We start from the raw sequence: 55,814 nt of genomic DNA, 5'->3' as shown, positions 1-55,814 counted from the left end.
CACAACCTTGGCCTCCAGTTCCATGTAGCGGCGCACATTGGCCTCGGTCGGCCGCATGATCGCAATGTTGCGGTAGGACTCGACAGCCTTTTGCAGTCGCTCGAATTCGACCAACTCTGGCGCTCTGGCCGGGCGGGTTGATGGTGTCGGGGCCGCTGGTGACGTGGGCGGTGGCAGGGCGGGAGTCTTGGGTTGAGCCTCAGGTGTGTCGCGTACCTCGGGTTCGGGGTCTTCGTAGAAGTGCCATCCTCGCCATGCATCTGACCAGTAAGGCGCGGCAATGGGCTCGTCCAGCTTGGACGAGGCTTGCGCTTGTGCCTCGGGCGCTGCGTTGAGGCAAGCGAAGGCGAGGAGGGCTATGCTGGCAAGGAGTCTGAAAAGACCTGAGCGAGACGCCCATGACGGGCGAGATGGGCGAGGCATGTCAATCTCCTCATTGCAGCGACTTGGGCGGCAAGCCATCGAGGCAGTAGTTGATCCCGAACTCGATGGATTGTTTGCGAGGGGCCTGGGCACCAGGCAACCAGACACCGTCTTGCCAGAAGGTCACCTTCAGGCGGCTGCAACCAGGCTGGCGGTAGCGCTTGTCGGTGGTGACGTCGATGGAGATGGGGGTGTTGGCCTTGAAGCGCTGGCTGATGGCGTCGGCAGATTCGCCTGTCAGCGTGCCGTGCGCCTGTCCGTCTGGCGCTTGCAGTGCCATCACCATCAGCACCCTGGCGTCCTTGACAGGCATGCGACCGACGAACGGATCGGGCGATCGCTCAGGCGTTTGCGTTTGTGTTTGTGCTTGGCAAGTCAATGCAAATGCCATCGCCATCGCCGTGATGGCATTGAACTTGATCGGTGTCCTGAGATGCTGTGTCATTGGCAACGCCCCTGTCCGTAGTAACAGTTGGGCACCTTGGCGCTGTTGCCGCTTTGGATGGCACCCAGGTTCGGGATGTTGGGCACGATGGAGGCGTAGAACTCGGTGAGGTCCATCGCTGCGAAGTCCAGGCTTTGCAGCTGAGGGATGGTGAAGCCCGAGCAGTCCGGGTTCTGGCCGCTGCCCCAGCCCTTGCCAATCTGCATGCGCCCCTGCTCATTGACTATCCGGGCGAGTTTGCTGTTGAAGCAGCATTTGCCTGTGGTGTGCTCCAGGCACGACACGCAGGCACCAAGAACGCGAAGACACGATGAGCACCATGACCCCGTGGCGTGGCACAGCCCCGCGCCTTCTCTCATGGCCAGCTTGCCCTCTTCTTCATTGCAGGACATCATCGACATGACGATGTAGATCAACACAGCGATGGCCAGCGACCAGGGGTCGAACGCGACCACCATGCTGTCGCCTGCATAGAGCACCGACGATCCGGCGGGCAGAGCGGTGCCGTTGACGGCCACGGTGACGCCGTAACTGGTGAAGGAGCCGCTGAAGCCGCCGCTGGTGAGCAGTGCGGACATGCCCTGGTAGATGAACTCCCGGTTCTCGGAGTTCATCAGCACGTCGTAGACCAGGCGTGAGCCCACACCGAAGGTGCTCTGGTTGCTCATCCCAGCGCCAGCGCTGTCCGAGTCGCAACAATCTTTGAACAGCCGGTCTCGGCAGTGGTTGCCTTCGCCCTTGAAAACCTGCATCAGCTTGGTGTCCAGGTACACACCGGCTTCTCGGGCGGCTTCCAGCATCGACATGGAGCGGGCAAAGTCCGCGTCGTTCGTGTAGCTCGTGTTGAAGCAACTGTCACCCAGACAAAAGACATTGGATGGGCAGTTGGTTGCTGTCGTGATCGTTTGGGCGCTGGCCGGGCAGGTGTAGCTGTCCTGGTAGACCTCGCACATGCCTGTGGCAGCGTTGGTTTGCTTGCATGTGCTGCTTCCCAGCGTGCAGCCTTGGCTCAGCAAGGGGGCGCATTCGTCTGTGGGGGCACCGGATGTGCAAGACAGGGTGCGCTCGTAGGACCAACAAGCGCGGGTGACGACTCGGCCATCGATCACCTTGGTGGCGGGGCCATCCACGCACCTGTCGGCTGTGGTGACGGTGCAGCGTCCGCCTGCTTCGAGTGGGGCGCTCTTGTCATCCCAGACATCGGTTTCGATGTGGTTCATGGTGGGCTGCTGGAAAGACAAGGGGATGCTCCAGCCAGAAGCGCCGACCAGGCTGGCCGCGCCCGCATCCTGAGCGCAGCGGGTCTCTGTGCGGCTGACCACGATAGAGGGGCCGCTGTCACAGCCCATGCGGGGGCGGGGCATGGTGAGCGTGAAGCAGCGATCAGCCGGCCCCGAAGATTGAACGCGGCTGGACCAGTAGGCCTGCAACTGGTCGCCGCGCACGGTGCCGGTCGGGCAGGCATAGACCGGCGTGCCGAACTGGAAGTTGTAGTTGCACTGGCCAGATGAACAGCCGGATCCAGGCATCATGACCACCTTGAAGGGGCGCCAGCAATGGCCACCCCAGTGTGGTGAGAGGTCGGTGACGAACGCGGGTTGCGTAGCTGGCGTGCTGGGCAGTTCGAGGTTTTGCCACCCGATGCAGGCGCCGTTGCCACCTGCCGCATAGAAGCGAAATTGTTGCAACTGGTCGGTGCGGATGCGGCACTGGGCCTCGGCCACCATGTAGTCGGCACCGTTGCGATTGGCTTGACCATGCGCAAACCAGTCGCCAGCTGTGCAACTGGGGACGAGTTCGACTTGCACCGTCAGATCCCGCCGGGTGGCGTAGTTGCCCACACCGTTGTAGCGTTGGCACTGTTTGGTGACCGCGCCTGCTGGTGTGGTGACGTCGGCGGTGGCGCAGCCGCTGTAGTAGGAGGAGAGGCTGCCAAGGGCGAGAGACGGGTTTGCGGCGATGTCCCGCGCGCCCATGACTGCGGGGTCGTAGGGCGAAATGGCAGGGCGTGGCGTGTTGGCCGAGTTGAGCGCGCCGCGTTGGGCCTGGCACACCGGGTCATCGGGCGTGCTGGTGCAGGCAGTGAGGCGCGCGTTGGCCGGGCCTGACAAGCTAGGTTGGCCGTAGTAGGCCGCCTCAGCGGGCGTGCGGGTGTATCCCGGCACATTGGCCGTTGCATTGGGGGTGCTGACCGTGCCCCGAATCACCGGGTTGGCCGCTTGACCGGCGGCGGTGCCTTCTTCGTGTGGCCCAGCCAGTGCCATCGTCTGCGCCGTGACGAAGCACCAGAGGGTGAAGCAGGTGACGAGTCGGCGCAGCATGACGATCCCTAACCCTTTAGCCGTTGGATGAAGGCGCCGACATCCTTGCTGAAGCGGGGTGTGCGGTGCTGAATGTGGCCCAAGGCGTAGTCCAGGCTCACGTCTCCGGCCAGGCGGACATAGTCATTGGGCGGCGCACAACTGCCTCGACCACCATCACCACAGGGCGTGCCGTCAGCGCCCTCACGCACCAGCACAAAACTGGGTACCTGTGTGATGGCGTAGCGCTCGAAAGCTTGCGGGTCGATCTGGAAGGCCACCGACTGACCTGCCAACAATGCCTGTGTTCGCGCAACGGTGTCGCGCAGGGAGCCATTTAGCAGGCCTCTGATCAGCAGGGATGCCTTGGCACGTGCCGCTTGGCTGACCAGTCTCTTGAGCGTGGCCTCGGGCATCGACAGGCTGATGAACACCATCAGGATCGGGCCACCACTCATGTCCTTGCCCACCCCGGTGCCGGGGGGCTGGGCGGTTTTCATCTGCAGGGCGTAGGCTTTGGACAGCGCTTCGAGGTCCACAGGCGCTTTGACTTGAGGCTTCGGTAGCGCGTCAATTCGAGGTCCCGCTGTGTTGGGCACACGTTCCAAGTCAGCGGCGCTGGGCACGCCGTGCGCTTTCTGCGCGCGCTCGATGTCCTGCTCCGTGATGGTGGGTTGCGCGCGCCTGGCCCGAGCCATGTCTGCTTCGGTGATGACCGGCGTGGTCTGGGCCTGCGCGTGCAGCGCAAGCAGCATGGACAGGCCAAGACCGAAGCCCCAGCGTGAAGGTTGATGGAAGTCAGAAGCCGACACAGCAGTTCCTTTTGCGAAACAACATGAAGGCGAAGTCTTCGCCGCGCACCGGGTATTCCTTGCCGGCCCCCCAGATCACGGTGCTGCGCCCGAAAGGCTGGCAGCACCTGCCGCCGTCCTTTTCGGCGTTGGGGATGGGGTAGGTGAGTTGTGTCTTGTAGGCCGTCTTGTCCATGACGGGCTCGAAGTAGGGGCCACACAGGCCGGGCGTGCCATGCCATCCCCAGGCGATCAACTCGCGGTGCATCTTGGCGGTCAGGCGCTGGGCCAGCAGAACGGCTGTGCGAACACCGCCCAAGTGGTAGGGCACCTGGCCGTCCAGCGGGTAAATGCCGCCCTGGCATCCTGCGCACCAGAACAATTCCTTGATGCCAAAGCCCAGTGAGGCGGCCACGCAATCGGCGGCGCACGCGGCGATCGCGATGGGGTTGGCGAACAACACCGCGTCGGGGTTGAGGATCAGGGTCAACTCGTCGTCGTTCCACAGCGGATCGACCTCGGTGAGATAGGCCAGATCGAAGCTGCCCTTTTCCAGGCAGGGAAAGTCGGTCACCACTTCCAGCCAGTACAGCATCGGGTTCACATAGAAATGGGCCTGGTAGAAGCTGCCGCCATCGCCGTCGCCTTCAGCGTGGGTGAAGCGTGCGGCTTCCGGGGCGGGTAGGCCCGGGTTCAGATCGATGCCGCCCAGTGAGGTCAGGCAAAACGGCTTGCGGACCACCTCGACATGGCGAGCCGGTTCCCAAAAGCCGATCGACAAACCGATGACCGGGTTCACGCCGCAACTGCACACAGGGCTGCCCGGGTTGGCAATGTCTTCCTGGCCGCCGAAGTTGGCAATGGGGATGCTGCCCAGGCTGATGGGCAGGATGCAACTCCAGCAGATGTCGGTGACGGGGTTGGGGAACTTGCCAGTGCAGGTGGCGATGCCCGCCGCGTGGCTGTGCTGGCTGATCAAGGCAAACAGCCCGATCAGGAGGATCGCCGCGATGTGATCCCACGACTGACGCAATCTGGCGTTTGGCGTGGTCCGGGTCATGGCGTCACCTCCAGCTCGTCCACGCGCAGTCGCTTGCCTTCCTGCGAGACCAGGGCGGGCACCTGTGCGATGCCCAGGCGCCGGGTCAGCACGCCTTGCTGGTCGTAGTAAACCGGCGTGCGCCAGGCTTTCATCAGGTCCAGGTAGGAGCCAGCTGTCAGGATCGCCTTGACCTGGCCCCGGTAGCGCTGGATCAACTCCCGAGCGCGGCTCACCTGCCGTGCATCACGGGCATCGAAGAACAGCAGGTGTCTGGAAAGGGACACCACGTCCAGCGGGTTGTGGCGCGAGCCAGCAGCAAACATCAGGTGCCCCTGGGGATCCAGGATGTTGCGATCCAGCGTGAAGCTAGGGTCGAAGTAGAAGGTGCGCGGCTGTTGCGTGGTGCGCAAACCGGCCACGGGCTGTGGCTGGCGCACGGCCTGAATGCCTCGTTCACGGGCTTGTGCCTGTAGGCGATCCAATTCACCGCTGGCTTGCTTGTCTCGCAGGCGTTGCGCAATGAACTCCAGCAGGTTGGCTTCGCTGATCGGGTAGGTCGGACCGATGCTGCCCAGGTCCACGCCCCAAGCGCATGAGCCCACACCTGCGCATGCCATGCTCACCAGGCAGGCCATTGCCGTCAGTTGTGGGCTCCGGAGTTTCATGGCTGACCCTGACCGTCGCAACGGATGCGTTGAGTGAGTTGGCTCAGCAGGGCTTCTCGCTGCGCCAACTGGCTGGGGTGGCTGGCGCTGACCATGCCCATGAGGACTGGGTCACCGCTGCCCTGGGCAATGGCCTTGCGCAACGCCAACGCGGTGAGGGGCCGCCCGCAGCGTTGCGCGAACGCGCGCAAGTAGGCTTGAGCGCCGTCGCGCGCGGCAGGCGAGATTTGCGCCAGCAGTGCCAGGTAGTCCTCCAGAGGCACGTCGTCTGGCGTGGACGCAGGCGTGCTGGAGCTTTGAGTGGCTGGACTGCTGTGGGCGAGACTTTCGGCCAGTTGCTGGGGCGACCTCTTGGTCGCGGTCTGGGCCTGAACGTGGGCTGCAGATGCCAAACCAGCGATCCAGATGCACAGGATCAAGCGAGGCGCCGAGTGGCGCACGTCATTGCGGCCGTTGCAGTGTCGCTGGCGTTGGCTTGGACGGGCTTGCATGTCATGTTCCTCAGAACAGGGGCCGCACGAGCCCGATGACCTGCTCGGCGCGAACCAGACCGCTGCTGCGGTAGCGCGAATCAAAGCTGTCGGGGCTGCTGCCCTGGACGTAGTAGCTGCCCGGTGGGATCACCGTGGGCTGAATGGGATCAAGCGCACGGTGGTCAAAGGTCTGAGACTTGGCATGCCCCACCGCCTCGCCGTTGATCAACACCCTGCGGTCTTGGACAGTGACGGTGTCACCAGGCAGGCCCCTGACCATCTTGAAAAAGGGCTGGCCGCGTAGCCCCGGGTAGAGCTGCTGAGCATCGCCAGCGAAGGCGAACAGGATGTAGTCACCACGGTGCAAGGTGGGCGGCGCAGACTGTGTCCAGGTCACCCGATAGGCCACACGGTAAGGTAGGCTGGGCGTCCAGTTGAAGACAATGGGCAGGCGCGGGGTGGGATCCAGGAACAGCCGGACATAGGCCAGCGCCCAGATGGCGAACACGGGGAGGTAGAGGTACCAGCGGCGACGCATGTGGGCCAGTTGCTCGGAACAGGATTGCCGGGCTTGGCGATAGCGGCGCACAGGCCAGGGCAAGGGCGGCGGGATGCGGACGATCTGCAAGGTCATGGCATCCCCACTTTCTGGCGCAACTGGGCCGTCAGATCCACGGTATGGGGTGTCGGCCCCGCGACAGCGCCTTTGAGCACCACCAGGCATGCGCAGTCGCGGGGCAATTCCTCCAGCGCAATGGGCAGGCGTTGGGCGAACGTGCGTGCCATCAGCATGGCTTTTTGCCGATCGTCTTCCGAGCCCGCCTTGGTGAGCAGTTGTGTGAACGCGGCTTCCTTTTGCCGGTACACCTCGGCCACATCGACCATGCCGATGCGCAGCGCTGGGCGGACCACCGTGCGGTCATAGAGCAGCAAGGCGGCAGCGACCACGATCAGGGTGAGCAGCAGTTGCACCAGGGCAGGGATGAAATCAGGGGCTTTCATACGGTGTGCCCCCGGCGCCGCAGCAGTTCGGTGATGGCGGCATCGATGCTCAGGCCTTGCGCACGCAGCTCGTCGATGGGCGCGTTGTCCTCCAGCTTGTTGGAAAACAGCAGGTGTGTGGCTGGATCCAGGATGTTGCGTGCCACGCCTTCGCCCACCGGGGAGGAGATGTACAGCTCGGAGTACACGCCCGCCTCGGTCCTCAGTGAGTTCAACAAGCGCTTCTTGGGCTCATCCATGGTCAGGCGGCCCTTGCGGTCCAGCATCTCGATGGATTCGGGCTTCTGGCGCAACAGAAACACCCAGTCCGAGCAGTTGAACGCGGCTTCCATCTGGGCCGAGCCATAGAAGTCGTCAGCGCTCTGAGTTGCCGTGCCCAAGGCCCCGCCGTATTTGCGGGCCCGGCGGGCCGCTTCTTCGATCACAGCGGCCTTGACGGGGTCATCGGCCCCGATGTCGCCCAGTTGCTGCTTGAGCTCATCAATGAACAGCACCTTGCGCCGGTTGCGGCTGAGGTACATCTCGCCAGTGATCTGGTGCAGCAGCAGGATGTTGACGACGGCGTGCAGGTCGGGGCGGCGCTTGAGTTCCTCGTTTTCGATGACGATGAAGTCGTTGCTGAAATCGACGTTGCTGGGACCCTCGAAGAAGCGCTCGTACTGGCCGCCTCGGGTGTAGGGGTTGAGCATCACGGCCAGGTCCTTGATGCGCTGGTCGTTGACCAGGCCCAGGGCTTCGATGTTGCCGGTCTTGAATGCCTCGCGCAGCGCCGTGATGGTCAGGTCGTTGCCGTGCTCGGCGAACAGCTTGAGCACCATGGCCGAGATGGCCTTGTACTGCACCTCTTCCAGCGTGTGCTGCATGGAGCACATCTTGGAGATGGCCGGCACCAGCATGTCGATGTCCTCGTGGATGTCAACGATGTTGGTGAAGGGGTTCAGGCAGATGTCCACATCGGGACGGAACTCGATGTAGGTGCCCTTGGCCTTGCGGCACAGTTTCTCGAAGGAGCGGCCCAGGTCCAGCATCCAGACCTTGGCGTCGATGGCCCGGTAGGACCAGGCCATCTCGTTCATCAGCACCGACTTACCCGAACCCGGCGCGCCGATGATGGCGAAGTTGTAGTTGCCCAGGTCGTTGTCGAAGATGTCCAGGGTCATCAACTGCCCACGGCGCCCGCCGAACACCAGGGCGGGTGTGCGTGTGCCGCGCCACTCCGCAATCAACGGGGCGAGGTGGATGGCGTTGGCCATGGTCTTGCGCGACACGCGACGCATCTTGGCCAGGTCGCCATGGAAGCGCGGCGTGAGGGTCATGGGCAGGCTGGCCAGCAGCGCCTGGCGGTGCATGTACACATCAGCATTGAGCTGAAAGCCCCGGCCACGCCAGATGGCGTTGGCCGCTTCGTGGGCCGCCACCGCCTTGCGCGGTGGCGAGAAGATGGCCAACTGGTGGTACAGGCTGACCAGGCTGCCACCGGTGTCGATGGCCTGGGCTGCGGCGGTCCAGTCCTGCAGCTTCTTGCCCACGTCCGGCATCACGTCGGCCATCTTGCTTTTGGCGTTCTGCGTGGCGCGCACATGGTTGGCGGTGACCGTGGCCTTGGTGGCATTAGGGTCGAGCACATGCACGCCCATGGTCAGCAAGAAGGGCGCGCTGTACTGCAGAGCGGGCTGCATCAGGTCGCCGATCAGCGAGCCCATCTGCCAAAGGGCGAAGCGCTCCGGGAAGGACTTGATGGAGTAAAAGCGCGCCTCCAGTTCGTCCGATCCGGTCTCCTTCCACAGGCGCAGGCCGCTGGGGGTGGGATCCTGGATGGTGTCGAAGTCGATGATCTGGTCGCGCAATTCGCGTCCGTCGTCATAGTGCAGGTCAGGAGCGTCGGTCTGCGAGATGCGGTCAGGGTTGGTGAACAGCGCGCACCAGTTGATCAGGTCAGCGGCATCGCAGACGCGGTTGGGCAGGGAGGCCGAACGCAGCGTGGAGGCCATGGACTCGCGCTGGGCCATCACCTCTTCGCGCCTGGTCATGTCCTGAGCGTCACCGGGCAGGGTGACGCTGAGCATCAGGCGGAAGTCCCGGATCGTGTAGTGAAAGCCAGAGGTCAGCGAGGATTGCGCGCCGCGCAGCAGGTGGCCTACGCGTTGGCGGGCCAGGGTGTGGAAGAGGTTGTCGTTGCGGGCAGGTCGCCCCCAATGCTTGGCCTTATCAGCCTGGTCCTCGTCTTCGACTCGCAAGTTGGCATAGCGGCGCAACTGACCGCGCACGTGAGGTGAGGCGAACAGGTGGAACTGGATGCCCGCGCCCGTCGGGCAGTTTGCGTACAGCGAGATCAGCACCTCGGCCATGCGTTCATCTGCGCCCGACTGCGGCATGACCTCCAGCATGAAGCCCAGGCAATCGCGATTGACGAAGATTTTTTCGTCTGCGAGGTAGGCGGAGTAGGGTAGCCACGCGGCGAATTGCTCTGCCGGTGTGTCAGGCGGCGCGCCCAGGCCCATGGCCTCGAACAGGCCTGGGCGGGCGGGCCTGCGCACGGTACGGGCCGCGTCCATGGAGACGCTGGCTGCTGTCGTGACTGTTGAGGTGTCTGTGACTGAGGAGGTAGGCATGGCGCAACCTTTGAGGGCAGTTCAGTTGCTGGGGTCAGGGCTGTCGGTGGGCGGCAGCAGGGGCCCTGTGTCTGGGTTGTCCGGGGTGTACGGCGACTGGCGCTGCTGGCCAGCGGGCCGCCCGGGCGAGGTGCTCTGTTCTGGCGTGGCGGGTTTGACGGGGGCACCCATCGGAGGTCGTATGGGCGCATAGGCGTCTCGGATTTGGCGCTGTGCGTGGTCGATCAGCCACTGACCCGCATCGATCTGGACATAGACATAGCCCTGGTCGTAGAGGTCGCGGTCGGCGTCTTCCCAGGGCTTGAACCACAGCCTCAGGATCCGGGCCGATGAGCGCAGGGGCAGCGCCAGGCTGGGGGACTGCGCCACGGGCGGGACAGTGGCTTGGGCGGACGCCCGCGCTGGTGCAAGGCGAGGCTGTGGCGACCCGGGTGCGGGATTGGTACCTGGCTCGCCATTGGATTTGGCGGCCATGCGGCGCTTGGCCACCTGGGCGGGCAGGTTGTCCTGAACGGCGTTGGCATAGGTGCCCGACACCGAGGTGCAAGTCACCCCGTCCGGGGCTTTGCACGCGTAATCGGAGCTGCCGCCCAGGCCAGAGAGGTTCATGCAGCCCGACAAGCTCAGCAGCAAGCAAGCCAGAAGCCAGATCAGGCGCACGAGGTGGGCGCGGGTGGCGAGGTGACCGTGGGCGTTCATGGCTGAACCTCCGAGGTGGCCGGTTTCAGGCGAGCCTGGATCACCTGGTGATCGACGTAGCCTTCGGTGCGGCTGCCATCTGCCCAGATCAGGGTGGGCGTGGCTTGAACACCAATGCGCTGCGCCAAAGCCAGGTTGCGGGCCATGGGGTGATCGCATCGCCCTGGGGCATTGATCGCGGTGGCATCGCCCTGCACCATGTAGCGCTGCCAGGCTTGAGCCCGGTCCGGGGCGCACCAGAGTGCGATGGGCTTTACCTCACCCTGAAAGGGCAGCATGAAGGTGTAGACCGTGACGTTGTCGATCCGGGCCAACTCCGGCTCCAGTTGCTTGCAGTAGCCGCAGCCCGGGTCGCTGAAAACGGCGATCTGCCGCTGGCCGTTGCCCCGCACGGTCTTGATGGCGTCTGCCAGTGGCAGTTGGTCAAAGGCAATCGGTGCGGACGTCGGTGCTGACGTTGTTGCGGTAGGTGCAGCGGGAGCCATTGCGCTCTGCTTGGCCGCCAGGGCCATTCGTGGCCCGGTGATGTCGGTCATGGTCTGTGTGTCAAAGACATGGCCGAACACGAAGTAGCGCGGTTGGCGGGCCGACACATAGGCCACGTTCCCGTTCATCCAGACTTCGTACAGCCCGCCAATGGGCGAGCGCAGTACCTGGGTGAAGCGCGTGCTGGGGTTGGCCTTCCTGAGTGCGGCCAGGAGGCGGGCCTCTTCAGATGGCGGAGCGCCCGCCCAGGCGATGCCATTGACCAGCATCGTGAACAGTGCCCAGATCAACGTCACGGCCTGGAGCCTGCTTCGCAGTGGCGGGCGCATGTCAGTAGTTGTCATCATTGGCGGCTTTCAGGTAGCGGTCTTCGGGGGCGGGCTCAGCCGAGCGCGCCAGCGTGCTGGAGGGGGTACCGCTGGTGCTGGTGTACGCGTTGGCCGACATGGGCACGTCGATGCGCACGCCCTTGGTGATCACCACATCGACCTCTCGGCTGGCATCGATTTCAATCACCGGGAAGGTGTTTTCGGCGAGCTTGATGTAGTACTGCGCCAGCCGGTCCAGGGCCTTGCCGACACCAGTGCCGATGCCTGCTCTGTAGGCGTCGGAGGTGCTGCCACCGCTGCTGGCGATCGTGCCCAGGGCCGAGGTGCTGTAGGTGGTCGATGAAGTCGCCAGGCCCTGGCCGATGCCACTGACCACGCCTGCCAGCAGGGCATTGGCCAGCATCTGGCCTTGCTTGGTGACCAGTCGCCCGCGCATGCCCACCTTGCCGTCTTCGCCATAGACGCTGCCCTGGATCTTGACTTCCAGCGTGGCGCCGTCCGGGCGTACGCAGGACAGGTTCTCGGTGCGCAGATAGGCCCGCTCCGAGCTGATGTCGCCGTAGCCTGCCGCGATCACGAAGCAGTCGCGGTATTCCCCCCGAAAGCGGTTGGGCAGGACGGAGTTGTCCGAGAGCCGGATCAGGACAGGATGTGGGTTGGACTGGGCCTGCCCGCCCGTTGGGGCATCCAGGCCACCAAGCAGGGTGCCGCGCGTGAAGCTGACGGGCAGGAAGGTCGAGACGGTGCGGGTGTCGGCCGTTGACAGTGATCCGGGCGTGGCATTGTTTGTGGTGCTTGCCGTGGCGCCTGTTGCAGCGGTCTTGGCCGTTTCTCGGTCCACCAGAGAAACGCGTGTCAATACCGGGGCATCGAGAGGCCTGTCCTGCGGTGCCGCGCCTGGATCACCGAGGGGCATGGCGCCTGCGAGCGATGTGCCGGGCGATGTTCCGAAGGAAGGCAGCGGTGGAGGAATGTTGACGCTCTGCCCCGGAAGCTTTGCCGGAGGCGGGGCGGTGGGCGCCGGAGGTGGTGGCGATGGCAGGCTGGATGCCGGTGGCATCGTTGGGGGAGCGGGCGTGCTTGACGCCGCCCCAGCGTTGGGTGCCGAGGGCATGCTGGCAGCCTGGCTGGCCGAGGTGAGTTTTTGCTCCAGTTCGGCAAAGCGCTGCATGGTGCGGGCCTCGAACGCCTGCCTGTCCTTGTTGAGCCGGGTCTGCTCATCGCGCTCGTTCTCGTACTGCGCCAGCTTGCGTCCTGCGGTGCCCACCCATTGGTCTACCGGGTTGACCTGTTGTCCCGGCGGCATCACCCCGATGTTGGTGACCGTGGCAGGCTGCGCGCTGCCGTTGGTTTTGGCGTCTGCGGTGGGCGAGCGCGTGTCGGTGAGGGCGAAGATCAGCCACAGCAGGCCGACACCACATACCAGGATGGCGGCCAGGGTGACGTACTGGCGTTGCCGTGGAGACAGCCTTTGAAGGGCACTGCCCACGGCCCCCTTGATGCGGTCGGGCAAGCCGGTGATGCTGCCATTGGCTGCTTGGTCGAAAGGCGTGTTCATCGCGTGGCCTCCTGCCGGATCACGAACACATTCGTGGCCTCTCCGGGTTGCAGGTTGTGGTTCTCGATCGACACGCCCATGACCTGGGCACCTTCGCGGTCAAATTCCTGCTCGGCCAGCACCATCAAGGTCGGGCTGATGTTTTGCAGCAGGTATTTCTCGCCGACCAGGCCTCGCCCTTCATAGCGACGCATCAGGGAAAATCTCGCTTCGAGCCACAGGGGGACGAGGCGGTTGACCTCCTCGACCCGCACGTCGGGAGGCACCCGGTCAGAGGCCATTGCCACCAGCAAGGCCTTCATGGCTCGGATGTGGTTGGCCGAAGTGCCCAATGACATGCCCGAGGGATTTGGGTTCGCGTTGTCCAGCTTCAGCAGCCTGGCACTGGGATCCCGGATGACGATGGTGTCTGCGGGGGTGTCCGAGCGATGCAGCAGCAGGGTGTAGGTCGCCTTCGCACTGGAGACGAACAGGTTGATGGGCTTGGTGGACTTGCCCACGGGTCGGATGTAGACCTCGCCCTTGTCCTTGTCGCATTCGAGGACCAATTCACCCGTGGGATTGATGGTCGGAATGTTCTGGCTGTTGTTGGGGGGCGGGGTTCCGTTGGCGCAGTTGCTCGAATAGATGTTGCCGAACACATCGGTGATGGGCGCGCCATCGATGCGGATGCGTGTGGGCTCCTTGATCGACACCATGGCCTCAACGGAGACACCGTCGCGGGCTTCGACCAACTGAAGCGCGGTGACGAGGCTTGGTGCCGTTGCCATCCCAACGGCTGTCACCATGGCCAGCAGCAGGCTTGTCAGCGAAGTGGAGGGCTGCTGGCATCGCTTGAAATCAGCTCGCATTGGGAACCTCCTTGAAGGTCTTGAGGTGCATGCGTGCCCCGTTGAAACTAAACTCGATCAGGTAGGCCTTGAGGTCGTTGGCGGTTTCGAAGCCATTGACCAGGGTGCGCAGTCGGCCACGCACCACGACGCTTTGCTTGTCTTCGCTGGGCACCAACTGCTGCGGCATGAACATCGTGCTGGCGTTGATGCGCTTGAGCCGCTCGGCCTCGACCTCCTGCCGGGTCTTGAGCGGGCCGTATTGGTCGGGTTCCACATAGCCGAGCAGGATGTTTTTTTTCCAGTCGATCGATGAGGGTGTGACGTCCAGCACCAGCCAGGCCATGAAGCCACCCATCTGCTCCAGGTATTCGCCACTGGCCTTGTCTCGGCTGACCCAGAAGGTCTTGTCGATCGTGGGTGGCACGACCACCGTGCGCACTGTGCCGATCAGGTTGAGGATGACGAGCAGTGCCACGACATGGCCCGACGACAGCACGCCCACCGCGAGCCCCAGGCTGCGGTTGCGGCGGCGCATTTCCTTGATGTCGCTGTTGAGTCGCTCGAAGTCCATGGCGTGCTCCAGGCTCAGCCGACCATGCGGCGGATGTGGGAGGGCGGGGTGGCGCGCATCGCGGTCATGGGGCTGGGAGGCAGGTGCCAGTACAGCCAATGCATTGCGAAGGCCTGGTGCTTGTCGGCTTTGATGCGCGCGATCCACCGCGACAGGAAGATCCCCGCACCCGCGCAGGCCGCAAAGGCCAGCTTGGTGCCCGCCAGGTAGCCGACAAAGAAGAAAAAGATCACTGGGGCGGCCACATCGATGTCCCAGAAGCCGATCTTCCAGGGGTCATCCAGGCGACGGGGGATGTAGGTGTCGGCTTGCATGTCAGGCTCCTGCAGGTTTGAGCTGACCTCAGACGACCGCGCCCATGATCGCGCCGGCGATCACCAGGCCTACCGCACCGAAGATGGCCAGGCCCACGTAGAACAGCACGGGCCCGAAATTGCGCAGGGCCGACAGCGAGATCAGTGCGACCACGAAACCGACGAAGCCGACCAGGGCTTTGACGCTGGGGCCCAGTGCGGAGATCTGCGCCAGGGCGGACGTCATAGGCCCGGTGATGCCCGTGAACGCCACCAGGTCAAGGGCGAAGCCGGGCATGGACAGGCCCAAGCCCAGAGCGAGCATGGCCAGCGCCGAGGCCACACGCCAGCGCTTGTGCGGGGGCTTGTTGGCGTCACTGTCGTTTGATTGACGGCTTTGCTGGCCGTTCAACTGGGCAGAGGGGCGAACAGGGGTGAAGGGATGGATGATGGCTGTGCGCATGGGAATCTCCTGGCTGGGGTGCGCGTCAAGGCCTGACGCAGGCGGGGGCGATCCTGCGAACGTGAAGGCACGTTTCAGGAGGGGGATGCGGTGGGCAATAGGGTTCATGAGCGAGGTTCGTTGGCATGTGCTGGGGAGTCATCGGATGGGGGCGTGAACACGACCTCAACGCGACGATTGCGAGCACGGCCTTCGGGTGTGTCATTGCTGGCGACGTAGCAGCACAGGCCCCGGGCGTCGATGCGGATGTCATCTGGTAGCGAGGGGCTGACCCGCTTGATGTGATCTCGAACAGCACCAGCCCGTGCCAGCGCGATGGCCTGATTGGGCGCATCGGGGCCGACGTTGTCGGTGCGTCCTACGATGAGCACGCGCCCGGCACGTCCCAGGTCTCTGGCGGCGTTGTTCAGCAAAGTCCGGTGTGCAGGGGTCAGCACTGCACTGTCGGTTGCAAACGCCAGGATCAACACCTGAGGCTTGCGCGAAGGAATGGGCTTGGCCGTCTCGGCTGGCTTGATGGGTACGACAAGTTCAATCGGGCCAGCTTCACTTTGCGTCGAAGACTGTGACCTTGCGGGTGCCACGGCCAGTGTTTTGGGCGTGGTGGTGGGGCAATCGGGCGTCATGCATTGAGCGAAGTACGCCTCCCGCCAACGCTCAAATTGAGCGATGTGTGAGGCATTTGCCTTGGCTTGCGGTGTCGCAGTCGAATGGCCCTGCTTGGTGGTCAGGGTGCAAGACGAGAGGGCAAACAGAATCACCGCTGCCGAGGCGCTGGTCATGGCGATGTCCTGTACGCGTGTCATGGCGACACCCGAGCGGCAAGGATGAAGAGGGGCAGCTTTGCGTCTGAGCGCCTTTGTGGCCGCACTGCGGTTGCCTGTGCGGACTGGACTGCCGAGGCGGGCAACTGCCGATAGACCTTCCAGGCATAACGCCTGCGTGCGTTCAGGCAGGCCGTGCCCTTGAGTTGGGTGCAGGCGGCGTTGTAGGCCCCCACACCATCCCAGCTCAGGCCCTGCCTGGCCAGGGTTTGGGCGAGCAGCCAGGCGCCCACATGGATGTTCGTGCAGGGGCTGTACAGGTCGCTCTCAGAGATGCCGAATCGTGCCAGCGCAGGCAGGTTCGAGCTGTTGATCTGCATCAGCCCGATGTCGTAGCTGCCCGTGCGTTGGCGGTGGCTGAGGTTGAGCGCTTTGGGATTGAGGTGCGACTCGACCTTGGCAACGGCATACAGCAGTTGCGATGAAACGCCATATCGTTGTGCCGCCTCATCCCAGCAAGCCTGGGCGTGTGCCGACAGGCTCAGCGGCGCAAGACATACAGACAAGAGACCCCATTGCATGGCGCACTCCCAACAAGACAGATGGGCCCGCCAATGCACCTCGCAAGGCAGGACTGACTGGGTGAGACCGGCACGGTGCCGATCCAGGTCTTGTTCAGGTCAGCCGTGGTTGGACGGCCATGGCGTGGTCAGGGCAGGTGAATCGCTTGGAGATTCTTCATGCCATGTGCTGGTCAGAGCGCTGGGTGGCCGATGGCATCAGCGGGTCTGCGTGACGTGTTCTGCACGAAAGCGCTGTGCCATGTTGATGCGAGCTTGTTGCAGGACGCTGGCGCCGGTCTCATCCGCCTGCTGACACAGCGCCACGCAGGCGGTGGTCAAGTGATCGAGTTGAAACTTCGGATTGGGGTGCCGGTTGGCGGGTGAGCGCTGCAACTCAAGGAGCAAGTCGTACTGCGGTCGCCACAGGGCTTCCCGACGGCGAGGCGTGTTGGGCGATCGGGCCACGAGGTCGGTCCCGAGAAAACCGAAGACCTGCCTTGCCGCTTCGGGGCTGGAGAAGATCAGGGAGACGCAGGCACTGATCAGGTCAGGAAATCGGAAGATCGGACCGACGTTGCGATCGGACTTGAGCACGCCATAAAGCCAGACATGTTCTTCTAGCCACAGCCGAGTTTCGATGACGTCTGACGGCAGGGCTTCCACTGTTGCGGGGTGTCGAGAGTCCTGAAATCCGGGCGATGCAGCGGTGAGCATGGTGCGTACCTCTGTTTTCTGAATCGGAATTTGCTCGGGTGAGCGCATGAGTACAGATTAGGGCCCGGGTGCGGCATGGTCACGGGTGAATGCGGGCTTTGTCATGGGGATTTCGGCTCCAGTTCATGGCGAGTGCTGACGCGGCACGGCCAAGATGGACGAGTCCCATTTACGCGAGCTAAAAAAAAGCCCGCCGATCAGCGGGTGATCAGCGAGCGCAAGACGCATCGCTGTCATCACGGTGCGCCTCCGGCTCAGGGAGGAAAAGCCGGGCCGAGGTACGAACCAGCGGCACGATAATGATACTGGTCTTCACCCAAACAGGCATTGACATCCTGGGGGACCTGCACCCGGATCACGTGTTGCCACCTGCATCTGGCCAACTTTCCGGGTGAAGTTCGACAAGTTGCCGCAATGTGCGTCAGGCGAGGTGATCAGCGGGTGAGGCAGCCAGGCAAAGAATCACCATGTGATGGATGTAGGTGCCGATGTCGGCAACGGCGTGCGCTTTGTCAATGATGAAGAACACTTCTCCTTCTTGTGGCAGCTCGTGCCACGCGCTTGTATCGAACATGTTGTGGTGGAACTTGTCTCCTACGGCGAATGCCTGAAACGTGCTGCCAGCTTCGATTTGCGCAACCGGGTCATTGCGCATAGATCGAATCCGGATCTCCAGAGCGTGGATGACGGGCTTTAAACTCTTCATTTGAATTCCTGGGTAGCAGAGAGACGCCCATTGTTAGTTGCCGCATCAGCTGCCTTTCGGGCTGTTTTCCGAATCGGACGGGCATGCCGATCTGTCTGAATTTCAGAGTGATTTGCCCCCGTGTCGGCAGTGCCTACAGCATGCGCGACATCGTCTTGGCGTACGCCGACGTCGCCATCAACCCGAATTTTTGAGCGCGACATGGAAGAAGCGGAACAGATCCTTTTAAACCAAAGCACCTGTGACGAGGTGCTTCGCAAGGTCGGCCGCAATGTGCTGTTGTTTCAGCAGATCGAGGCACTGCTGAAATTTCTCGTGGCCAACCACAGGAGAGATGGCAACACGTCGAATTTCGAGGAGCGTTTGCAACAACGCACTGAGAAAACGCACAAGCAGATGATGGGGAAGTTGGTTGAGCAATTCACCGATGGCATCCTCTCTGACGCGGGCGAGCCAAACGCAGAACCGGAAGAGCAAAACCAGATCTGGATGTCATTCACGTTCACCACATCCGGGGACCGCGAGTTCTACGAGGCTCAACGTGCGGACATGAAGCGCATGGTGGACGAGCGCAACGACCTGATTCATCATTTCATGCCCCGTTGGCAACCGGACTCTCCGGAGAAGATGGGCGAGGCAGCCAAGTACCTCGATGAGCAACGTGCCAGGGTGCTTCCCATGTTTGAACATCTACGATCTGTCTCCAAGGCGCTGATTGATGTCGGGCAGTCCATGGCCGCGTTCATGGCGTCCGAAGAAGGCCTGCGCCATTTCGAGTTGATCCTGTTACAGCACAGCCCTTTGGTTTCGGTTCTGAAAGACGTGGCTGAACATAAGCATCGGGCCGATGGCTGGGCCTACCTTGCCGACGCGGGGCGGATTGCATGGCTGCAGGAGCCCGAGGCTGTGACGCACATGAAGGAACGACAGGGCCATGCCACGCTCAAAAAGTTGGCCGTGGCTTCGGATCTCTTCGATGTTTTTGATGAGCCTTTGCCCAATGGTGGATACCGTACCTTGTACAAGCCAAAGGCCGTCCAAAATATCAAGACCTTCGGTGAAAGTCCCTGACCGCTGTACCCATCAGCGTGCCGATGACTACCGGCACGCAGGGTATGGCAAGAGGATGCAAGGTGATGGGCAGCACAAACGCCAGGACGCTTGCGCAACTGGTCAGGATGGCCAAACTGACATACAGGGCGAACATCGCCGGGCTGTGGTGCAGAAACTCTTTGGCTTTGACTATTCGCACAAGGTAGCCATCCACCATGGCCGCAATCGGGAAGGCCAACAGCCAGGGGAGCCACTCCAGCAGCATGGCCAGGCGGAAGCTGGCGAGCAGCAGCAGCGCATCAATCGATCGGAAGTAGGGGTTGTTGAACAACCGCTGGTTGACCGAGGCCATTTCTCGCCCGACTGCTGCGTTGACGCCACCCGCAGGGGCCGCGTCCTTGGACGAAGGGACGGGTGATGCTTGACGTGCAGACTCCTGCATGCTCATCGCACGCGACAGCATGCGGGTGCCTGCGTCCTTGCCCCAGAACACCGCCGCATTGGTGTATTCCGTTCGCAGTTGCTCTAAGAACCGTTCTGGCGGGTGGGCGGACGGCACATAGAGAACCAGAACCAGTAGTGCCAGCAGTGACACCACGGCCATCGCCCTGATCATGCGGCTCTCCTGATGGGTTGATGGACCCCTTGCGCATCCGGATCCAGGATGGGGAAGCGGCCCTTGACGATGCGCCCGCCAGACACCGAGGCAAAGTACTGAAGATTGGGCAGTTTGCCCAGGACATCGGCGGGCACCATCTCCTCGAAGCTCTCAGAGAGTTGGCTTGAATAGCTGGTCGAGAAGTCGCCCAGATGGGTGTCCGCGCCATGTCCCAGCCCAACGCGCATCGAATGGATGGCCGTCTTGCCAAAGGTTTCCACGATGAAATCTTGCGTGGGACGATCCTTTGATCTTAGGGCGATTAAGTTGTTGAGGTTTCCCAAGGCCATGCGCGCAGCCGCTTCGCTGCCCAGACGTTTGGCCAGGTCCGCCAATGTCTGCATCGCGCAGGTGGTGTAGATGCCCCCCTCTGCCCCTTTGTTGAGGATCTCGATCAAGGGCTGGTTGATGACGTTGGCCACCTCATCCACAAACAGTGCAATGCGCCTATATCCACCCAGGTTGTAGCGCATGCCCGCCCGCGCGGCCAGGTCGGCCAAGGCCAGGGCACCGATGGCCGATGCCACCGAGGGATCCGGCAGAGAATCCAGACACATGTACAGCACATGCCCGCCGCGCTCGATCTTCTCGAAGTTCATGATCGGGCGCATGTCGTTGGCGTCGAACGGGTCGGGCGACAGCGTGCGGCCCAGGTCGCCCGAGGTCAGCATCGACAGCACGGGCAACAGGTTGGCCGTGATTTTCTGGTAATGCTCCCGGTTGTGCCTGAAGGTGCGCACCTGGGCATCGATCACCTTGCTGCGTTGTGACTGGGCAATGTGGTGTTCGTAGTACGCGACGAAAGCCATCAACTCGGTGCTGGCGGCTTCCGATGGGCGCTTCATGTGGCCTCGATGAGCCTCCTGCATCAGCTTCTTCATTTCGGGCAACTCACGCCAGGCGGGCCCCAAGGTTTCCTCACAGAAGCGGCGCAACGAGCCCTCCAGAACGGGCTCGATACCACCCTCGATGTAGCGGGTCAGCTTGGCCAGGTTGGGGCGCTCTTCCAGTTCGACCAGGCCTTGAACGACCACATTGACCGCATCCCAGCCAAAGGCGGAGAACGCGCCAGCCGTGTCCGGCGGCATGATCGACTGGATGCGGGATGCGATCTCGGTGGGCTTTTGCCAGTTGAAGGTGAAGTCCAGCCGCACACCGGCTTCCGGGAATGCCGGATGAAACTCCATGAAGGTGTCGGGCTCCCGCCAGTCCTGGCAGGCTCGCTCAACCACTCGCTTGAGGCGACGGCTGTTCTTGGGGTCGATGACGATCACCACGTCGCCGCGCCTGACGGCTTGGGTGACCAGGTTGGCCAGGGCCACACCTTTGCCGGATTGGGTGGTGCCGACCAGCAGCGTGCCGCCTTCGAAGTTCTGCAAGGGGCGATGCAGCGGCACCTCATGGGGCTCGACGCCGTGTATGTAAGGCAAGCCGATCTCGGCATCGGGTTGGGGTGCGCTGTCATAGCCCAGCAGACTCAGGAGGCGCGGAGATACCGTGAAGTCGCGGTAGTCGATCTTGGCCAGTTCATACAGACGCTGAGAGTGCACGGGCCGCCACTCGAAGCCGAACCCAAGGAACACGGCCGTTGAATCCTGACACCACCGCGCCTGGGTTTGCGTGCTTATCACCTGGATGGCATGACCAGCCAGAGATGCCCTCAGCACGAGAATGCGCAGCGCCTGCGAGACCCTGAGAGCGCTCATGCCAAGGCAAGTGATGGACAGGGAGAAAGCGAGAATGCGGGGCAGTTGGCCGATGGCACCGACCGCTGTAAAGAACATCAACGCGATGCCCCAGGCAAGGCCTGCGTAGGCCTCGTAGGCGTGGCGCCATGGCATCTCGTAGCGGCGGATGGGCATGTCACTCGCCCTGAGCCTCTGGCGAGGCAAATGCTTCCATGTCCACGCCGCTGATGAAGCGCGGATCAATGGTCAAACCCACGGTCGGTGTGCCATTGAAATCTCTTGATGTGGTGGGTGGACCTTTGCACTGGGCGCGAACCAGCATGTGCACATCCGACAGGGCGCGCAGGGCCATAGACGGTTGAATGCCGCGGCGCTCGAATTCGTGCAGAGGCACAAACACCCCAAAAGCGACAGTGCAACACTGAGCGGGTCCAGCGCCTGTGTTCAAGGTGTTGACCACCTCGGTCAGTGCGTCGCGCACCACGGGGTTGAGGCGCAGCGGCGCTTGAAGACCAATGGTCGCTTGCTGAGTTGTTTGGGCGTCGCTCGTAGACGCCAGGGCAGATGGAGAGGCCGTTGGCAAAGGTGCCGCTTCGCCTTGAGTGTCTTGGTTATTCGAAGCTTGTTGGTTTTGCTCGGCGTTGCCAGGGATGAGCGAGAGCTGGGTGCCTGGCGGGCCATCCGGTATAGGCTGTGGTGCGACAGGTTCGGCTGCTTGCTCTGATGGATGATCATTGCGAAGGGAACTTGTGAGGCTCTCCGCCAGAGGCGGCGGCAACGAGTTATGTCCTGCAAACAGGATCGCCTGAGAAGACAGCTTGACTGCGTCGATCTTGGCTTTGCCGCCTGGTGGTTGGATGACCCAGATCGGGACTCCTGCGGGCGTGGGTTCGAAGACACCGGCCAGCAGGAGCACCTCCATGATGGTCTCCGGCGCTTTGGGAATGCCTGGCAGCTGGGCGGCGTCCAGTTGCTTCTGGAGGTCTTCGGCAGCGCTGGGCCAGGCCAGGAACAGGCCATCGGGACCGAACCAGACGCGAGACTTCTCGCGATTGGCCTGCCACCCCGAGTTGGAGACCGCGAGATGCCTTAGCGCGTCAACCAGGTAGCGTTCCAGGTGCGAACCGTATTGAGGCGTACCGTAGCGGTCGGCGTTGGCCAGCAGGTTGCGGTCAATCACCAGCGCCAAGGAGCGCCGGACCAACTCGTCCAGCACGTTGTGATCGCGATGCTGCGAGATGCCGCTGACGCTGCCCATGAGGTGAGGCACGATGACTGTGTTGTCTTCAGCCAGGTAATGCATGACCGTTGGGGGTACGACATGGGCCAGCGTGAACACGCCAAGGCTGCGTGTCTCGATGGCGTGTGGGCGCCAGCGCAAGAAGTAGCGGTCCGCTTGTCGCTCCATCAGCCAATCACTCAGGGACAGAAGGTAGGCTGGCCACACATCGCCTGGGGCGTTGGTCACGATGATGTGACTGAGCACCCGGTGGGCCTCGCAGCAAAGCCCCGCGACGAAGGTTGCCAGGCGCCAGCGCGGCTCCAAGTGGCGGCGTGCCGATATGGTGGAGCGACCGGAGAATATGTGCGCGTCTGTGCCCTGCAGGCTGAAGAAGCTGACTTCCATGCCCAGGCGCAACAGGCCGCCAGGGGTGCAGAAGTAGTTGTCTGATGTGGCTGGCAGCAGGTGTACTAGGTTGGCGTATCGTCTGATAAGTGACAGGATGGTTTGTTCGAACTCGGTACGGTCAGACCCATGGCAGAGCTTGATGCGGGCGATCAGGTCATCGTTTTGCGACAGCAGAGCATCAATGGGCAGGGCCTCGAAGCCGGGATCTGACGATGCAAAAGTGCTGTGTGGCAGAGACGGGGCAAGCATGGTGGTCCATTGCAGATGACCCATTCATTTGGTCACCATGCGTTGCCGTGCGCACCTCAAAATGTCATCTGTTCATCTGGGCTTTCGCCATCGAGACTTGACTAAAGAGGAGCTGTTTCGGATCAGTGCGATGGGCGTCGATCCGTCTGATGCCTTGGCCTTGACTCTGAATGCAACGACGGAGATCCAGGCACTTTGGTCAGGTAGCCAAGGAGCTTGCAATGTAGGATGTTGGCATCCAAACTCGGCGATCGCCAAACACTGCAATCATGACCACGTATCAAGAACTACTGGCCCAGAAAGCCGCCCTGGACAAGCAGGCTTCGGAGCTGGACAGGCAATTGCAGGATGCCCGCAAAGCTGAGCGAGCTGGTGTGATTGACCATATCAAGCAACTGTTGGCTGCCAATGGTTTGACTGTCGCCGATCTGGGTTTGAAGGTCGGTGTGGCGAACCGCTCCAGTGCTGCAGCAGGAAGCAAGGTCGCCCCAAAATATCGCAACGGTGACACGGGCGAGACTTGGAGTGGACGGGGACTTCAGCCTAAGTGGATCAAGGCCGCGTTGGCCGCTGGCAAGACGCTGGATCAACTGAAAGTAGGCTGATTACAAGGCCATCGGTTCAGGAGGCAGTTTCAGGTGCGGTCGCCATCCCGTGCTTGGGAAATGAGGCCTGGAGCCGAGGGTCGCAACTGTAGCGCAGTACCAGTTTGCAGAACGGACAGTTGTCGCCCAAGTGGACCACGGTGCCGATGGCCATAAGTACATCGCTGCCGCAGGTCGGGCAAGCGAGGACCTCGAACACCGGGGTGCAGGCCAGCCAGATGCCATCGGTGTGAGATGCCAGATCAAACGCCCGGTCAAAACTGATTCGGTGCGGACACTGGCAGACGGCTTGGTATCCACGATAGGCGCTGACCAGCGTCTCTGCGGCGCCGAAGCCAGTGTTGCGCAGGCGGCGGTAGATCGACATGAAGATTGACGATTCAGCCCTCGCGATGAGGTTGGCGCCGTGATACCACTCCAGGGAGTTGGGCGGACGTCCGCGTGGGATGGTTTGAGGGTCATTGAAGAACAGCCTCTGCACGTCCCGTGGGTTGAGCCCTGTGAGGTGGTGGATGGTGCGCACCCGGGCACCCAGTTGTGCACAGTCTTGCGCCAGGCGTATGGCGCACAACTGGCGGTCAGCACGTGTTGACATCATGGTCCCCTCCGGTCACGACATGCTTGCGGGCACCATGGGCGCGAGTTGCCGTGGCCTTGGCGCATGAACGGCGGCCAGTGATGCCTGAAGCGGCGCGGGCGCCTTGAGCAAGGCAAGCAAATCCTGGCGTGGAGGGAAGAGGGTGCTTTGGCCGATTTGATCGACGAATGCCCACAACTGTTCCTGGCTCATGGCACCAAGGAAATCTGCTTGGGCGGCGTCCAGCCCGAACTTGCCGCATGTCGATACCCGATCTTGGGCGATGCCCAGCCGGATGGCTTGCAACAGGTACAAATTGGTCAACTGCACATCGGTGAACTGGATGCTGCTCATGGTCTTCTCCTGTCGGTGTGCCCAGATGTGAGTCGAGATGGGCCAGGTGTTGCGGCGAGGTGTGACTGCTTTGGTGTTGTGTGTGTGGAGTAATGAGTCGGCTCAGCATATTCATGACCATCGAATGGAATCAATGCCCGAGAGCGGGGGGATGGTGTGTTTGCCATCGACAAAAGCCCGCATTGCCTGCCGCATTTGTCACTGTCAATGGGCGCGATGCTTTGAACTTGGCTTCGACATAAAAAAGCCACCAGAGCCATGGCCCTGGTGGTGAATCACTGTGATCCGAGATCAGATGGCTTGCGCCAACTCCTTCCATTCCTTGACGGGCAGTTCGATCAACTTCCCGCCCAGGGCTTCGAACTCGGTCGCACGGTCGTAGTCCTCAACTTCCTGGGAGAAGTGCGTGACGGCATTCACCAGGCCATACCCCGACAGATCACCTTCGGCGATCAGGTGTCGCAGCACCCCGGCGCGTTCGGCGTCATTCAATGTGTAGCGCTGAGCCAGCACTTCCACCGTCTTGACGGGGTTGCCGACGAGGTGAATCTGCAAGGTCTTTTGCATCTTCTGCGCTGCCTGCATGAACGTTGCCTCAGACACGGCCGCCTGCACCACGTCGCGAACCTTCAGGAAGAAGGCCTTGTCGTCGGCCTGCAAGGTGTCGTCCTTGAAGACCATGATGCTTTCGTCAGATCCGAGTGCCCGCCCGACGTGGGTTTTGCGCAAGGAGCGGTCTGAAGCAATCAGGCCATTGCGGCACACCAGTCGATACAGCAAGGGCTGCACCGACAGCGTGCCTTGTCCCACCTCCGAATTGGAGATGACCACGCCAGCCTGGACGATGTCGCCAGGCGCCATTTCGACCTTCAATTGCGGTGTGATGCACTTGATGTACATCCTCGTGTCGGTGAGTTCCACCGACTCGAAGCGCACATCAGGCAACTGCTGCAGGATGGGCAGCACACTTTCGGCCAGATCGTAGTTGTCAAGGCGACGATAGCGGTCTGACAGCACGGCCCGGACGTTGCCATCCAGCGTGCGAATCATGCGGCGATCATCGTCGCTTTGCAGCCAGGTGTTCACGTTGCGGTCCAGCAAGACGGGCTGCTCGGAGCGCATGCGCTCGAAGTACGCATAGGGAATCTTCAGCTTGTCAGCCAACTGGCGGCGCGCCAGCGGCATGACGCCATAGGGCGTGGAGACCCCGGCTTCGCCGATGACGAGGCGGGTCTCGCCTGTGTCATCGGTGTCGTGCCGCAGCAGCGACGAGGGGACCACCAGGTCCTTCTTTGATTGCAACTGGCGCTCAAGTTCATGGGCCAGGCTCACCAGGGAACGTCCGCTTCTCATATCAAGCTCCTGTTCGGGAAAGAAATGGCGGAGACGGCATGACCCACATGCGGGGATGCACATCCCCGCCAGGGTTGATGACTGATGGGTGTTGACCCATCCACACAGGGCGCAAACTGACCACAGGCCAGGGCTGCGCCCAACTTACAAATCACTCATACAAAACGCCAGGGCTGTCTTTGCCTTGCCATGTGGCTTGGCCTGGTCTGACAGCTACCAGTGGGGATACATGACTTACGTGGTTCGGGAGGCGTGTTCCGCCTTGGCCAGCCACACATCGGCCCAGTCGGTGCCCGGGATCTTGGGCAAGAGCACCCGAACTTGCCGGGGGCCGCTCTGGTGCTCCTGCTTCTTCAGCCGCCGAGCCAGGGCAAAGGCAAACATCTGGCCGTCAAAGTCCGCTTGGGCATCGTTATCGGCATAGATGCAGATGCTCTGCACCGAGTCGGGCAGCCACAGCTTTTCCAGGTTCCCGGCATTGAGTCCTGCCCACACGGGTTTGCCGGTGGCCAGGTGCACAGCCATGGCGGTCTCGATGCCCTCGGCAATGGCCAGTTCGTGCTCGGGTTCGAACAAGCGCACGGAAGCACCATTGATGCCCGAGGAGAGAACCTTTTTGGCATCGCTCACATTGGCCTTGCGGCCATCTTTCAGATACGTGCGGTGCAGCGTGACCGCGTGACCATCAGCGCCCTGGATGCAAGCCAGCATGGCGGCGTATTCGGCCACTTTGCGCGACTTGCCCGAGGTGGGGTCTTTCTCGTAGTAGCCCAGCGCTGGATGCAGGCGCAGCACCTTGGGGTAGTGGGCCAAGGCGAGCCGCCGACCGGACAGGTAGCGGTCCACCTCATCGCCGGGTGTCACGGGCGTGGCTTCTTCCCACAGTCGCTTGGCCAGGGCCTTCATGCGTTCGGCCGAAGGCTCCGGTGACGCCACATGCGGGGCAGGGGGCGAGGCGCCCACCACGCGTTCGACTTCCTTGAGCGCGGTGTTGAAATCCAGGCCCGTGACGGCCTGCAGCAGTTTGAAGCCACCTCCTGCGCCACAGGCGCGACAGTGGTAGTTGCCTTCACCGAACTTGTCGGTGTACTGAAACCGGTCCGTGCCACCACAGAGCGGGCAGGGCTGGTTGCGCTTCTTGAGAATGTGTTCGCCAACGCCCAGGCTGCTAAGGATTTCAGTCCAGCGACCATGGGCTCGGCGTTTGACGTCTTCAATGCGAGCTTCGTACTCGGGGTTGTTCATGTTGAACTCCGTGTTGATGACATGCTCTGCAGGGGATAGAGCAGCGGTCAGCCGCGATGGCGAACCGATGGGGTGAACAACTGGCCCGCCTGCAGTGCTTCGATCACGCTGTGCTCGACGAACTCCCAGGGCAGTTGGTGCTGGGTGTGCAAGACCTGGCCTTTGTCGTCCAGGCGTTCGACCTTGAAACCTGCCTGGCTCCACAGCACGCGGTAGGTCAGCCAGTCGGCACCGGCGATGACAAAGATGCGGCCGGCCTGGCCGGTCAGGACTTCACTTTCCTTGACCAGGAACTCGATGTCCTGGGGCTCATCGACCATCAGCATCGGAATGCGGTGGCCATGGGCGTATGCTTGTTTGTGCATAGGGCTCTCCGTGTGTGAGGTGAGGGCCAGGGCCGATCGGAACGATCTGGCCTTGGCGTTGTTTGGGGCTGTTGGGATCAGGTGAACAGGTCACCCTGCTCGGACATCTGCTTGAGCTGTTCATTGATCCATTGCGGATTCCTGGCCAAGCGGGCCTCAACCCACTGGGGGTTGTTGGCGATGGCATCGCGAACCCATTGCGGGTATCGGGCAAGCGAGTCAGACAGCCAGACCTTGAGCTTGTTGCGGATGTGGTCGCGGATGTCTTGCGCATCCACGAGGCCGCAGTACGCGATGGGCGACAGCGGGCTGCATCCCACGACACGCAGGCAGTTCACGAACGAGAAGGGCTGTTGGTCCTTGTCCCGCTCGGTGAACACCCAGCGCAGGGTGTCGAACTTGTCTTCCAGCGGCGTGGCCGGGTCAGACAACTGGTTGATCTCCTGCAGCAAGCGCCAGTGCAGGAAGACGATGTCCTCCTCGCTCCAGTCGATGCGGTCGGGCGGATCGTCCAGCGACAGTGGGTGTGGCGATTGATCCGGAAAAACGGACTGCGTCGCCCCCATGAAGCCATTCAAGGCAGCTGGGGGGTGAACCAGAGATGTGCTCGTGTGCAGCATCGTGGCCTCCATGTGAAATAGGGAGGCACGGCGCACCACTGAGGGGGCAATGCCCCACAGGGTGATGAACAGTCGGCAAGGTGTTTTGACGCACTGCCGATGGCGATGAAGAGACTCCAGGGCTGGCTTGATCGGGTGGTGAGCCCGTTCGGATCGGTGTGCCAGCTACCGATCGAAGAAGGCTTTCGGGGTGAGAGCGCGCATGCCGCGTTAGCGCGCGCGTGCACTCACCACGAAAGTCGCTTCGATGGCATCGGGACGGTGGTGACCGTCAAGGGTTTGATGTGAACTCCAGGGCTTGCCTTGTTTGAATGCAGGGCCAGCTGCCGCGTATCAGCAAGGTAGTGCCTTGCCATGAGGATGGTCAAGATGGTTCCATGCCAAAACGGGGGCTGATGCCGAAAGGGCCTTCAATTGCCGATGATTCCCGGTGGTGATGCACGAACGCGGTTCGCAAGATGGTGGCGAGCACGCCAGTCACGGGAGCGCGACATGTCTGATATTCACCAGATCGTCAAGATGGACCAGGGCGGGGTCAACGACCGGATCCTGGCCAAAGAAAGCAAAGCAGATTTCAGGCGCATCGAAGCGGCCAGTGTGAAGATGCCCACGCGCTTCACCAGCGCGGAGGGCAAGCGCTTCTTTGTTCGCCTGTTCAACACCTTGCAACTCAACATGCACTTCATCTCGGTGATCGCACGCACCCGTCTGGATCACGATGACATCGTCAAGGTGGAGGCCAGCGTTCGGGCGAAGCTTGACGCGGTCAACGAGAGCTTGAACAGTGCCATCGATGGCGCAGAAGCCTTGTTCAAGGCCCATGGCATCACAAGTGTGGCGACGTATGACACCGTGGCCCTGTCGGTGGACGTCAGTGTGCTGTCTTCGTTTGGGCGTCGCTTCCTAGAGGTCCTAGGTAAGCTGGACCAGTTGATGCCACTGCTCCAGACGCTGGAGATCCATGAGGTGATCACTGCGCAGGCGGTGGACATCCAGCGCGCCAGCCTCAAGCGTCAGGTGCGCGACGTGGCCAACGGGGCTCGCAATCTGGCCACTGGCCTGAGGCGCCGCATGAATGCCATGGGTGAACGGGGTGAGGGCGGTCCCGAGTCTGTGCCAGCCCCAGCAGCAAATGTTCAAGCATCTGGTGTGCTTGCTCAGGAGCTGGAAGCGACCGGCGATGATGCAAGTGTTTCGTCAGCCACGGACACCATGGAGCCTGTGGATGCTGCTGTTGTCGTCAAGTAGCTACTCAACGCGACCTGGTTGATGCTGGCAAGCGCCACGCGCAAGGGGCCGACTTCACGGACGATTTCGAGGAGCACAAGCCGTTCTTGCTTGAGGCGTCCCATGTCGTCCGCTAAGGTGACATCGGGACGCATGTTGCGCCACCGTCGCAGTCGATACCTGCCTGCCTGTGCCTGTCCACGTTGCGCTGAGCCATCCCGTTGACGAGGCACTATGTACTTGGAGTTGCTCACAACCACACCGTGCGACCGGGACGCCGCCGATGTGATGCCGGAGTCGTGCGTCCCTATCGGCATGCGCAAACCCTGACCTAGCGCCGCCGCTACAGAGCAGGTCATGTCTTCCATCGGCATTCGCCGTGAAGAGGCCAGATCATGCCTAAACCCAACCGGGGTGCCGTTGTCGTGCCCGCGGCACCTGTCCATGCTGTTGCGGCGCCATCATTGCCGCAAGTTGGCTTTCTCCGACAGGCACAGGTTCTGCAATTTGTTCCCATCTCCAAGTCCACACTGTGGCGGCGCGTGCAGACGCGCACCTTTCCTGAACCCGTCAAGCTGTCGGTGCGCGTGACCGTCTGGCGGGTGGAGGACATCAGGCAATGGATCGCTGAACAGAGTAGCCGTGCCTGACGCCCCTTGCTGAAGCCAATGTTCACGCTTGCAGAGCCCACCCCCTTGCCATGCACCTTGCTTGGCATGCCTTGCCCCGACATTGAGCGCGCAGGGGCCTTGGCACACGCCAATGCATGGGAAGTGTGCCTCAGCCCATGCGGGGCGGTGCCACGGAACTTGCTTGCTTCTGGGTGTTTTCACGTGGCTTTTGTCCACGCCAAAGCAGATCTGCCTGATGCCGAAACCCCCCCGCCTTCACCGGCGATTTCGACTGGTGAAAATTGCGATCAGGGTTGAGCATGAAGGCGCTTTGGCAGCGTGAGGACAAGTAAACAAAGCAGGGAGAGGGTCATGTCATGCGCACCAGAACTGGAACCAGACGGGGGCACCGTTGCCCATTCGATCAGGATGCTCAAGGAGGTCATCGATGGCGACACCTATGAGGCCGTGGCCGCGCGGTTTGGCGTGTCACGCACGGCGGTTGAGCGGCGCATCAAAGCCATTGCGGTGCAGTTGAGCCAAGTGGCCGACATCGATGGCTTGAATGAAGATGGCGCTGCATTCGTCAGACGCTTGCGCCTGCACCGCGATGCCATCCTGACGGCCTTGGAGGATTTCGATCCGAGAAAGACGGTCGAACATCGTTCAAGCCGCATCGTCTCCATGGACGAGATCATCCAGGCAGGCAAGCGCATCAAGGGGCGCAGCAATCGGGCCTGGCATGACCTGTCGCTGTTCTATCTCCTGTTTGCCACGGGCGCACGTCCCCTGGAAATCGCCCGCCTCGAAGTGAGGGACTACCTGAGCTCCGATGGCAGCGTTCGGCGCCACTCTCAAATGCGTGCCGAGGTGGCCATCACTGGAAAGGCCCGCCCATTGCACTTCGCCAGCACGAGGCTGGACGAATCGCTTTCAAACTACTTGGAAGAGCGCCTGAGGCTCGGGCTGGGCTTGGGACGGGATGGTGCTTACAGAGGGCTTGATCCAGATAGCCGCTTGTTCCTGTCTACAGCAGGAGAGGGGTTCAAGATCACACCCTATGGTGCGCCTGGTCAGCGACGGTTCTTGTGTCGACCGATCCTGGAGACCTATCGCAAGCTGTTTCGCTATGCCGAGATGAAAGGCGTGACGGCGCTGTCTGTGCGTCGCACCGTCGTGGCACGCCTCTATGAGCGTGGCGCTGATGAGGACGATGTCGGCCTGATCCTGGGCATCAGCGAACGCAGTGCGGTGCGCGAACTGCTGGCTCGCCACAAGCCGACCATCGAGCAACTGCTCGATGAACTGGTGTGAACACCATGCCCACCCGTCAAGGCGCTGAAGGCGACAGTCAGCGCTTTTCCATCAAAGGGCGGGTGGTGGATGCAAGTGCGCCAGACATGCAGGATCTGCTGGCTCACGTGTACGAGACCCCCGAACGTCCCCGATGTCTGTGTGTTCCTGGTGGTGTGGAGATGTACGTCGCGCGGCACCGTCAGTTCGTTGTCAAGCGCATGCCGGAAACCGGGTGTCGGCATCACCCATCGTGCCCATCCTTCGAGCCAGAGTGGCAACAATCAGGTCTGGGCGAGTTGGTGGGCGAGGCTGTTCTGGAGACGGTGCCTGGGCAGATTCAACTGCGTGTGGACTTTCCGTGGGTGCGCACGGTGGGGCGAAGTTTGGTGCGAGGTGAACCACATGAGGTGACCGAGGTGGAGGCACCCAGGCGACGCATGAGCCTGCATGCCCTGATGCACTTCCTTTTCGAGCGGGCGGGCTTCAACCGATGGAGCCCGGCCATGGAGGGCAAGCGCAATCAAGGTGTCCTGCACAAATACCTGATGAATGCGGCCGAGGACGTGATGGTCAAGGGTGTTGGGCTGAGCGAGCGTTTGTACGTGCCCGAACCCTTCAGCGAAGCCAGCAAATTCGAGGTAGCTCAGCGCCGTCGCAACAAGCTGGCGGTCTTGCATCCGCATGAAGGGCAAAGCCCTCTGGCGGTGGTCATCGGCGAATTCAAGGTCAGCGAGGTAACGGCCCTGGGGCGGCGTGTCTGGATCAAGCACATGCCCGATGCACCCCTGCTGGTGGGCACCAAGACCTGGGAGCGCATTGAGCGGGTCTTCGCTCCATTGTTTGAAGCCCGTGACGCCGACAGCGGACACAAGGTGCGTTTGATGCTGGCGGCGCTGATCCGAGCTCGCCGTGAGCACACCTACGAAATTGATGCGGCCAGTTTGATGTTGACCAGCGAGCACTGGATCCCGGTGGAGGGTGTGCATGAGTTGCCGCTGGTGCATGCGCTCGTCTCTCAGGGCCGACGCTTTGTCAAACCACTGCGTTACGACGCCAGGAGCGCCGCTGCATTTCCCAATGCTTTGCTCTTGGACGCTGGACCCTTGCCGCTGCCTTTGCACGTCATCAGCGCCTTCATGCCTCCCAAGGAACGGGCGGAAAAAGAGCGGACCCTGCGAACTTCCGCCGGTTCACCCTGGCTTTGGGTGAGCGCAGAAGAGATGCCGGCCTTGCCGGGGGCGGTCATGACTTAACGGCCATTGGGTGGGCTCAGGACTTCATCTCGACTATGGGTGGGCGGGAGCTGTTAACCCAGCCATCAGATGTGGGTAGCCTGTTCCGCAACGATGGCTGCGCCCGGTGCAGGCCAGGTCGCAGGATGCAAAGCGCTCATGTCGTTTTCTTTCGGCACATGCAATAGATGAACTGCTGGTCAGTCCCAAAAGGGGTGTGGTGCATTTGCTCTTCGTGGGTCAGCATGGTGAATGCTTCCCCAAATTCGGCATGCAACTCGTCGGGTGCGTAGCGCATGACCGGTAGGCCACTGCACTGAGTGGGGCCATTGCTGCCGAATGTGGCCATGATGACGTGGCCACCTGGCTTGAGCGCACGCAAGACCTGTTTGACGTAAGCCTCACGGTCCTCTTGCGTTGTCAGGAAGTGGAACACGGCGCGGTCATGCCAGAGGTCGATGCTGTGGGGCTCGAAGGTCGCGCGGGTGATGTCCGCCTCAACCCATTTGACGCCAGCTCCACGCGCGCCGAGGCGGTGCTGACTTTCTGCCAAGGCGGCGGCGGACAAGTCGAGCACGGTTACGTGGGCGTAGCCGTCGTCCAGCAGGTCATCGACCAGCGTGGAGGCTCCACCGCCAATGTCGATGAGGGCCGCATCACGACCGAGGCCGCTTGCGCGGATCAGCCGCATGGACATGTCGGCATGGGCTTGAAACCAGCTGACGCTGTCCGGTGCCTTGGTGGTGTAAACCTTTTCCCAATGATCTTTGTTTTGCATGTTTTTCGCCTTGATCTGTTCAGCCAAGATGGGTGTGTCTCTCTGCTTTTGGTTCGGCCTCCATGGCCGCCAGCCCTTGCAAGATGCCGCACGACTGCACGGCTTGCTCGCTATGACATCGCTGGCGCAAGGTGGCCAATTGCAGCTTGAGGTGGGTGAGTTCCCGTATGCGCTCATCGACATGGGCGATGTGCTGATCAAAAACGTCGTTCACCGCGCCGCAGCCTTGCTCGGCCCGGTCAGCCAGACCCAGCAGGGTGTGGATTTCGTCGTGGCTCATGTCAAGCGCACGGCAATTGCGGATGAAGCGCAGGCGCTCGACGTGCTCGGGCCCATACACGCGGAAATTGCCAGCCGTGCGGTCAGGTGCAGGCAGCAAGGCTTCCTTTTCGTAGTAACGGATGGTCTCGACCGTGCACTGCGCGACCTGGGCCAATTCACCGATTTTCATGAAGACTCCATAAACCTCTTGACTCTATAGTAGCTTCAGGTTGTGTAATGGGCAAAACGCTTCCTCAAATGCCCATGCCCACCCATCACGAACACCATTCGCACGACGACCACAGTCACGGTGACGAATCTGGTTGCACGACGCCCCCTATCTCCGTATCGGCTGTTGCCACTTGCGAGACGGCTTGCTGCAGCCATGACGTAAAGCCCGCTCCGGTGGCGTTGGGTAAGCCTGTGGCCTTCGGCGCGCGCGTACAAACCCCCATCCGCATCATGCAGATGGATTGCCCGACGGAAGAGGCCTTGTTGCGCAAGAAGCTGGGGAGCATGGCCGGTGTCTCGGGCATGGAATTCAACCTGATGCAGCGCGTGCTGACGGTGACGCACGAGCCTCAAGCCATTGAACCGATCCTGGACGCGGTCCGCTCCCTGGGCTTCACGCCGGAAATCGCCACGGGCACCTCGTCCGATGCGGCCCTCACACCTGAGCCCTCCAAACCCTGGTGGCCGCTTGCACTGGCGGGTGTGGCCGCCACCGCTTCTGAGGCGGTGCACTGGTTCGGTTTGCCGACATGGCTGGCCGCTTTGCTGGCGGTCACTGCCGTGCTGGCCTGCGGCATCACGACCTACAAAAAGGGTTGGGTGGCCATCCGCAACGGCAACCTGAACATCAACGCCCTGATGAGCATTGCCGTGACCGGCGCGCTGGTGCTGGGCCAATGGCCTGAAGCGGCCATGGTGATGGTGTTGTTCACGGTGGCCGAGTTGATCGAGGCCAAGTCGCTGGACCGTGCGCGCAACGCCATTCAGGGCTTGATGCAACTGGCGCCAGAGCGTGCCACCGTCTTGCAGGATGACGGTAAGTGGCAAGAGGTCGAAGCCAAGTCGGTGGCCCTCCAGGCGCATGTGCGAATCAAGCCGGGCGAGCGCATCGCATTGGACGGCACCATCGTCAGTGGGCGCTCAACGATCAACCAAGCCCCGATCACAGGCGAGAGCCTGCCCGTGGACAAGACCGAGGGCGATGCCGTTTTTGCCGGGACCATCAACGAGTCGGGCTCTTTCGAATACGTCGTGACGGCGGCTGCGGACGACAGCACCTTGGCGCGCATCATCCATGCGGTGGAAGAAGCGCAAGGGGCGAAGGCGCCGACACAGCGTTTCGTCGATCAATTCGCACGCGTCTACACGCCCGTGGTATTTGCCATCGCACTGGCCGTGGCCATCCTGCCGCCGCTGTTGATGGGGGGCGCATGGTTTGACTGGGTTTACAAGGCGCTCGTCCTGCTGGTCATCGCTTGCCCCTGCGCACTGGTGATCTCGACCCCCGTGACCATCGTGAGTGGCCTGGCCGCAGCGGCACGCCAAGGCATCCTGATCAAGGGTGGAGCCTATCTTGAAGAAGGTCGCAAGCTGGCTTGGCTGGCCCTGGACAAGACAGGCACGATCACCCACGGTAAGCCAGTGCAGACGGACTTCGCCGCGTTGAATGGCCATGGCGAGGCGGACGTTCGCAGCCTGGCCGCCAGTCTGGCCAGCCGCTCCGACCACCCGGTGTCCCGCGCCTTGGCCACTGCGGCCCAACAAGACGGCATCGCCTTGCAAAACGTGGATGCGTTTGAGGCGCTGCCTGGACGTGGGTCCAAGGGACTTATCGGCGGCAAGGTCTACCTCCTGGGCAATCACCGCCTGATCCATGAGCAGGGCCGCTGTTCCGAGGCATTGGAGGTACGTTTGACCGCCCTGGAAGAACAAGGCAAGACGGTCATCTTGCTGACAGACGAAGAAAGCGTTCATGGCATGTTTGCCGTGGCAGACACCGTCAAGGACAGCAGCCGGCAGGCCATCGCCGAACTTCACGCGCTGGGCATCAAGACGGTCATGCTCACGGGCGACAACGCCCACACGGCCGGAGCCATTGCGGCGCAGGTGGGCATCGACGAGGCCCAAGGCGACATGCTGCCCGAGGACAAGCTCAAGGCCATCGAGGGCAAGATCGAGCAAGGTGGTTCAGTGGGCATGGTGGGCGATGGCATCAACGACGCGCCCGCGCTGGCCCGTGCCGACATCGGCTTTGCCATGGGCGCGGCGGGCACAGGCACCGCCATCGAGACGGCCGATGTGGCCCTGATGGACGACGATTTGCGCAAGCTGCCGCGTTTTGTGCGCCTGTCGCGTCGCACCCATGCGCTGCTGGTTCAGAACATCGTGCTGGCCCTTGGCATCAAGGCGGTGTTCCTGGTCCTGACGCTGACGGGTCTGGGCACGATGTGGATGGCCGTGTTCGCGGACGTGGGCGCCAGCTTGTTGGTCGTTGGCAATGGCTTGCGGCTGCTGCGTGTCAATTCGTCACGCTGATCGGGTTCAGATTTTGTTTTGTATGCCGATATACTCAGTGCCATGCGTCGATTGATCGCCATTTTCCTGCTGGTCTTGCTGCCGTTCCAAGCCGTTTGGGCTGCCATGGAACCGTATTGCCTGCATGAAAACGCGCAGAGTCAATCGCATCATTTCGGGCACCACGAGCATCAGCACCACGCAGATACCGACGTCGCCCAACATGATGACGACACCAAGAACACCGGCAAGGCCTCGGCGATGCTCGATCACGATCACCATTGCTGCTCGGGTGCATCGTTGCTGTCTGCTGCTGTGCCACTGCCTGGGCCATTGCCTCAGGCTGCCGGGGTAGCCTCGCCGCTGGCGAGTTACATCTCCTTCGATGCGACCCGCATTGAACGCCCGAATTGGACTGTCTCGCTCTGAGTCGGCGAGACGGGTTTTTGCACATCCCCTGATGTGATCCTGGCTAGGTCAGGCTGGTGGGCCACCACCCGCCTAGAACATGCGCTGTGTGACCAACGCGCTCAAACTGAGCCCTTGACCTGTTCGCCGAATGTCCCCTGCTGATTTGCGGAGAATTCGATGCGACGATTTGATGTTTCCCGGGCGGCGCGCACGGCTTGTGCGGCCCTGTGTGTTCCCTTCATGTTTCAAGCAGCTTGGGCTCAAGGCCTGAGTCTGGATGCGGCGCTGGCCACGGCGCTGGCACACCACCCTGATTTGCGCGCCTCGATGCTGGAGCGCGAGGCCAGCGAAGGCGCCACCCAACAAGCCGGTGCCTGGCAAAACCCCGAGTTGTCCACGCTGGTGGAAGACACTCGGCAGGCCACGCGCACCACCACCATCCAGTTGAACCAGCCCATCGAGTTGGGCGGCAAGCGCTCGGCTCGCATCAGCGCGGCACGGGCGGCCCAAGGTCAGGCAGAGCTGGATGTCGCCGCGCGGCGTGCCCAGGTCAGGTCGCAGGTGATGGCGGCGTTTTACGGCGTGGCTGTGGCGCAAGAACGGGTGAGGCTGTCCGATGAGCTGGGTCGCTTGTCTTCTCAAGCGCGTGAGGCGGCCTCCAAGCGGGTGCTGGCAGGTAAGGTCTCGCCCGTTGAGGAACTCAAGGCGCAGGTGGCTGAGGCCCAGGCGCTGTCTGCGAGCACCGTTGCCCACAGCGAGTGGCGTGCTGCGGTGGCCCAACTGCGACAGGCCTTGGGTGATCCAACCGTCAAGTTCGAACGTGTCGACGCTGACATCGGGCGGTTGCCCTCCGCTGGACTGTGGGAGCCCCTGGCTCAACGCCTGGAGACCGCCCCGGCCATCGCTCGGGCGCAACAAGAAATCTCGCGCAGGCAGGCCCTGAGTGATCTGGAGCGGGCACGTCGCACTCCAGATCTGACGGTGACGCTGGGCGCCAAGCGCGACCAGCAGTTGGGCCGCGATCAGCCCATCTTGGGTGTGAGCCTGGTGCTGCCGCTGTTTGATCGCAATCAGGGCGCCATCCTGGAAGCCAGTCGCCGCGAGGACAAGGCGCGGATCGAGCTGGAGGCCGTGCGTGCCAGCGTCGAGGCGCAGGCCACCCAGGCCTTGGCACAACTGAGCGCCACGCTGGCGCAGGCTCAGACCCTGCGCGACAAGGTGCTGCCCGCCGCACGGCAAGCGTTTGCAGCCAGCACCAAAGGCTACGAGTTGGGCAAGTTCGGATTCCTGGACGTGCTGGACGCCCAACGCACCCTCTTCGAAGCAGAAACACAGGCGCTGAGCGCCGCCGCCCAGGCCTATCAGGCCGACGCCCGCTTGCTTGAGCTGCTGGGCGAGCCCACCCCGACGAAAGACTGACTCATGAACAACCCCATGAAACACAAATCCTGGCTGGCCATTGCGGTCGTCGTCGTTTTGGGCGCGCTGCTGGGCTGGGCGATCCTCCAGAAGGACAAGCCCAAGGCCCACGATGAACACGGTCACGCCGAACACGCAGAGGCCGAGGGGCATGCCGATGATGAGCACCATGGCACTGCCGCAGCCAAGCCTCATGCCGACGACAAAGGGCACGGTGACGAAGAGCACCATGAAGAGGCCACAGAGGCCAAGCCCGCCAAAGGCCCCCACGGTGGCCGCCTGTTCAACGCCGGCGCTTATGGCCTGGAAGTGACCATCTTCGAGACCGATGTGCCACCCGAGTTCCGCCTCTACACCTATCAGAATGGCAAGCCCCTGGCCCCAGGCCAGACCACGGCGAAGCTGACGCTGGAACGCCTGGGTCGTGAGCCGCAAGTCATCCAGTTCAAACCCCAGGGTGACTTCCTGCGAGGTGATGCCGAGGTGGTCGAGCCCCACTCCTTCAAGGTCACGGTCGAGGCCACGCAGGGCGGTCAGACCCATCGCTTTGGCTACGAGCAGGAAGAAGCCCGCGTCACCATGAGCGATGCCCAGCTCCAGCAGGCCGGGGTGACGCTGGCCGTGGCGGGCCCGGCGCGCATCCAGAGCCAACTGGCCTTGCTGGGCGAGGTCCGCTACAACGGCGACCGCACCGTGCAGGTGGTGCCGCGTCTGGCAGGGCTGGTCGAGGCCGTGCCCGTTAGCGCGGGTGAGCGCGTTCGCAAGGGGCAGGTCCTGGCTGTGCTGTCGAGCCCTGCGCTGGCCGATCAACGCGCCGAAGGCGTTGCGGCACAGAAGCGCTTGGCCTTGGCGCGCACCACCCATGATCGTGAGAAAAAGCTCTGGCAAGACAAGATCTCTGCTGAGCAGGATTACCAACAGGCACGCGCAGCCCTGCAAGAGGCCGAGATCGCTGAGCAGAACATCCGCCAGAAGTTGGCCAACCTCGGGGCCACGGCCACCAGCGGCGGCAACCTGACGCGTTTTGAACTGCGCTCGCCCATTGATGGCGTTGTGACTGACAAGCGCATCACCGTGGGCCAATCGGTGGGCGAGACCGAGCCAGTGTTCACGGTCTCGGACCTGTCCTCTGTGTGGGTGGAAGCGCCTGTGGCCACCAAGGACTTGGGCACCATCCGCACAGGTCTGGCCGTACAGGTCAAGGCCTCAGGCTTTGACGCCCAAGCAGCGGGCACGATCACCTACGTCAGTGCCCTGGTGGGTGAGCAGACCCGAAGCGCCACGGCGCGGGTAGTCTTGCCCAACCCCAAGGGACTGTGGCGCCCAGGTTTGCCGGTGAGCGTGGAGGTCACCTCAAGCGAGGCCGAGGTGCCCGTGGCCGTTCAGGTGGACGCCATCCAAAGTGTGCGCGATTGGCAGGTGGTTTTTGGCCGCTACGGCCAGCAGTTGGAGGCGCGCCCCCTGGAGCTGGGCCGAAGCGACGGCCGTGTGGTGGAGGTGCTCAGTGGTTTGAGCGCAGGCGAGCGTTACGCCGCCAAGAACAGCTTTGTGATCAAGGCTGAACTGGGCAAGGCAGGAGCCAGCCATGACCATTGAACGCACCCCTTTGTCTGAATGCTTCAAGGAGCCCAGCCATGTTTGAACGCATCTTGCGCTTTGCGCTGGAGCAACGCTGGCTGGTGTTGCTCGCCACGCTGGCGGTTGCCGCCCTGGGCGTTTTCAGCTACCAGCATTTGCCGATTGACGCCGTGCCGGACATCACCAACGTCCAGGTCCAGGTCAACACCGAGGCCTCAGGCTACTCGCCGCTGGAGGCCGAGCAGCGTGTGACTTTTCCCATCGAGACGACGATGGCAGGCTTGCCGGGTTTGAAGGAGGTGCGCTCCCTGTCGCGCTATGGCCTGTCACAGGTCACCGTGGTGTTCAAGGACGGCACCGACATCTACTTTGCCCGCCAACTGGTCAACGAGCGCATCCAGGAGGCACGCGGCAAACTGCCTGCAGGCCTGGCCCCCTCTCTGGGGCCTATTGCCACCGGCCTGGGCGAGATCTACATGTGGACGGTTGAAGCCAAGCCCGGTGCCCTCAAGGCCGACGGTCAGCCCTACACCCCCATGGATCTGCGCGAGATCCAGGACTGGATCATCAAGCCTCAGTTGCGCAATGTGCCCGGCGTGACTGAGATCAACACCATTGGCGGTTTTGCCAAGGAGTTCCAAGTGGCACCCGATCCGGCCAAACTGGTCGCCCATGGCCTGAGCCTGAGCGATCTGGTCACGGCCCTGGAGCGCAACAATGCCAATGTGGGCGCAGGCTACATCGAGCGGCGTGGCGAGCAGTACCTGATCCGCGCGCCTGGCCAGGTGCAAGGAATGGCGGACATCGGCAGCATTGTCGTCAAGCAAGCGCAGGGCGTCAGCGTTCGCATCCGCGATGTGGCCGAGGTGGTGCTGGGCAAAGAGCTGCGCACGGGTGCGGCCACCGAGGATGGCCGCGAGGTGGTGCTGGGCACGGTGTTCATGCTGATTGGCGAGAACAGCCGCGATGTGTCCAAAGCGGTCGATGTGCGCCTCCAGCAGGTCAACAAGACCTTGCCGGCAGGCGTGATCGCCAAGACGGTTTATGACCGTACCGTGCTGGTGGACAAGGCGATTGCCACGGTCAAGAAGAACCTGTTCGAAGGGGCTGTGCTGGTCGTCGTGATCCTGTTTGCCTTCCTGGGCAACTTCCGAGCGGCCTTAATCACGGCCATGGTGATCCCGCTGGCGATGCTGTTCACGTTCACGGGCATGGTGACCCAGCAGGTCAGTGCCAACCTGATGAGCCTGGGTGCGCTGGACTTCGGCATCATCATCGACGGTGCGGTGGTGATCGTGGAGAACTGCGTGCGGCGCCTGGCGCACGCCCAAGCGCATCACGGACGCCCCTTGACCCGAAGCGAGCGTTTCCACGAGGTGTTTGCAGCAGCGCAGGAGTCGCGCCGTCCCCTGTTGTTCGGGCAACTCATCATCATGGTGGTCTACCTGCCCATCTTTGCCTTGACGGGTGTCGAGGGCAAGATGTTCCACCCCATGGCCTTCACGGTGGTGGCGGCCTTGCTGGGCGCCATGATCTTGTCGATGACCTTCGTCCCGGCAGCCGTTGCGCTGTTCCTGACGGGCTCGGTCAGCGAGAAGGAAAACCGCCTGATGGGTTGGGCCAAGCGCGGCTATGAGCCTCTGCTGGACAAGGCCATGTCCCGCCAGCCACTGGTGCTGACCATCACAGGTGTGTCGGTGGCCTTGGCCGTGTTGATGGCCGCCCGCATGGGCAGCGAGTTCATCCCCAGTCTGGACGAACACGACATTGCCCTGCATGCGCTGCGCATCCCGGGCACCAGCCTGAGCCAGGCCATTGAGATGCAGGCGCAACTGGAGCGCACCATCAAGGCCTTCCCTGAGGTCGAGGCGGTGTTCGCCAAGCTGGGCACGGCCGAGATAGCCACCGACCCGATGCCGCCCAGCGTGGCTGACACCTTCGTGATGCTCAAGCCACGTGAGCAATGGCCCGATCCCAAGCGGCCCAAGGATGACCTGGTCAAGGCCTTGCAGGTGGCCGTGATGAAGGTGCCCGGCAACAACTACGAGTTCACCCAGCCCATCCAGATGCGCTTCAACGAGCTGATATCGGGCGTGCGCAGCGATGTGGCCGTCAAGGTGTTTGGCGATGACATGGACACGCTCAACGAAACCGCGGAGCAGATCTCCAAGGTGCTGGAGGCCGTGCCTGGGGCCGAAGATGTCAAGGTAGAACAAACCACCGGCCTGCCCATGCTATCTGTGAAGATCGACCGCGAGAAGGCTGCGCGACTGGGCTTGAACGTGGGCGACATTCAGGACACGCTGGCCACGGCACTGGGTGGGCGCGAGGCAGGGGCGGTGTTTGAGGGTGACCGCCGGTTCGACATCCTGGTGCGCCTGCCAGAAAACCTGCGCAGCGACCTGGACGCTTTGGGGCAGTTGCCCATTCGTCTTCCCGCCAACGCCGCGGGTGAACACGCGGGCTTTGCCCGACTGGGCGATGTGGCCACGATGGACCTGACCCCTGGCCCCAACCAGATCAGCCGCGAAGAAGGCAAACGACGTGTGGTCGTCACCGCCAACGTGCGCGGGCGGGACATCGGCAGCTTTGTGGGTGAGGCGCAAGCCAAGATCGAAGCTGGGGTCAAGGTGCCAGCCGGTTACTGGACCACCTGGGGCGGCACCTTTGAGCAATTGCAATCGGCCTCGCGCCGTCTGGCCATCGTGGTGCCCGTGGCCTTGTTGCTGGTCTTCCTGTTGCTCTTTGCCATGTTTGGCAACGTCAAGGATGGTTTGCTGGTGTTCACCGGTGTGCCCTTTGCGCTGACGGGCGGTGTGGCGGCGCTGTGGCTGCGGGACATTCCCTTGTCGATCTCGGCAGGGGTGGGTTTCATCGCATTGTCGGGTGTGGCCGTGCTCAATGGCTTGGTGATGATTGCCTACATCCGAAGCCTGCGCGAAGGCGGCATGGCCCTGGAGCCAGCGATCAGAGAAGGGGCCCTGACACGCCTGAGGCCTGTGCTCATGACCGCCCTGGTGGCCAGCCTGGGCTTTGTGCCCATGGCGGTAGCCATGGGCACGGGCGCCGAGGTGCAGCGGCCGTTGGCCACCGTGGTCATCGGCGGCATCCTGTCATCGACTGTATTGACCCTGTTCGTGCTGCCGCTGCTCTACCGATGGACGCATCGCACAGATGATTTTTCCCCTGCGAACTGATTGCCTCAACCCAAAGGAGTTCATCATGCTGAAACTGAAAATAGCACTGGTCGTTGTGTTTGCGGCCTTGACCACCGCCTGCACGACGGGGCCGCAGGTATCGAGCAACGCCTACTCGCAAGGTTGGCGGCGAGCGCAGGTTGTGGCCATCGAAAAGGATCAGTTGGCGGTGCGATCAAGCAAGGAAGATTGCCGAATGGCATTGGGTGCTGAGGCGGGCCAAACCCGGTTTGCCATGGCTTCCTATAGCTATGGCGGCAATCCCAACCTGAGGGCAAAGCGCATCGTGGCGATACCCAATGATGTCGATGTCGAGGTGGGCGATTGGGTTGAGGTCAGCATCACCGACTGCCGTCTGGCGCTTAAAAAATAAACTCTGGAAGCAAGGGCCCTTGAGTCACGACATCCTTCCTGCCTGAACCTGCTCACCCATGATCCAAAAGTTGCTCTCTCATCGACACGTCGGCGTGATGTCCGCGTTGTTGGCCGCATTGTTGTTCGGTGTGAGCGCGCCGCTTGCTAAGGTTCTGCTCGCTCAGACCAGCCCATGGCTGCTGGCGGCGCTGTTGTACCTGGGATCCGGAATGGGTTTGTGGGTGGTGCGTCGCATTCAGCGTGTACCTCCGGTGACCCTGGCCTGGCGCGAATGGGGGTGGCTGGCAGGCGCCATCGTGACGGGCGGCATCGCAGCGCCTGTCTTGTTGATGACGGGGCTGGCTGGCATGTCGGCGTCTCAGTCGTCCTTGCTGCTCAATGCGGAGAGTGTGCTGACTGCCGTGCTGGCCTGGGTGGTGTTCAAGGAAAACGTGGACCGGCGCATCGCGCTGGGCATGGCCGCCATCGTGGCCGGTGCCCTGGTACTGAGTTGGCCAGGTGCTGCTGAGCACGTAGCCACTTCGACACTCTGGCCATCTTTGGCGGTGCTGGGGGCATGTTTGGGTTGGGCGGTGGACAACAACCTGACGCGCAAAGTGGCCTTGAACGACGCGGGCTTCATCGCCATGGCCAAAGGATTGAGCGCGGGCAGCACCAACCTGGTCTTGGCCGTGGCGCTGGGCGCGGGGTGGCCCGGTTGGGAGACCACATTGTCTGCGGGCTTGCTCGGGTTTATCAGCTACGGCGCCAGCCTGACCTTGTTCGTCCTGGCGCTGCGGCATCTGGGTGCCTCGCGTACAGGGGCCTACTTCTCCGTTGCACCGTTCTTTGGCGCGCTGGTGTCTGTGCTGCTTCTCCACGAGCCTGTCACGGTTCAGTTGCTGGTCGCTGCGGCCTTGATGGCTTGGGGTGTCTGGCTGCACTTGTCGGAGGACCATGCTCACGAGCATTCGCATGAGGCCCTGGAACACGCGCATGAGCATGTTCACGATGCGCACCATCAACATGAGCACGCTGGCCCTGTCGTGCCGGGTGTGCCGCACAAGCACCTTCATCGCCATTTGCCTATGAGCCACAGCCACGCGCATTTCCCGGATGCGCACCATCGACACGGCCACTGAGGTCAGGACGACGTTGGCTGAAACGCAATGAAGGCCTTCCCTGCCAGCGCCATGCAGGCCCAGACCGCTGTCCCAGCGGCTTGGGGTGATGCCATCCACTTGCCACAGTCACGCCAAGGCCCCAAAAATGTAGACACCACCACAGACCGCGTAGGTACGCCCGGCCGCCGTGGGGTGCAGCGTCGGCAGCCACGGAGAACAAACTCAGCGCTGTCGCAGCAGGCAGCAGGAGCCACATGGACTTGCCCTGCTGGAGTACCAGCGCAGGCAGGTAGACCGGGATTTCAAGTACGTCACTTTTTCTTGAAGCGCTGTAGCCGAAGGGCATTGCCAATCACCGACACGGAGCTCAGACTCATGGCCAGAGCCGCAATCAATGGGGACAGCAGCCACCCGGTCAGGGGATACAGCAAACCCGCTGCGATGGGAATGCCCAAGGCGTTGTAGAAGAACGCGAAAGCCAGGTTTTGCTTCATGTTGGCCACGGTCGCCATGGATAGCATGCGCGCCGTGGCAATCCCTCTAAGGTCGCCTTTGACCAGGGTGATCTGGGCGCTGTTCATGGCCACATCTGTACCCGTTCCCATCGCGACACCCACATCCGCGCGAGCGAGCGCGGGTGCATCGTTGATGCCGTCGCCCGCCATGGCCACCACGCACCCCTCTTTCTGCAGGCGCTCGACCAGCAAGAGTTTGTCTGCGGGCTTGACCTCGCCATGAACCTCATCGATACCCAGCCGTGCGCCGACCGCTTTTGCTGTGGTCTGTCCGTCGCCTGTGGCCATCACTATTCGGATACCTGCCTCCCTAAGGACGGTCAGTGCCTCAGGAGTGCTTGATTTGATGGGGTCAGAGACAGCCAGTAAGCCGGCAATCTGGCCATTGACAGCCAGGTACATGACGCTGGCGCCCTCCGCGCGCAACGCTTCTGCCTGCGGCACAAGTTTCTCTACGGGAGCCCCGATCTGTTGCATGAGGGTGGTGTTGCCCAGCGCCAAGCGATGACCATCTACCTCCCCTTGTACGCCAATGCCTGTGCCAGATTCAAAATTGATCGGCTTGTCCAAGAGCAGGCCCTGTTCACGAGCCGCTCGAACGATGGCATCGGCAAGTGGATGCTCGCTACCTTGATCGAGGCTTGCTGCCAACCTCAATACTTCGGTGGCGTCCCAGCCAGGCGCTGCCACTGCGCGGTCGTAGGCTGGCTTGCCTTCTGTGAGCGTACCCGTCTTGTCCACGATCAATGCATTGACCTGACGCATGCGTTCGATGGCCGCAGCATCCCTGAACAACACACCTTGCGTGGCTCCCTTTCCGGTGGCTACCATGATGGACATGGGCGTGGCCAAGCCCAGCGCACAAGGGCAGGCGATGATCAGCACAGATACCGCGTTGATCAGGCCGTACACCCAGCTCGGATCAGGCCCGAAGAATCCCCAGCCAAAGAATGTCAAGAGGGCAATGCTGATCACGGCCATCACGAAGTAACCGGCTACGACATCGGCCATGCGTTGCATGGGGGCCTTGGAGCGCTGCGCCTGGGCCACCAATTGCACGATCTGCGACAGCATGGTCTCCGATCCAACTCGCTCCGAGCGCATGATCAGCGCACCGTTGGTATTGAGCGTCGCGCCTATTACCTTGTCGCCTAATCGTTTGCTCACGGGAATGGGCTCACCAGTCAGCATGGATTCGTCCACGGCACTCGTGCCTTCCTCCACGACGCCGTCCACAGGAACCTTCTCTCCGGGCCTTACGCGCAAGCGGTCTCCCACGTGGACATGGGACAACGGTACATCTTCTTCGGTTCCGTCAGGCTTTAGCCTCCTGGCTGTCTTGGGCGCCAAACCCAGGAGCGACTTGATGGCAGCTGACGTTTGAGAGCGCGCTTTCAGTTCAAGCACCTGTCCAAGCAGCGTCAGAGAAATGATCACGGCAGCGGCTTCAAAGTAAACCGCCACACGCCCCATCGCCATGAAAGAAGCAGGAAAGACCTGTGGCGCAGCGGTGGCCACGACGCTGTACCAGTACGCCGCACCAGTGCCCAGGCCGATCAGTGTCCACATGTTGGGGCTGCGATGCACCACCGATAGCCAGCCCCGATAGAAGAAGGGCCAACCGCCCCATAGCACGATGGGTGTGGCCAGGATCAGTTCCACCCAGCTTTGGACGGTCATGTCCATCAGCCCCAGGTTGTGTCCGAACATTGCCAGCACGAATACGACGGCAGTTAGTGGAAGCGTCCACCAAAAGCGCTGCTGAAAGTCACGCAATTCAGGGTTGTCGTCATCCAGGATGGGAAGCAAGGGCTCCAGCGTCATGCCGCACTTGGGGCAGTTTCCCGGGTGGTCCTGACGAACCTCCGGGTGCATGGGGCAGGTATAGGTGGCGCCTGTGAGTTGCTCCGAGGCTGGTAACTGAGGAGGTGTTGCTTCAGCCTGCTGCGCCTCGTTTGGCAAGACGAACCGATCTGGGCTTGAGAGGAATTTGGCTTTGCAGCGTTCGCTACAGAAGAAGAACATCTTGCCTGCGTAGCTCTCGGTCAGTGCCGATTGCTGCCTGATCGTCATGCCACAAACTGGATCCTTGACTTCGTCGTCAAGCAATGCGGTGCTATCGCTTGGTGAGTGGTGATGGCTGTGATTTTCATTCACGGGCAACTCTCCAGCGGTGATTGGAAAAAGCGCGGCAGGAACCTTGGTGTGATGAAAGCATGGGCCTCGTAGGCCGCTCCAAACTCACGTTGTATGCACTTCATCGGGTTGTCTTGCCAGAATCTGCCGATTTCTGTGGCGTGTCAGACCCGTGCTTTTGCCCTCCGTGACCGCCATGTCCATGCCCGAACAGGTGCATCAGTGGGCATGCCAATAGCAACAGATAGGGCAGCTTACCCACGACATGCGACCAGTGCTCTCGCAATACGAAGAACGCCAGAATGGCGCCGACCATGATCAACGCTACGCCGAGCGGGGACCTCAGAAACGATGGGCGTCCAGTGCTGCTTTGGTGATGGGTGTGTGCGTTTGTCATTTGCGCTCCGTGTATTGCGAGTGTTTACGTGGAAATCACTTTTTCGTACCGGATGCCGGGCCCATGCCCATGCCGTCCTTCATCATTGGACAGCCGCTTTCCTTCATGGCTTTCATGTGCTCATTCATGGCTTCCTGGCGCTTCTTGAAGTCTCGGATCTTCATGATTCGCTGGATTTCGGCGTGGTGCTTTTCCATGTGGGCGTGCATGCCCATTGACTCGCTCATGGCCGACGAAGTCGATGCGCTTGGGGCAACAACTGACGCGGATGCCGACGCCGCAGGGTGATGTGCCGAGTGATCTTCTGCCTTTGATTGTGCAAAGGCCATTCCGTTCAGTGCCAAAAAAACCAGGGCTGCGGCAGAGAAGTTGCGTTGATTGACGATCATGCTGACTCCAGTATTCGCTAGGCGAACGGTTGTGGTGAGCTCAGCTTAGTGGCAGCACCTTTCATGCAGGTGAGTCAGAGATTACAGGTTTGTTATCTTGGTGTCATTGAGGCCATTAACGCCAGCCAGCTTGATCTAGATCAATGGCAGAGGGCGAGCATTGCGCGGCACCGGGTGCCTGGATGCCAATTCCACAACAGAATGAGCATGTCAGGCGTGGGTCGGGTTCGCCCTGTCGCCCACCGGGAAACTCAGCGTGAAGCAGGTGCGCCCGTGCTCTGAGGTGACGGCGACTTTTCCGCTGTGGGCTTCGACAATGGCGCGCGTGATGGACAGTCCCAGCCCTGCGCCGTCGCTGGATGGGTGAGCCCGAGCGGGGTCTGCACGGAAGAATCGATCGAACAACCTTGGTAAAACCTTGGGGTCGATGTCTTCGCCCGAATTGGCAACAGCCACCTCGATATAGGGCTCTGCTTTTCGCACGGAGATGCAAACGTCTCCGCTGCTCGGTGTGTGGCGAAGGGCATTTGACAGCAGATTGCTGACGGCCCTCCTGAACATCAGCCTGTCACCTGTGATCAGGTCATCGCCCACAACGTTGATGCGGATAAATTTTTCTTCCGCGACGGCATCGTAAAACTCTACGAGTTTCTGGATTTCTGATGACGCTTGAAAATGCTCCTTTTGAGGTATGGCAAAGCTGCGTTCAGTCTTGGCCAGAAAAAGCATGTCTGACACCATTCTGGCCAAGCGCTGAAACTCCTCGACGTTAGATGCCAGGGTATCTCGATAGGTCTCCGTGTCACGTTGCGATGACAGGACAACCTGTGTTTGCGTCATCAAGTTGCTGATAGGTGTGCGCAGTTCATGCGCCAGATCAGAGGAGAAATCTGACAAACGCTGAAAATCACTTTGCAGCCTGTCCAACATGCTGTTGAGTTCCTTTGCCAGATCGGCCATCTCAATGGGAACTGAGCCGACAGGCATCCGCTCGTCAAGTTGCCTCCCGGAAACTGTCGCAGCACGCGATTTCATCGCCCTCAACGGAGCAAGACCCTGGTGGGCAGCAAACCAACTGAACATGCCGCTGGCGATCATCGCAAGTACCGTGTAAATCGCCAAGGTTCGGCCGAGTTGGGCGATGAATTCGTCGTGGTGTTTCGTGTCAATGGCCACAACAACGTCAAGGGCGTTGGTGGGGTCGTATCCAGGGCTTTGCTGCATGCGAAGCGACCGGTATTCCCGCCCTTGACTCTGCCACCTTTGAATCACCTGCTCGTCAGGCTGGCTCAACCCCGGCGCCACTTGCCCAGGCGGAGAAAACCGATCTGAACTGTAGAGTGTTGATCCGTCAATGCCTTTGGCAGAGATGTACATGCCGTGGTGGTGATTCAAGGCCTCGCTCAATCTTTTGCGGGCGTCATCTTGAGAGCGCGACTTCGTTAGGATGTCCTTGATGAGGAGTTGCTTGTCACTGAGGGTGAAGCGGTCCAAATCGATGAAATGCTGGTCTGCAGCGTACATAAGCAGGCTGCCCAAGCCCAGCACAATGCACACGGACGTCAAGGTGAAGAACAATGTCAAGCGAGCGGTCAGTGACAACGCCTTCAGTCGTTCGATCTTCACTGAGCAGACCTTCCAGGCTCTTCGAGAACGTACCCCATTCCTCGTACTGTTTGAATCAACTTCATGTTTTGGCCTTCGTCGATTTTGACCCTCAGGCGTCGAATAGCCACCTCGATCACGTTGGTATCGCTGTCGAAGTTCATGTCCCACACTTGCGATGCGATGAGAGAACGCGGCAGCACCTCACCTTGTCGCCGCATCAGTAGCTCCAGAAGACCGAACTCTTTGGCCGTCAAGTCGATCCTCACGCCACCTCTGGTCACGCGTCGTCGCAAGAGATCCATCTCAAGATCAGCAACGCACAACGTTGGGCCGTCACCATGCTGCCGCCCCCTGCGCAGGATGATTCGAACCCGCGCCAGCAACTCCGCGAACGAGAACGGTTTGATGAGGTAATCATCGGCGCCCAACTCCAGCCCTTTGACACGATCCTCGACTTGATCGCGGGCTGTCAAAAATAAGACAGGCATTTCCAGGCCTTGCTGACGCAAGGTGCTCAGCACTTGCCACCCGTTGAGACCTGGCAGCATGACGTCCAGGATCACCAGATCGTGCGCACCGTGTTTGGCGAGGTGAATCCCGTCGGGGCCGTTGGTCGCCAGATCGACAACAAACCCTGCTTCGCTGAGCCCTTGGCGCAGGTACTCCCCGGTCTTTGGTTCGTCTTCTACGATCAAGATGCGCACGGTGATCTCCAGTTCCTGCCAGCGCCTGAGTTTGCCGCCATTCTGACGTGCGTTTCGCAGATGACAAAACTGTCATCTGCGAAACAGGTTCTCGACAGGCTGACCTGAGCACAATGGCAGCTTGAAATCACAGCTTGCCAAGAGGAAGACATGCTATTGGCCCAATCGTCCTATGTTGTTCGCCCCGCACTGGGTCTGGTGCTGTTAGCCATGGGGGGGCTGACCCAAGCCCAGCAGCCTGCCAGTGCTGAACCAATCGCGCCACCTGAATTCATGGTGACCTACCGATCCCCTATTGGCAGCTACCAGGGCTTTTCCGATCCGGTTCTCGCGGCCTGGAAAGAGTCCAACGACTTGGTCGGTCGCATTGGTGGTTGGCGAGCTTACGCACGAGAGTCGCGTGGTGGTCCCAACATCAAACCGAGCAGCGAGTCTGAACGCGATGATCCGCACGCAGGTCATGGGGAGAGCCGTCGATGAAAAGGCTGTTCAATCGAGTACCGCTGAGAGCGGGTGTCGCTGCGATCGGTTTGGGTGTTCTCTCGGGTTGTGCGAGCATCGACATTGGTCAATCGGTCAAGCGCATCAACGACGAAACCTCGGGCTTCACGCAGGGGAATCTGTCGCTGGCGACGAACGATTCTGAAAAGACAAAACTCCGCGGACGAGCCCACTCTCTGTTGGAAAAGCCTTTGAGCCAGTCGCAAGCAGTGGAGCTGGCGTTGGTCAATAGCCCTTCCATGCAAGCCCTTCTGGCGCAGAGTTGGGCTGAAGCAGCTCAGACGGCTCAGTCAGGCCGTATCGCCAATCCGGTGTTCAGTTTTGAGCGCTTGCGCGCTGGCGATGAGCTGGAGTTGGGGCGCGCTTTGTCCTTTGGCTTGCTTGATCTCATCTCTCTACCTTGGCGACAGAGTGCTGCCAGCCGACGAATCGAACAAGCACAGGTAAAGCTGGCTGCAGACGTTGTGGACCAAGTGACCTTGGTCCGCCAGGCTTGGGTCCGTGCTGTGGCCGCTCAACAGACGCTCAAGTATGCCGAACAGGTCTATGAGGCATCCCAAGCAAGCGCAGAACTGGCGCAGCGTATGCAAGCGGTCGGCAACTTCAACCGAGTTTCGCGCGCCAGGCAACAGGCCTTTTATGCCGACGCAGCAACCCGGTTGGCCTCTGTAAGCCATCTGAACACGGCGGCCAGAGAGGAGTTGGTACGTCTGCTTGGTTTGAACGATGCCCAAGTCGATCAACTGAGGCTTCCAGATCGTCTCCCCGACTTACCCAAGGAACCGGTGAATCCGAAGGCATTCAGTGCGCAGGCGTCTCAATCTCGACTGGATATTCGCTTGGCCCAGAGCAATTTCGATGCGTATGCCAAGGCTCAGGGTCTTGAACTGGTGAACTCGTTTACCGACATCGAGTTGACCGCCCGCAGGAACACCAAATTTGATAACGCAGCGGGAACAAGTTCCACTGCCAGAGGTTATGAGTTGGCCTTGCGACTGCCAATTTTTGACTGGGGCGGTATGCAGCGCGACGCCTTCAATGCGCGTACTTTGGCTGCGGCCAATCAGCTTGAGGCCGTCATACGCTCAGCAGGCTCCAACCTGCGAGAGAGCTATTCGGCTTATCGAGCTGCTCATGACGTCGCCAGGCATTACAGAGACGAGGTTCTGCCTTTGCGCAAGGTCATCTCGGATGAGAACCAGCTTCGCTACAACGGCATGCTCATCGGTGTATTCGAGTTGCTGGCCGACTACCGGGATCAAGTGGAAACTGTGATTGCCGCCATCGATGCTGAACAACAGTTCTGGTTGGCCGACGCCGCGATGCAGGCATCGCTGATCGGGCGCCCCACCAGTACCACCTTGTCCGTCGGCGGCGCAGCTCCCAGCGCCGGTGGCGGTCATTGATCAAAGGAACAAAGATGTCGTCAAGAAGAGATTTTTTCAGGATGGCTGGCATTGCTGGTGGCGCCGTGGCAGCCAGTGCCGTCAGTCGCGTGGCGATGGCCGCGTTGCCTGAGCCGGTGATTCAGACCAGTTCGGACACCATGGCTCCTCTCGTTCCTGAAACAGGGCGTGCTTACAACCCTGTGGTGACCTTGAATGGCTGGACTTTGCCTTGGCGGATGAACCAAGGCGTCAAGGAGTTCCATTTGGTTGCCGAGCCCGTGGTGAGGGAGATGGCGCCAGGCTTCAAGGCGCACCTGTGGGGGTACAACGGGCAAAGCCCTGGGCCCACCATCGAGGTGGTTGAAGGCGACCGTGTTCGGCTTTATGTCACCAATCGGTTGCCTGAGCACACGAGCATCCATTGGCATGGACAGCGGCTGCCCAACGGCATGGACGGTGTGGCCGGTTTGAATCAGCCCGCCATTCCTGTGGGGAAGACCTACGTTTACGAGTTCGTGGCACGTCGTCCAGGAACGTTCATGTATCACCCCCATGCCGACGAAATGACACAGATGGCCATGGGCATGATGGGGTTTTGGGTCACGCACCCGAAGAACAAGCACCCGTTGATCGATGAGGTCAACAGAGACTTCTGCTTCTTGCTCAATGCTTTTGACATCGATCCGGGCAGTTACACCCCCAAGACGATGACCATGCTTGACTTCAATCTGTGGGCGTGGAACAGCCGCATCTTTCCCGGGGTCGACTCGCTCAACGTTCGACTCAACGACAAAGTGCGCATCCGGGTTGGCAATCTCACGATGACGAACCACCCCATCCATTTGCATGGACATGAATTCTTGGTGACAGGCACCGATGGTGGCCCGACGCCGAAGAGCACTCGCTGGTACGAGGTGACCACCGACGTTGCCGTTGGGCAAATGCGGCAGATCGAGTTTTTGGCCGATGAGGAGGGGGACTGGGCTTTTCACTGCCACAAGAGCCATCACACCATGAACGCCATGGGGCATGACGTTCCAAATCTGATTGGTGTGGATCACCGTGGCGTTGCCAAAAAGATCAAGGGCCTTTTGCCTGAGTACATGGTCATGGGCGAGCGTGGGATGGCCGACATGACCGAGATGGAAATGCCGATACCTGACAACACGGTACCCATGATGACTGGCGAAGGGCCTTTTGGCTCGGTCGAGATGGGCGGCATGTTCAGTGTGCTCAAGGTTCGCAAGAACCAAAAGCATGGCGATTACAAGGACCCTGGTTGGTTCAAGCATCCTGCAGGCACCGTGGCACATGAATATACCGGCCCCTTGAGTGAGCCTGCCAGATTCAAGTCTGAAGGTGGGCAATCTATGCCCCGGGCCAAGAAGCCTGACAAGGCTGTCGAGGTGCGAGCCCGCAAGCCGACGTCTCACAGCGATCACTGATTCTCAACCTCTTGATACGGATTTTTCATGATGAACAAACGTCGATTCGCCACCCACTTCATTGCTGCAACTTGCTTGACGCTGTCCGCTTCCGCATTTGCTGGGGGAGACCATGCGCATGACCATGGTGCAGGAACCCAGGCCGCTGAAGAAACCGCCATCGGCAAGCCTGGTCGGGCATCGAAAGTCACCAGAACGATCAAGGTTTCGATGAGCGACAAGATGCGATTTGAACCTGCATCGATTCAAGTCAAGCAGGGCGAAACAGTGCGCTTCGTCGTCAGAAACGCAGGCCAGATCAAGCACGAGATGAACCTGGGGACCGAAAAGGAACTTTTGGAGCATTTGGAGGTGATGAAGAAGTTCCCGAACATGGAGCACGACGAGCCCAACAAGGTGACCATTGCGCCTGGGCAGCAAGGTGAAATCGTCTGGCAGTTCACTAAAGCCGGGACAGTGAATTTCGCGTGCTTGGTTCCTGGTCACTACGAGGCGGGCATGAAGGGCAAGGTCCAGGTTTCGAAGAAATGATCATGCGAGACCAATCTGTGTCTCCATTGCGCTCTAGGCGCAAAGTGCTGATGGCGGCCTTGTCATTGGCATGTACGCCGACGATTTGGGCGGCCTCAGAGACTGCGGAGCGAACACCAATCAAGGTGTGGAAAGATCCCAACTGCGGCTGTTGCAAGCTGTGGGTCTCGCACCTTGAGCACAATGGCTTCGTCGTCACCGTGGTGGATGAGGGCAACAAGGCCGCGCGTGCCGCCCTTGGGATGCCGGAGCGGCAGGCATCCTGTCACACGGCTGTGGTGTCCGGCTATGTGATCGAGGGGCACGTCCCTGCGCGCGATATCCGCCGGTTGCTCAAAGACAGGCCACATGCCCTGGGTTTGGCTGTGCCTGGCATGCCTGTCGGATCTCCTGGGATGGATGGGCCTGACTTTGATGGTCACCGCGATCCATACCAAGTGCTGCTGATCCGCAAAGACGGATCGGTTCTGGTTTTTAACTCTTACTCATGAGGTCAACAATGAACGCCATTGCTAAGTTTTTAGCCGTATCGGCTTGTGCCATCGGCATCGCTTCTCCACTTGCTTCATTCGCTCAAGCTGCCATGGACCATTCGAAGATGGAGTCCGCGCAGGCTCCCGCAATGACCGACGGCGAGATCAAGAAAATTGATCAGACCAACGGCAAAGTCACCATCAAGCATGGTGACATCAAGCACCTGGACATGCCAGGCATGACCATGGTGTTTACCGCCAAAGACAAGAGCATCTTGTCCAATCTCAGGCCTGGTGATCAGGTGAAATTCATGGTCCTCAGCGAGGGTGGGAAGATGATCGTGACGGAAATAAAAAATGCGCCCTGACGAAAGTGTTAAATCACGTTAGGCGCCAGGCTTGTTGAGTTGGTGTTGACTGTCTTTGCTCGGTGGTGTTTTTCCGAGATCGATTCAATCAGGCTTTGCTTGGGCAATTTATCTGATCGGTTGATTGGTTAGAGGATCGCCCATAGTCCAATTCAGTGCCCACTCTGCTGAAGATGGTGTTTGGCCTGATTTGGGAGTGCTTTTTATTTTGGGGCTGTGGTGAAGAGCTATCTTCTTTTTCTTCGGTATGCATTGAAAAACTGGTTATCGAAAGAAAAATTGGTGGACGAGAGCTCAGCGTTTGATGTGTCCCTCACTTCACACGGAGATCGTGTCAACAGGGTTCATTTGGCGATCGAATCTGCGTGCAGCGGAATTAAGCCCAGAAGAGTCATTCTGTTCTTGTCTCGGGAAGATTGGCCGGGGCGATTGCCGAAATCGTTGACGCGTTTGTGTCATCGTGGATTGGAGGTGATAACCTGCGAAAACGATGGGCCTCACAAAAAGCTGCAACCTTATCTGCAGATGAATGCCTCTTTCGTTCGACCTTTGATCACCATTGACGACGATGTTTTTTACGAACATCTTGCTTTCAAGCATCTTTTTGATGCCTGGTTGAGCGATAAGGCCGTTATTCATTGTTTGCGCGCTCGGTCTGTCTTAACGAATGGCGATGCATTGATGCCCTACATCGCATGGCCGCTTTGCAATAGCAGTGTCCCCTCCCATCTAAATTTCTCCACTGGAGTGGGTGGTGTACTTTACCCACCTGATTTTCTGCTTCTGCTCAAACGAGTCGGACTCGGTTACCGGGCGACGTGTCCTGATGCGGATGATATTTGGGTTAACGCGTGTGCTGTGCGCTCCGGATTTCGGGTCAGGCAAGTTTTCAATGCTCCCTCACGCAGACCAGATATACCTGGGTCCAGACGTACGGCCTTGTTCAAAAAGAACATCCGTTTGGGTGGCAATGATGCGCAATTGGCAAGGGTCTATGACAAGTACATTATTTCAAGAATGACGGATGAGTTTTCAAGACGTTTTAATATTGACGAGATGCTGTCAAATTAGTCATCGCGACGTCATGTCTATGTAAGGGAAGGTCTGAACAACTCGTTTGCGAGGCAACAGGCGGCGTGATCGCTTCGACAAATGAGCCGAATGCATCGCAGACCAGCCCCCATGACGCTGAAACGCACGTCAAAGGGTGCGCGAC

Annotated in this window: 57 protein-coding genes and 1 pseudogene (1 of these 58 running past the window's edge); 20 read left to right on the top strand and 38 right to left on the bottom strand. The window is 61.0% G+C overall.

The features are described from left to right. From traF (WNB94_RS14780) to WNB94_RS14680, 21 genes are all read right to left on the bottom strand, one after another. Positions 1-423, bottom strand: the start of a protein-coding gene (traF, locus tag WNB94_RS14780; RefSeq protein WP_290871236.1) for a conjugal transfer protein TraF. The gene continues 513 nt to the left of window position 1, outside the view; 423 of the gene's 936 nt are visible here — the first part of the coding sequence; it begins with the start codon at positions 421-423; the stop codon falls past the left edge of the window. A gap of 10 nt (positions 424-433) precedes the next feature. Continuing rightward, positions 434-736, bottom strand: a complete 303-nt coding sequence (locus tag WNB94_RS14775) for a hypothetical protein (protein WP_290871235.1) — start codon at positions 734-736, stop codon at positions 434-436. A gap of 128 nt (positions 737-864) precedes the next feature. After that, a complete protein-coding gene (traN, locus tag WNB94_RS14770; protein WP_290871234.1) occupies positions 865-3,189 on the bottom strand; it encodes a type-F conjugative transfer system mating-pair stabilization protein TraN in 2,325 nt (774 codons plus the stop codon). Positions 3,190-3,197: 8 nt separating this feature from the next. Then, positions 3,198-3,980 carry a type-F conjugative transfer system pilin assembly protein TrbC gene (gene trbC, locus WNB94_RS14765; protein ID WP_341391167.1) on the bottom strand — a complete coding sequence of 261 codons (783 nt, stop codon included), beginning with the start codon at positions 3,978-3,980 and terminating at the stop codon, positions 3,198-3,200. Continuing rightward, positions 3,967-5,019 carry a conjugal transfer pilus assembly protein TraU gene (gene traU / locus WNB94_RS14760; protein ID WP_341391166.1) on the bottom strand — a complete coding sequence of 351 codons (1,053 nt, stop codon included), beginning with the start codon at positions 5,017-5,019 and terminating at the stop codon, positions 3,967-3,969. Before traU ends, trbC begins: the two co-directional genes overlap by 14 nt. Beyond that, positions 5,016-5,618, bottom strand: a complete 603-nt coding sequence (gene traW / locus WNB94_RS14755) for a type-F conjugative transfer system protein TraW (protein WP_341391165.1) — start codon at positions 5,616-5,618, stop codon at positions 5,016-5,018. Before traW ends, traU begins: the two co-directional genes overlap by 4 nt. Positions 5,619-5,662: 44 nt before the next feature. Then, positions 5,663-6,157: a hypothetical protein gene (locus WNB94_RS14750; protein ID WP_341391164.1), complete on the bottom strand. Its 495-nt coding sequence runs from the start codon at positions 6,155-6,157 to the stop codon at positions 5,663-5,665. A gap of 10 nt (positions 6,158-6,167) precedes the next feature. After that, positions 6,168-6,773, bottom strand: a complete 606-nt coding sequence (traF, locus tag WNB94_RS14745; protein WP_341391163.1) for a conjugative transfer signal peptidase TraF — start codon at positions 6,771-6,773, stop codon at positions 6,168-6,170. Next, entirely contained in the window at positions 6,770-7,141 is a 372-nt protein-coding gene (locus WNB94_RS14740) for a hypothetical protein (RefSeq protein ID WP_341391162.1), read from the bottom strand. Before WNB94_RS14740 ends, traF (WNB94_RS14745) begins: the two co-directional genes overlap by 4 nt. Continuing rightward, positions 7,138-9,696, bottom strand: a complete 2,559-nt coding sequence (traC, locus tag WNB94_RS14735; protein WP_341391161.1) for a type IV secretion system protein TraC — start codon at positions 9,694-9,696, stop codon at positions 7,138-7,140. Before traC ends, WNB94_RS14740 begins: the two co-directional genes overlap by 4 nt. 78 nt (positions 9,697-9,774) lie before the next feature. Continuing rightward, on the bottom strand, positions 9,775-10,452 hold the full coding sequence (traV, locus tag WNB94_RS14730; protein WP_341391160.1) for a type IV conjugative transfer system lipoprotein TraV: 678 nt from the start codon (positions 10,450-10,452) through the stop codon (positions 9,775-9,777). Then, the gene (locus WNB94_RS14725) at positions 10,449-11,234 is read right to left on the bottom strand and encodes a DsbC family protein (protein WP_341391159.1); all 786 of its coding nucleotides are present in this window, start codon (positions 11,232-11,234) and stop codon (positions 10,449-10,451) included. Before WNB94_RS14725 ends, traV begins: the two co-directional genes overlap by 4 nt. Positions 11,235-11,268: 34 nt before the next feature. Further along, a complete protein-coding gene (locus WNB94_RS14720) occupies positions 11,269-12,825 on the bottom strand; it encodes a TraB/TrbI/VirB10 family type IV secretion system protein (RefSeq protein WP_341391158.1) in 1,557 nt (518 codons plus the stop codon). Further along, the gene (locus WNB94_RS14715; RefSeq protein WP_445819085.1) at positions 12,822-13,595 is read right to left on the bottom strand and encodes a type-F conjugative transfer system secretin TraK; all 774 of its coding nucleotides are present in this window, start codon (positions 13,593-13,595) and stop codon (positions 12,822-12,824) included. The genes WNB94_RS14720 and WNB94_RS14715 overlap by 4 nt, the downstream gene beginning before the upstream one ends. Before the next feature lie 70 nt (positions 13,596-13,665). Then, positions 13,666-14,229: a type IV conjugative transfer system protein TraE gene (gene traE, locus WNB94_RS14710; RefSeq protein WP_304795508.1), complete on the bottom strand. Its 564-nt coding sequence runs from the start codon at positions 14,227-14,229 to the stop codon at positions 13,666-13,668. 14 nt (positions 14,230-14,243) lie between these two features. Further along, the gene (traL, locus tag WNB94_RS14705) at positions 14,244-14,543 is read right to left on the bottom strand and encodes a type IV conjugative transfer system protein TraL (RefSeq protein WP_304795510.1); all 300 of its coding nucleotides are present in this window, start codon (positions 14,541-14,543) and stop codon (positions 14,244-14,246) included. 28 nt (positions 14,544-14,571) lie between these two features. Continuing rightward, positions 14,572-14,985, bottom strand: a complete 414-nt coding sequence (locus tag WNB94_RS14700; RefSeq protein ID WP_341391156.1) for a hypothetical protein — start codon at positions 14,983-14,985, stop codon at positions 14,572-14,574. A gap of 104 nt (positions 14,986-15,089) precedes the next feature. Then, a complete protein-coding gene (locus WNB94_RS14695) occupies positions 15,090-15,791 on the bottom strand; it encodes an OmpA family protein (protein ID WP_341391155.1) in 702 nt (233 codons plus the stop codon). Continuing rightward, entirely contained in the window at positions 15,788-16,330 is a 543-nt protein-coding gene (locus WNB94_RS14690) for a lytic transglycosylase domain-containing protein (RefSeq protein WP_341391154.1), read from the bottom strand. The genes WNB94_RS14695 and WNB94_RS14690 overlap by 4 nt, the downstream gene beginning before the upstream one ends. A 198-nt stretch (positions 16,331-16,528) precedes the next feature. Beyond that, positions 16,529-17,074, bottom strand: a complete 546-nt coding sequence (locus WNB94_RS14685; protein ID WP_304796238.1) for a hypothetical protein — start codon at positions 17,072-17,074, stop codon at positions 16,529-16,531. A 373-nt stretch (positions 17,075-17,447) separates the two neighbouring features. Further along, a complete protein-coding gene (locus WNB94_RS14680) occupies positions 17,448-17,681 on the bottom strand; it encodes a hypothetical protein (protein WP_341391153.1) in 234 nt (77 codons plus the stop codon). Between the two features lie 252 nt (positions 17,682-17,933). Here WNB94_RS14680 and WNB94_RS14675 point away from each other — a divergent pair, with 252 nt between their 5' ends. Further along, on the top strand, positions 17,934-18,803 hold the full coding sequence (locus WNB94_RS14675; protein WP_341391152.1) for a hypothetical protein: 870 nt from the start codon (positions 17,934-17,936) through the stop codon (positions 18,801-18,803). Here WNB94_RS14675 and WNB94_RS14670 read toward each other — a convergent pair. Genes WNB94_RS14670 through mobH form a run of 3 tightly spaced genes read right to left on the bottom strand, consistent with a single transcriptional unit; the run spans position 18,778 to position 23,010 of the window. Continuing rightward, on the bottom strand, positions 18,778-19,401 hold the full coding sequence (locus WNB94_RS14670; protein WP_341391151.1) for an IncC plasmid conjugative DNA transfer DtrJ family protein: 624 nt from the start codon (positions 19,399-19,401) through the stop codon (positions 18,778-18,780). The two genes, WNB94_RS14675 and WNB94_RS14670, sit on opposite strands and share 26 nt — an antisense overlap. Next, a complete protein-coding gene (traD, locus tag WNB94_RS14665) occupies positions 19,398-21,305 on the bottom strand; it encodes a conjugative transfer system coupling protein TraD (protein WP_341391150.1) in 1,908 nt (635 codons plus the stop codon). Before traD ends, WNB94_RS14670 begins: the two co-directional genes overlap by 4 nt. A gap of 1 nt (position 21,306) precedes the next feature. Continuing rightward, entirely contained in the window at positions 21,307-23,010 is a 1,704-nt protein-coding gene (gene mobH, locus WNB94_RS14660; RefSeq protein ID WP_341391149.1) for a MobH family relaxase, read from the bottom strand. A 269-nt stretch (positions 23,011-23,279) separates the two neighbouring features. Here mobH and WNB94_RS14655 point away from each other — a divergent pair, with 269 nt between their 5' ends. Beyond that, positions 23,280-23,615: an H-NS histone family protein gene (locus WNB94_RS14655; RefSeq protein WP_341391148.1), complete on the top strand. Its 336-nt coding sequence runs from the start codon at positions 23,280-23,282 to the stop codon at positions 23,613-23,615. Positions 23,616-23,631: 16 nt separating this feature from the next. On the opposite strand, the gene WNB94_RS14650 is transcribed toward WNB94_RS14655, so the two are convergent. From WNB94_RS14650 to WNB94_RS14625, 6 genes are all read right to left on the bottom strand, one after another. After that, positions 23,632-24,213 carry a FlhC family transcriptional regulator gene (locus WNB94_RS14650; protein WP_341391147.1) on the bottom strand — a complete coding sequence of 194 codons (582 nt, stop codon included), beginning with the start codon at positions 24,211-24,213 and terminating at the stop codon, positions 23,632-23,634. Positions 24,214-24,225: 12 nt separating this feature from the next. Then, positions 24,226-24,546 carry a hypothetical protein gene (locus WNB94_RS14645; protein WP_304795133.1) on the bottom strand — a complete coding sequence of 107 codons (321 nt, stop codon included), beginning with the start codon at positions 24,544-24,546 and terminating at the stop codon, positions 24,226-24,228. A gap of 291 nt (positions 24,547-24,837) precedes the next feature. Continuing rightward, on the bottom strand, positions 24,838-25,899 hold the full coding sequence (locus tag WNB94_RS14640) for a DUF932 domain-containing protein (RefSeq protein WP_341391146.1): 1,062 nt from the start codon (positions 25,897-25,899) through the stop codon (positions 24,838-24,840). A gap of 234 nt (positions 25,900-26,133) precedes the next feature. Next, positions 26,134-27,144: a DUF7146 domain-containing protein gene (locus tag WNB94_RS14635; RefSeq protein ID WP_341391145.1), complete on the bottom strand. Its 1,011-nt coding sequence runs from the start codon at positions 27,142-27,144 to the stop codon at positions 26,134-26,136. A 47-nt stretch (positions 27,145-27,191) separates the two neighbouring features. Next, positions 27,192-27,509: a hypothetical protein gene (locus WNB94_RS14630; protein ID WP_341391144.1), complete on the bottom strand. Its 318-nt coding sequence runs from the start codon at positions 27,507-27,509 to the stop codon at positions 27,192-27,194. A gap of 77 nt (positions 27,510-27,586) precedes the next feature. After that, positions 27,587-28,129: a hypothetical protein gene (locus WNB94_RS14625; RefSeq protein WP_341391143.1), complete on the bottom strand. Its 543-nt coding sequence runs from the start codon at positions 28,127-28,129 to the stop codon at positions 27,587-27,589. A gap of 492 nt (positions 28,130-28,621) precedes the next feature. Here WNB94_RS14625 and WNB94_RS14620 point away from each other — a divergent pair, with 492 nt between their 5' ends. The 4 genes from WNB94_RS14620 to WNB94_RS14605 all read left to right on the top strand — a co-directional run bounded on the left by WNB94_RS14620 (position 28,622) and on the right by WNB94_RS14605 (position 32,516). Next, a complete protein-coding gene (locus WNB94_RS14620; protein WP_304795142.1) occupies positions 28,622-29,377 on the top strand; it encodes a DUF1845 domain-containing protein in 756 nt (251 codons plus the stop codon). A gap of 374 nt (positions 29,378-29,751) precedes the next feature. Next, positions 29,752-30,006: a helix-turn-helix transcriptional regulator gene (locus tag WNB94_RS14615; protein ID WP_109036436.1), complete on the top strand. Its 255-nt coding sequence runs from the start codon at positions 29,752-29,754 to the stop codon at positions 30,004-30,006. Positions 30,007-30,339: 333 nt separating this feature from the next. Beyond that, positions 30,340-31,281, top strand: a complete 942-nt coding sequence (locus WNB94_RS14610; RefSeq protein WP_304795147.1) for a site-specific integrase — start codon at positions 30,340-30,342, stop codon at positions 31,279-31,281. 5 nt (positions 31,282-31,286) lie between these two features. Then, entirely contained in the window at positions 31,287-32,516 is a 1,230-nt protein-coding gene (locus WNB94_RS14605; protein WP_341391142.1) for a DUF1173 family protein, read from the top strand. Positions 32,517-32,652: 136 nt separating this feature from the next. Here WNB94_RS14605 and WNB94_RS14600 read toward each other — a convergent pair whose 3' ends face one another. Further along, positions 32,653-33,300: a class I SAM-dependent methyltransferase gene (locus WNB94_RS14600; RefSeq protein WP_341391141.1), complete on the bottom strand. Its 648-nt coding sequence runs from the start codon at positions 33,298-33,300 to the stop codon at positions 32,653-32,655. Beyond that, positions 33,293-33,724 (bottom strand): Cd(II)/Pb(II)-responsive transcriptional regulator, encoded by a 432-nt coding sequence (cadR, locus tag WNB94_RS14595; protein WP_341391140.1) that lies wholly within the window; start codon positions 33,722-33,724, stop codon positions 33,293-33,295. Before cadR ends, WNB94_RS14600 begins: the two co-directional genes overlap by 8 nt. Before the next feature lie 272 nt (positions 33,725-33,996). Here cadR and WNB94_RS14590 point away from each other — a divergent pair, with 272 nt between their 5' ends. The 7 genes from WNB94_RS14590 (at position 33,997) to WNB94_RS14560 (ending at position 44,161) form a co-directional block, all read left to right on the top strand. After that, entirely contained in the window at positions 33,997-36,081 is a 2,085-nt protein-coding gene (locus WNB94_RS14590) for a heavy metal translocating P-type ATPase (protein ID WP_445819090.1), read from the top strand. A 42-nt stretch (positions 36,082-36,123) separates the two neighbouring features. Continuing rightward, positions 36,124-36,489 (top strand): DUF2946 family protein, encoded by a 366-nt coding sequence (locus tag WNB94_RS14585; protein ID WP_341391139.1) that lies wholly within the window; start codon positions 36,124-36,126, stop codon positions 36,487-36,489. A gap of 222 nt (positions 36,490-36,711) precedes the next feature. Continuing rightward, positions 36,712-37,890, top strand: a complete 1,179-nt coding sequence (locus WNB94_RS14580) for a TolC family protein (protein ID WP_341391138.1) — start codon at positions 36,712-36,714, stop codon at positions 37,888-37,890. 15 nt (positions 37,891-37,905) lie between these two features. After that, positions 37,906-39,486 carry an efflux RND transporter periplasmic adaptor subunit gene (locus WNB94_RS14575; protein WP_341391137.1) on the top strand — a complete coding sequence of 527 codons (1,581 nt, stop codon included), beginning with the start codon at positions 37,906-37,908 and terminating at the stop codon, positions 39,484-39,486. A 38-nt stretch (positions 39,487-39,524) separates the two neighbouring features. After that, on the top strand, positions 39,525-42,665 hold the full coding sequence (locus WNB94_RS14570) for an efflux RND transporter permease subunit (RefSeq protein ID WP_341391136.1): 3,141 nt from the start codon (positions 39,525-39,527) through the stop codon (positions 42,663-42,665). 25 nt (positions 42,666-42,690) lie between these two features. Next, positions 42,691-43,038, top strand: coding sequence for a hypothetical protein (locus WNB94_RS14565; protein WP_341391135.1), 348 nt, complete (start codon positions 42,691-42,693; stop codon positions 43,036-43,038). 97 nt (positions 43,039-43,135) lie between these two features. Further along, entirely contained in the window at positions 43,136-44,161 is a 1,026-nt protein-coding gene (locus tag WNB94_RS14560; protein ID WP_341391134.1) for a DMT family transporter, read from the top strand. Between the two features lie 2 nt (positions 44,162-44,163). Here the strand turns inward: WNB94_RS14560 and WNB94_RS14555 are convergent. The 6 genes and pseudogenes from WNB94_RS14555 to WNB94_RS14530 all read right to left on the bottom strand — a co-directional run bounded on the left by WNB94_RS14555 (position 44,164) and on the right by WNB94_RS14530 (position 49,892). Beyond that, a pseudogene (locus tag WNB94_RS14555) lies at positions 44,164-44,489 on the bottom strand (YnfA family protein). Further along, on the bottom strand, positions 44,455-46,815 hold the full coding sequence (locus tag WNB94_RS14550; RefSeq protein WP_256450026.1) for a heavy metal translocating P-type ATPase: 2,361 nt from the start codon (positions 46,813-46,815) through the stop codon (positions 44,455-44,457). The pseudogene WNB94_RS14555 and the gene WNB94_RS14550 overlap by 35 nt, the downstream one beginning before the upstream one ends. A 100-nt stretch (positions 46,816-46,915) precedes the next feature. Then, complete coding sequence (locus tag WNB94_RS14545; protein WP_407638773.1) at positions 46,916-47,110, bottom strand: DUF2933 domain-containing protein; 195 nt, start codon at positions 47,108-47,110, stop codon at positions 46,916-46,918. Positions 47,111-47,226: 116 nt separating this feature from the next. Then, the gene (locus tag WNB94_RS14540) at positions 47,227-47,580 is read right to left on the bottom strand and encodes a hypothetical protein (protein ID WP_137839878.1); all 354 of its coding nucleotides are present in this window, start codon (positions 47,578-47,580) and stop codon (positions 47,227-47,229) included. 210 nt (positions 47,581-47,790) lie between these two features. Beyond that, positions 47,791-49,206, bottom strand: a complete 1,416-nt coding sequence (locus tag WNB94_RS14535) for a heavy metal sensor histidine kinase (protein WP_341391133.1) — start codon at positions 49,204-49,206, stop codon at positions 47,791-47,793. Continuing rightward, positions 49,203-49,892, bottom strand: a complete 690-nt coding sequence (locus tag WNB94_RS14530; RefSeq protein WP_058089017.1) for a heavy metal response regulator transcription factor — start codon at positions 49,890-49,892, stop codon at positions 49,203-49,205. Before WNB94_RS14530 ends, WNB94_RS14535 begins: the two co-directional genes overlap by 4 nt. Positions 49,893-50,042: 150 nt before the next feature. On the opposite strand from WNB94_RS14530, the gene WNB94_RS14525 reads away from it, so the two are divergent. The 7 genes from WNB94_RS14525 to WNB94_RS14495 all read left to right on the top strand — a co-directional run bounded on the left by WNB94_RS14525 (position 50,043) and on the right by WNB94_RS14495 (position 55,669). Then, the gene (locus WNB94_RS14525; protein ID WP_133611065.1) at positions 50,043-50,372 is read left to right on the top strand and encodes a hypothetical protein; all 330 of its coding nucleotides are present in this window, start codon (positions 50,043-50,045) and stop codon (positions 50,370-50,372) included. Continuing rightward, the gene (locus WNB94_RS14520; protein WP_290868391.1) at positions 50,369-51,799 is read left to right on the top strand and encodes a TolC family protein; all 1,431 of its coding nucleotides are present in this window, start codon (positions 50,369-50,371) and stop codon (positions 51,797-51,799) included. Before WNB94_RS14525 ends, WNB94_RS14520 begins: the two co-directional genes overlap by 4 nt. A 14-nt stretch (positions 51,800-51,813) precedes the next feature. After that, on the top strand, positions 51,814-53,226 hold the full coding sequence (locus tag WNB94_RS14515) for a multicopper oxidase family protein (RefSeq protein ID WP_137839880.1): 1,413 nt from the start codon (positions 51,814-51,816) through the stop codon (positions 53,224-53,226). A 27-nt stretch (positions 53,227-53,253) separates the two neighbouring features. Beyond that, a complete protein-coding gene (locus tag WNB94_RS14510) occupies positions 53,254-53,757 on the top strand; it encodes a cupredoxin domain-containing protein (protein WP_230179402.1) in 504 nt (167 codons plus the stop codon). A 2-nt stretch (positions 53,758-53,759) separates the two neighbouring features. After that, complete coding sequence (locus WNB94_RS14505; RefSeq protein ID WP_137839881.1) at positions 53,760-54,248, top strand: DUF411 domain-containing protein; 489 nt, start codon at positions 53,760-53,762, stop codon at positions 54,246-54,248. 8 nt (positions 54,249-54,256) lie between these two features. Continuing rightward, positions 54,257-54,598, top strand: a complete 342-nt coding sequence (locus WNB94_RS14500) for a copper-binding protein (protein WP_290868384.1) — start codon at positions 54,257-54,259, stop codon at positions 54,596-54,598. A gap of 219 nt (positions 54,599-54,817) precedes the next feature. Next, positions 54,818-55,669 (top strand): hypothetical protein, encoded by an 852-nt coding sequence (locus WNB94_RS14495; RefSeq protein ID WP_137839883.1) that lies wholly within the window; start codon positions 54,818-54,820, stop codon positions 55,667-55,669. Positions 55,670-55,814: the final 145 nt, after the last annotated feature.

This window comes from Aquabacterium sp. A3 (assembly GCF_038069945.1).
Classification (GTDB): Bacteria; Pseudomonadota; Gammaproteobacteria; order Burkholderiales; family Burkholderiaceae_C; genus Aquabacterium.
This window is presented reverse-complemented; position numbering and strand designations above follow the sequence as displayed.

What these genes read in the sequence shown, in the direction of transcription:
- WNB94_RS14775 (WP_290871235.1), bottom strand. Translation starts at nt 736, where the DNA reads ATGCCTGTCAAGGACGCCAGGGTGCTGATGGTGATGGCACTGCAAGCG.
- traN (WP_290871234.1), bottom strand. Translation starts at nt 3,189, where the DNA reads ATGCTGCGCCGACTCGTCACCTGCTTCACCCTCTGGTGCTTCGTCACG.
- traU (WP_341391166.1), bottom strand. Translation starts at nt 5,019, where the DNA reads ATGACCCGGACCACGCCAAACGCCAGATTGCGTCAGTCGTGGGATCAC.
- traW (WP_341391165.1), bottom strand. Translation starts at nt 5,618, where the DNA reads ATGGCATGCGCAGGTGTGGGCTCATGCGCTTGGGGCGTGGACCTGGGC.
- WNB94_RS14750 (WP_341391164.1), bottom strand. Translation starts at nt 6,157, where the DNA reads ATGCAAGCCCGTCCAAGCCAACGCCAGCGACACTGCAACGGCCGCAAT.
- traF (WP_341391163.1), bottom strand. Translation starts at nt 6,773, where the DNA reads ATGACCTTGCAGATCGTCCGCATCCCGCCGCCCTTGCCCTGGCCTGTG.
- WNB94_RS14740 (WP_341391162.1), bottom strand. Translation starts at nt 7,141, where the DNA reads ATGAAAGCCCCTGATTTCATCCCTGCCCTGGTGCAACTGCTGCTCACC.
- traC (WP_341391161.1), bottom strand. Translation starts at nt 9,696, where the DNA reads ATGGACGCGGCCCGTACCGTGCGCAGGCCCGCCCGCCCAGGCCTGTTC.
- traV (WP_341391160.1), bottom strand. Translation starts at nt 10,452, where the DNA reads ATGAACGCCCACGGTCACCTCGCCACCCGCGCCCACCTCGTGCGCCTG.
- WNB94_RS14720 (WP_341391158.1), bottom strand. Translation starts at nt 12,825, where the DNA reads ATGAACACGCCTTTCGACCAAGCAGCCAATGGCAGCATCACCGGCTTG.
- WNB94_RS14715 (WP_445819085.1), bottom strand. Translation starts at nt 13,595, where the DNA reads ATGGCAACGGCACCAAGCCTCGTCACCGCGCTTCAGTTGGTCGAAGCC.
- traE (WP_304795508.1), bottom strand. Translation starts at nt 14,229, where the DNA reads ATGGACTTCGAGCGACTCAACAGCGACATCAAGGAAATGCGCCGCCGC.
- traL (WP_304795510.1), bottom strand. Translation starts at nt 14,543, where the DNA reads ATGCAAGCCGACACCTACATCCCCCGTCGCCTGGATGACCCCTGGAAG.
- WNB94_RS14700 (WP_341391156.1), bottom strand. Translation starts at nt 14,985, where the DNA reads ATGCGCACAGCCATCATCCATCCCTTCACCCCTGTTCGCCCCTCTGCC.
- WNB94_RS14695 (WP_341391155.1), bottom strand. Translation starts at nt 15,791, where the DNA reads ATGACACGCGTACAGGACATCGCCATGACCAGCGCCTCGGCAGCGGTG.
- WNB94_RS14690 (WP_341391154.1), bottom strand. Translation starts at nt 16,330, where the DNA reads ATGCAATGGGGTCTCTTGTCTGTATGTCTTGCGCCGCTGAGCCTGTCG.
- WNB94_RS14685 (WP_304796238.1), bottom strand. Translation starts at nt 17,074, where the DNA reads ATGCGCTCACCCGAGCAAATTCCGATTCAGAAAACAGAGGTACGCACC.
- WNB94_RS14680 (WP_341391153.1), bottom strand. Translation starts at nt 17,681, where the DNA reads ATGCGCAATGACCCGGTTGCGCAAATCGAAGCTGGCAGCACGTTTCAG.
- WNB94_RS14675 (WP_341391152.1), top strand. Translation starts at nt 17,934, where the DNA reads ATGGAAGAAGCGGAACAGATCCTTTTAAACCAAAGCACCTGTGACGAG.
- WNB94_RS14670 (WP_341391151.1), bottom strand. Translation starts at nt 19,401, where the DNA reads ATGATCAGGGCGATGGCCGTGGTGTCACTGCTGGCACTACTGGTTCTG.
- traD (WP_341391150.1), bottom strand. Translation starts at nt 21,305, where the DNA reads ATGCCCATCCGCCGCTACGAGATGCCATGGCGCCACGCCTACGAGGCC.
- mobH (WP_341391149.1), bottom strand. Translation starts at nt 23,010, where the DNA reads ATGCTTGCCCCGTCTCTGCCACACAGCACTTTTGCATCGTCAGATCCC.
- WNB94_RS14655 (WP_341391148.1), top strand. Translation starts at nt 23,280, where the DNA reads ATGACCACGTATCAAGAACTACTGGCCCAGAAAGCCGCCCTGGACAAG.
- WNB94_RS14650 (WP_341391147.1), bottom strand. Translation starts at nt 24,213, where the DNA reads ATGATGTCAACACGTGCTGACCGCCAGTTGTGCGCCATACGCCTGGCG.
- WNB94_RS14645 (WP_304795133.1), bottom strand. Translation starts at nt 24,546, where the DNA reads ATGAGCAGCATCCAGTTCACCGATGTGCAGTTGACCAATTTGTACCTG.
- WNB94_RS14640 (WP_341391146.1), bottom strand. Translation starts at nt 25,899, where the DNA reads ATGAGAAGCGGACGTTCCCTGGTGAGCCTGGCCCATGAACTTGAGCGC.
- WNB94_RS14635 (WP_341391145.1), bottom strand. Translation starts at nt 27,144, where the DNA reads ATGAACAACCCCGAGTACGAAGCTCGCATTGAAGACGTCAAACGCCGA.
- WNB94_RS14630 (WP_341391144.1), bottom strand. Translation starts at nt 27,509, where the DNA reads ATGCACAAACAAGCATACGCCCATGGCCACCGCATTCCGATGCTGATG.
- WNB94_RS14625 (WP_341391143.1), bottom strand. Translation starts at nt 28,129, where the DNA reads ATGCTGCACACGAGCACATCTCTGGTTCACCCCCCAGCTGCCTTGAAT.
- WNB94_RS14620 (WP_304795142.1), top strand. Translation starts at nt 28,622, where the DNA reads ATGTCTGATATTCACCAGATCGTCAAGATGGACCAGGGCGGGGTCAAC.
- WNB94_RS14615 (WP_109036436.1), top strand. Translation starts at nt 29,752, where the DNA reads ATGCCTAAACCCAACCGGGGTGCCGTTGTCGTGCCCGCGGCACCTGTC.
- WNB94_RS14610 (WP_304795147.1), top strand. Translation starts at nt 30,340, where the DNA reads ATGTCATGCGCACCAGAACTGGAACCAGACGGGGGCACCGTTGCCCAT.
- WNB94_RS14605 (WP_341391142.1), top strand. Translation starts at nt 31,287, where the DNA reads ATGCCCACCCGTCAAGGCGCTGAAGGCGACAGTCAGCGCTTTTCCATC.
- cadR (WP_341391140.1), bottom strand. Translation starts at nt 33,724, where the DNA reads ATGAAAATCGGTGAATTGGCCCAGGTCGCGCAGTGCACGGTCGAGACC.
- WNB94_RS14590 (WP_445819090.1), top strand. Translation starts at nt 33,997, where the DNA reads ATGCAGATGGATTGCCCGACGGAAGAGGCCTTGTTGCGCAAGAAGCTG.
- WNB94_RS14585 (WP_341391139.1), top strand. Translation starts at nt 36,124, where the DNA reads ATGCGTCGATTGATCGCCATTTTCCTGCTGGTCTTGCTGCCGTTCCAA.
- WNB94_RS14580 (WP_341391138.1), top strand. Translation starts at nt 36,712, where the DNA reads ATGTTTCAAGCAGCTTGGGCTCAAGGCCTGAGTCTGGATGCGGCGCTG.
- WNB94_RS14575 (WP_341391137.1), top strand. Translation starts at nt 37,906, where the DNA reads ATGAAACACAAATCCTGGCTGGCCATTGCGGTCGTCGTCGTTTTGGGC.
- WNB94_RS14570 (WP_341391136.1), top strand. Translation starts at nt 39,525, where the DNA reads ATGTTTGAACGCATCTTGCGCTTTGCGCTGGAGCAACGCTGGCTGGTG.
- WNB94_RS14565 (WP_341391135.1), top strand. Translation starts at nt 42,691, where the DNA reads ATGCTGAAACTGAAAATAGCACTGGTCGTTGTGTTTGCGGCCTTGACC.
- WNB94_RS14560 (WP_341391134.1), top strand. Translation starts at nt 43,136, where the DNA reads ATGTCCGCGTTGTTGGCCGCATTGTTGTTCGGTGTGAGCGCGCCGCTT.
- WNB94_RS14545 (WP_407638773.1), bottom strand. Translation starts at nt 47,110, where the DNA reads ATGGTCGGCGCCATTCTGGCGTTCTTCGTATTGCGAGAGCACTGGTCG.
- WNB94_RS14540 (WP_137839878.1), bottom strand. Translation starts at nt 47,580, where the DNA reads ATGATCGTCAATCAACGCAACTTCTCTGCCGCAGCCCTGGTTTTTTTG.
- WNB94_RS14525 (WP_133611065.1), top strand. Translation starts at nt 50,043, where the DNA reads ATGCTATTGGCCCAATCGTCCTATGTTGTTCGCCCCGCACTGGGTCTG.
- WNB94_RS14520 (WP_290868391.1), top strand. Translation starts at nt 50,369, where the DNA reads ATGAAAAGGCTGTTCAATCGAGTACCGCTGAGAGCGGGTGTCGCTGCG.
- WNB94_RS14515 (WP_137839880.1), top strand. Translation starts at nt 51,814, where the DNA reads ATGTCGTCAAGAAGAGATTTTTTCAGGATGGCTGGCATTGCTGGTGGC.
- WNB94_RS14510 (WP_230179402.1), top strand. Translation starts at nt 53,254, where the DNA reads ATGATGAACAAACGTCGATTCGCCACCCACTTCATTGCTGCAACTTGC.
- WNB94_RS14505 (WP_137839881.1), top strand. Translation starts at nt 53,760, where the DNA reads ATGCGAGACCAATCTGTGTCTCCATTGCGCTCTAGGCGCAAAGTGCTG.
- WNB94_RS14500 (WP_290868384.1), top strand. Translation starts at nt 54,257, where the DNA reads ATGAACGCCATTGCTAAGTTTTTAGCCGTATCGGCTTGTGCCATCGGC.